The 52,225-nt window shown below is 63.4% G+C and carries 52 protein-coding genes, 3 tRNA genes and 1 riboswitch; of the genes, 14 read left to right on the top strand and 41 right to left on the bottom strand.

The annotated features are described in order from the left end of the window. The 9 genes from VMF11_04565 to VMF11_04605 form a co-directional block, all read left to right on the top strand. Positions 1 to 567: radical SAM protein (locus VMF11_04565; GenBank protein HTU69575.1), on the top strand; the 567-nt coding region annotated here is incomplete at its 5' end. A 69-nt stretch (positions 568 to 636) separates the two neighbouring features. Next, a riboswitch (M-box (ykoK) riboswitch) is annotated at positions 637 to 806 on the top strand. 353 nt (positions 807 to 1,159) lie between these two features. After that, positions 1,160 to 2,776, top strand: a complete 1,617-nt coding sequence (locus tag VMF11_04570) for an Nramp family divalent metal transporter (GenBank protein HTU69576.1) — start codon at positions 1,160 to 1,162, stop codon at positions 2,774 to 2,776. A 7-nt stretch (positions 2,777 to 2,783) separates the two neighbouring features. After that, on the top strand, positions 2,784 to 4,115 hold the full coding sequence (locus VMF11_04575) for a carbohydrate porin (protein HTU69577.1): 1,332 nt from the start codon (positions 2,784 to 2,786) through the stop codon (positions 4,113 to 4,115). 129 nt (positions 4,116 to 4,244) lie between these two features. After that, positions 4,245 to 4,970 carry an MgtC/SapB family protein gene (locus VMF11_04580; GenBank protein ID HTU69578.1) on the top strand — a complete coding sequence of 242 codons (726 nt, stop codon included), beginning with the start codon at positions 4,245 to 4,247 and terminating at the stop codon, positions 4,968 to 4,970. Continuing rightward, positions 4,888 to 5,802, top strand: coding sequence for a radical SAM protein (locus VMF11_04585; protein ID HTU69579.1), 915 nt, complete (start codon positions 4,888 to 4,890; stop codon positions 5,800 to 5,802). The genes VMF11_04580 and VMF11_04585 overlap by 83 nt, the downstream gene beginning before the upstream one ends. 67 nt (positions 5,803 to 5,869) lie before the next feature. Further along, entirely contained in the window at positions 5,870 to 6,232 is a 363-nt protein-coding gene (locus tag VMF11_04590; protein HTU69580.1) for a YciI family protein, read from the top strand. After that, a complete protein-coding gene (locus VMF11_04595) occupies positions 6,229 to 6,573 on the top strand; it encodes a YciI family protein (GenBank protein ID HTU69581.1) in 345 nt (114 codons plus the stop codon). The genes VMF11_04590 and VMF11_04595 overlap by 4 nt, the downstream gene beginning before the upstream one ends. Next, positions 6,540 to 7,802, top strand: coding sequence for an RNA polymerase sigma factor (locus tag VMF11_04600; protein HTU69582.1), 1,263 nt, complete (start codon positions 6,540 to 6,542; stop codon positions 7,800 to 7,802). The genes VMF11_04595 and VMF11_04600 overlap by 34 nt, the downstream gene beginning before the upstream one ends. A 115-nt stretch (positions 7,803 to 7,917) precedes the next feature. Continuing rightward, positions 7,918 to 8,070 carry a hypothetical protein gene (locus tag VMF11_04605; GenBank protein ID HTU69583.1) on the top strand — a complete coding sequence of 51 codons (153 nt, stop codon included), beginning with the start codon at positions 7,918 to 7,920 and terminating at the stop codon, positions 8,068 to 8,070. 3 nt (positions 8,071 to 8,073) lie between these two features. Here VMF11_04605 and VMF11_04610 read toward each other — a convergent pair whose 3' ends face one another. From VMF11_04610 to VMF11_04640, 7 genes are all read right to left on the bottom strand, one after another. Then, the gene (locus VMF11_04610) at positions 8,074 to 8,469 is read right to left on the bottom strand and encodes a hypothetical protein (protein HTU69584.1); all 396 of its coding nucleotides are present in this window, start codon (positions 8,467 to 8,469) and stop codon (positions 8,074 to 8,076) included. A gap of 14 nt (positions 8,470 to 8,483) precedes the next feature. After that, positions 8,484 to 9,752 (bottom strand): phosphoribosylamine--glycine ligase, encoded by a 1,269-nt coding sequence (purD, locus tag VMF11_04615; protein ID HTU69585.1) that lies wholly within the window; start codon positions 9,750 to 9,752, stop codon positions 8,484 to 8,486. Then, positions 9,749 to 10,330 (bottom strand): hypothetical protein, encoded by a 582-nt coding sequence (locus VMF11_04620; protein HTU69586.1) that lies wholly within the window; start codon positions 10,328 to 10,330, stop codon positions 9,749 to 9,751. The genes purD and VMF11_04620 overlap by 4 nt, the downstream gene beginning before the upstream one ends. Beyond that, the gene (locus VMF11_04625) at positions 10,327 to 10,761 is read right to left on the bottom strand and encodes a hypothetical protein (protein ID HTU69587.1); all 435 of its coding nucleotides are present in this window, start codon (positions 10,759 to 10,761) and stop codon (positions 10,327 to 10,329) included. Before VMF11_04625 ends, VMF11_04620 begins: the two co-directional genes overlap by 4 nt. A gap of 42 nt (positions 10,762 to 10,803) precedes the next feature. Further along, positions 10,804 to 12,342 carry a glutamine-hydrolyzing GMP synthase gene (gene guaA, locus VMF11_04630; GenBank protein ID HTU69588.1) on the bottom strand — a complete coding sequence of 513 codons (1,539 nt, stop codon included), beginning with the start codon at positions 12,340 to 12,342 and terminating at the stop codon, positions 10,804 to 10,806. 11 nt (positions 12,343 to 12,353) lie between these two features. Further along, entirely contained in the window at positions 12,354 to 12,893 is a 540-nt protein-coding gene (tpx, locus tag VMF11_04635) for a thiol peroxidase (GenBank protein HTU69589.1), read from the bottom strand. Positions 12,894 to 13,060: 167 nt separating this feature from the next. After that, on the bottom strand, positions 13,061 to 13,381 hold the full coding sequence (locus VMF11_04640) for a zinc-ribbon domain containing protein (GenBank protein HTU69590.1): 321 nt from the start codon (positions 13,379 to 13,381) through the stop codon (positions 13,061 to 13,063). A gap of 175 nt (positions 13,382 to 13,556) precedes the next feature. Here VMF11_04640 and VMF11_04645 point away from each other — a divergent pair, with 175 nt between their 5' ends. Then, positions 13,557 to 14,021 (top strand): hypothetical protein, encoded by a 465-nt coding sequence (locus VMF11_04645; GenBank protein ID HTU69591.1) that lies wholly within the window; start codon positions 13,557 to 13,559, stop codon positions 14,019 to 14,021. 6 nt (positions 14,022 to 14,027) lie between these two features. Here VMF11_04645 and VMF11_04650 read toward each other — a convergent pair whose 3' ends face one another. The 14 genes from VMF11_04650 to mtnA all read right to left on the bottom strand — a co-directional run bounded on the left by VMF11_04650 (position 14,028) and on the right by mtnA (position 30,927). Next, positions 14,028 to 15,161 carry a DUF1297 domain-containing protein gene (locus VMF11_04650; protein HTU69592.1) on the bottom strand — a complete coding sequence of 378 codons (1,134 nt, stop codon included), beginning with the start codon at positions 15,159 to 15,161 and terminating at the stop codon, positions 14,028 to 14,030. A gap of 12 nt (positions 15,162 to 15,173) precedes the next feature. Continuing rightward, the gene (gene cydB, locus VMF11_04655; protein HTU69593.1) at positions 15,174 to 16,157 is read right to left on the bottom strand and encodes a cytochrome d ubiquinol oxidase subunit II; all 984 of its coding nucleotides are present in this window, start codon (positions 16,155 to 16,157) and stop codon (positions 15,174 to 15,176) included. Next, positions 16,154 to 17,458 (bottom strand): cytochrome ubiquinol oxidase subunit I, encoded by a 1,305-nt coding sequence (locus VMF11_04660; protein ID HTU69594.1) that lies wholly within the window; start codon positions 17,456 to 17,458, stop codon positions 16,154 to 16,156. The genes cydB and VMF11_04660 overlap by 4 nt, the downstream gene beginning before the upstream one ends. 20 nt (positions 17,459 to 17,478) lie before the next feature. Continuing rightward, positions 17,479 to 18,465, bottom strand: coding sequence for a hypothetical protein (locus VMF11_04665; GenBank protein ID HTU69595.1), 987 nt, complete (start codon positions 18,463 to 18,465; stop codon positions 17,479 to 17,481). A 15-nt stretch (positions 18,466 to 18,480) separates the two neighbouring features. Beyond that, the gene (locus tag VMF11_04670) at positions 18,481 to 19,581 is read right to left on the bottom strand and encodes a hypothetical protein (protein ID HTU69596.1); all 1,101 of its coding nucleotides are present in this window, start codon (positions 19,579 to 19,581) and stop codon (positions 18,481 to 18,483) included. 4 nt (positions 19,582 to 19,585) lie between these two features. Next, entirely contained in the window at positions 19,586 to 20,608 is a 1,023-nt protein-coding gene (locus VMF11_04675) for a formate--phosphoribosylaminoimidazolecarboxamide ligase (GenBank protein HTU69597.1), read from the bottom strand. Further along, positions 20,605 to 20,994, bottom strand: coding sequence for a hypothetical protein (locus VMF11_04680; protein ID HTU69598.1), 390 nt, complete (start codon positions 20,992 to 20,994; stop codon positions 20,605 to 20,607). The genes VMF11_04675 and VMF11_04680 overlap by 4 nt, the downstream gene beginning before the upstream one ends. Beyond that, on the bottom strand, positions 20,991 to 21,761 hold the full coding sequence (gene purQ / locus VMF11_04685; protein ID HTU69599.1) for a phosphoribosylformylglycinamidine synthase I: 771 nt from the start codon (positions 21,759 to 21,761) through the stop codon (positions 20,991 to 20,993). Before purQ ends, VMF11_04680 begins: the two co-directional genes overlap by 4 nt. Beyond that, positions 21,758 to 24,022, bottom strand: a complete 2,265-nt coding sequence (gene purL / locus VMF11_04690) for a phosphoribosylformylglycinamidine synthase subunit PurL (protein ID HTU69600.1) — start codon at positions 24,020 to 24,022, stop codon at positions 21,758 to 21,760. The genes purQ and purL overlap by 4 nt, the downstream gene beginning before the upstream one ends. After that, complete coding sequence (locus VMF11_04695; protein HTU69601.1) at positions 24,015 to 25,226, bottom strand: phosphoribosylaminoimidazolesuccinocarboxamide synthase; 1,212 nt, start codon at positions 25,224 to 25,226, stop codon at positions 24,015 to 24,017. The genes purL and VMF11_04695 overlap by 8 nt, the downstream gene beginning before the upstream one ends. Before the next feature lie 93 nt (positions 25,227 to 25,319). Then, a complete protein-coding gene (gene purB, locus VMF11_04700) occupies positions 25,320 to 26,735 on the bottom strand; it encodes an adenylosuccinate lyase (protein HTU69602.1) in 1,416 nt (471 codons plus the stop codon). A gap of 26 nt (positions 26,736 to 26,761) precedes the next feature. Further along, positions 26,762 to 28,900 (bottom strand): AAA family ATPase, encoded by a 2,139-nt coding sequence (locus VMF11_04705; protein HTU69603.1) that lies wholly within the window; start codon positions 28,898 to 28,900, stop codon positions 26,762 to 26,764. A gap of 18 nt (positions 28,901 to 28,918) precedes the next feature. Then, positions 28,919 to 29,905 carry a hypothetical protein gene (locus VMF11_04710; protein HTU69604.1) on the bottom strand — a complete coding sequence of 329 codons (987 nt, stop codon included), beginning with the start codon at positions 29,903 to 29,905 and terminating at the stop codon, positions 28,919 to 28,921. Continuing rightward, positions 29,902 to 30,927 (bottom strand): S-methyl-5-thioribose-1-phosphate isomerase, encoded by a 1,026-nt coding sequence (gene mtnA, locus VMF11_04715; GenBank protein ID HTU69605.1) that lies wholly within the window; start codon positions 30,925 to 30,927, stop codon positions 29,902 to 29,904. The genes VMF11_04710 and mtnA overlap by 4 nt, the downstream gene beginning before the upstream one ends. Positions 30,928 to 31,381: 454 nt before the next feature. Between mtnA and VMF11_04720 the strand changes: the two genes are divergently transcribed. Next, a complete protein-coding gene (locus tag VMF11_04720) occupies positions 31,382 to 32,077 on the top strand; it encodes an SCO family protein (GenBank protein ID HTU69606.1) in 696 nt (231 codons plus the stop codon). Here VMF11_04720 and ribH read toward each other — a convergent pair whose 3' ends face one another. From ribH to VMF11_04745, 5 genes are all read right to left on the bottom strand, one after another. Continuing rightward, a complete protein-coding gene (gene ribH / locus VMF11_04725; protein HTU69607.1) occupies positions 32,078 to 32,581 on the bottom strand; it encodes a 6,7-dimethyl-8-ribityllumazine synthase in 504 nt (167 codons plus the stop codon). After that, complete coding sequence (locus tag VMF11_04730) at positions 32,578 to 33,990, bottom strand: bifunctional 3,4-dihydroxy-2-butanone-4-phosphate synthase/GTP cyclohydrolase II (GenBank protein ID HTU69608.1); 1,413 nt, start codon at positions 33,988 to 33,990, stop codon at positions 32,578 to 32,580. Before VMF11_04730 ends, ribH begins: the two co-directional genes overlap by 4 nt. A gap of 291 nt (positions 33,991 to 34,281) precedes the next feature. After that, positions 34,282 to 35,970, bottom strand: a complete 1,689-nt coding sequence (locus tag VMF11_04735; protein ID HTU69609.1) for a GAF domain-containing protein — start codon at positions 35,968 to 35,970, stop codon at positions 34,282 to 34,284. A gap of 126 nt (positions 35,971 to 36,096) precedes the next feature. Beyond that, positions 36,097 to 36,495 (bottom strand): type II toxin-antitoxin system VapC family toxin, encoded by a 399-nt coding sequence (locus VMF11_04740; protein HTU69610.1) that lies wholly within the window; start codon positions 36,493 to 36,495, stop codon positions 36,097 to 36,099. Beyond that, positions 36,495 to 36,731, bottom strand: a complete 237-nt coding sequence (locus VMF11_04745) for a hypothetical protein (protein HTU69611.1) — start codon at positions 36,729 to 36,731, stop codon at positions 36,495 to 36,497. The genes VMF11_04740 and VMF11_04745 overlap by 1 nt, the downstream gene beginning before the upstream one ends. A gap of 123 nt (positions 36,732 to 36,854) precedes the next feature. Between VMF11_04745 and VMF11_04750 the strand changes: the two genes are divergently transcribed. Next, a complete protein-coding gene (locus VMF11_04750; protein ID HTU69612.1) occupies positions 36,855 to 37,865 on the top strand; it encodes a hypothetical protein in 1,011 nt (336 codons plus the stop codon). On the opposite strand, the gene VMF11_04755 is transcribed toward VMF11_04750, so the two are convergent. From VMF11_04755 to VMF11_04825, 15 genes are all read right to left on the bottom strand, one after another. Continuing rightward, a complete protein-coding gene (locus tag VMF11_04755; GenBank protein ID HTU69613.1) occupies positions 37,831 to 38,295 on the bottom strand; it encodes a thioesterase family protein in 465 nt (154 codons plus the stop codon). The genes VMF11_04750 and VMF11_04755 overlap by 35 nt on opposite strands. Beyond that, entirely contained in the window at positions 38,276 to 38,869 is a 594-nt protein-coding gene (locus tag VMF11_04760; GenBank protein ID HTU69614.1) for a riboflavin synthase, read from the bottom strand. The genes VMF11_04755 and VMF11_04760 overlap by 20 nt, the downstream gene beginning before the upstream one ends. Next, entirely contained in the window at positions 38,854 to 39,468 is a 615-nt protein-coding gene (locus VMF11_04765) for a hypothetical protein (GenBank protein ID HTU69615.1), read from the bottom strand. Before VMF11_04765 ends, VMF11_04760 begins: the two co-directional genes overlap by 16 nt. Positions 39,469 to 39,617: 149 nt before the next feature. Next, positions 39,618 to 39,689, bottom strand: a tRNA-Ile gene (locus VMF11_04770). A gap of 205 nt (positions 39,690 to 39,894) precedes the next feature. After that, complete coding sequence (locus VMF11_04775) at positions 39,895 to 40,398, bottom strand: hypothetical protein (protein HTU69616.1); 504 nt, start codon at positions 40,396 to 40,398, stop codon at positions 39,895 to 39,897. Positions 40,399 to 40,403: 5 nt separating this feature from the next. Beyond that, on the bottom strand, positions 40,404 to 41,405 hold the full coding sequence (locus VMF11_04780) for an NDP-sugar synthase (protein ID HTU69617.1): 1,002 nt from the start codon (positions 41,403 to 41,405) through the stop codon (positions 40,404 to 40,406). A 9-nt stretch (positions 41,406 to 41,414) separates the two neighbouring features. Further along, positions 41,415 to 42,170 (bottom strand): WecB/TagA/CpsF family glycosyltransferase, encoded by a 756-nt coding sequence (locus tag VMF11_04785; GenBank protein HTU69618.1) that lies wholly within the window; start codon positions 42,168 to 42,170, stop codon positions 41,415 to 41,417. After that, positions 42,170 to 43,060, bottom strand: coding sequence for a 4-hydroxy-tetrahydrodipicolinate synthase (gene dapA, locus VMF11_04790; GenBank protein ID HTU69619.1), 891 nt, complete (start codon positions 43,058 to 43,060; stop codon positions 42,170 to 42,172). Before dapA ends, VMF11_04785 begins: the two co-directional genes overlap by 1 nt. Further along, a complete protein-coding gene (locus tag VMF11_04795) occupies positions 43,057 to 44,277 on the bottom strand; it encodes an aspartate kinase (GenBank protein ID HTU69620.1) in 1,221 nt (406 codons plus the stop codon). The genes dapA and VMF11_04795 overlap by 4 nt, the downstream gene beginning before the upstream one ends. Then, positions 44,274 to 45,245, bottom strand: coding sequence for an aspartate-semialdehyde dehydrogenase (locus tag VMF11_04800; GenBank protein ID HTU69621.1), 972 nt, complete (start codon positions 45,243 to 45,245; stop codon positions 44,274 to 44,276). The genes VMF11_04795 and VMF11_04800 overlap by 4 nt, the downstream gene beginning before the upstream one ends. Next, positions 45,238 to 45,927 carry a dihydrodipicolinate reductase C-terminal domain-containing protein gene (locus VMF11_04805; GenBank protein HTU69622.1) on the bottom strand — a complete coding sequence of 230 codons (690 nt, stop codon included), beginning with the start codon at positions 45,925 to 45,927 and terminating at the stop codon, positions 45,238 to 45,240. The genes VMF11_04800 and VMF11_04805 overlap by 8 nt, the downstream gene beginning before the upstream one ends. A gap of 29 nt (positions 45,928 to 45,956) precedes the next feature. Further along, positions 45,957 to 48,122 (bottom strand): DUF3553 domain-containing protein, encoded by a 2,166-nt coding sequence (locus VMF11_04810; protein ID HTU69623.1) that lies wholly within the window; start codon positions 48,120 to 48,122, stop codon positions 45,957 to 45,959. A 30-nt stretch (positions 48,123 to 48,152) separates the two neighbouring features. Next, complete coding sequence (locus VMF11_04815) at positions 48,153 to 49,082, bottom strand: hypothetical protein (GenBank protein HTU69624.1); 930 nt, start codon at positions 49,080 to 49,082, stop codon at positions 48,153 to 48,155. Between the two features lie 64 nt (positions 49,083 to 49,146). Continuing rightward, a complete protein-coding gene (locus tag VMF11_04820) occupies positions 49,147 to 50,307 on the bottom strand; it encodes a glycosyltransferase family 4 protein (GenBank protein ID HTU69625.1) in 1,161 nt (386 codons plus the stop codon). A 68-nt stretch (positions 50,308 to 50,375) separates the two neighbouring features. Then, a complete protein-coding gene (locus tag VMF11_04825; GenBank protein HTU69626.1) occupies positions 50,376 to 51,461 on the bottom strand; it encodes an NDP-sugar synthase in 1,086 nt (361 codons plus the stop codon). 397 nt (positions 51,462 to 51,858) lie between these two features. On the opposite strand from VMF11_04825, the gene VMF11_04830 reads away from it, so the two are divergent. Together VMF11_04830 and VMF11_04835 are read left to right on the top strand one after the other, a co-directional pair. Beyond that, positions 51,859 to 51,935: transfer RNA gene (locus VMF11_04830), tRNA-Gln, on the top strand. A 1-nt stretch (position 51,936) separates the two neighbouring features. Then, positions 51,937 to 52,009 (top strand) — tRNA-Glu (locus VMF11_04835). Positions 52,010 to 52,225: the final 216 nt, after the last annotated feature.

The raw sequence follows: 52,225 nt of genomic DNA on the forward strand, positions 1-52,225 counted from the left end.
CTTGAGGCATTGCGAGACTATCACACGCCCGCTGCACTGATCACGCGCTCGCCTCTCGTGATTCGTGACATTGACGTCTTACAGCAGCTCTCGCTCGTCGCCGGCGCTAGCGTCTCGGTTAGCATCGCTACCTTAGACGAAACGTTGGCTCGCGACATCGAGCCCACTGTCGCACCACCTCACCAGCGCCTTCGCGCTGTCAGAATGCTCTCCGACGCCGGCATCCGAGTAAACGTAGCCCTTGCACCAATTCTCCCACGAATCTCCGATTCACCGGAGAACATAACGGCCGTTGTCCACGCAGCGCGAGCGGCTGGTGCCTCCAGCGTGTGGCACAACACGCTCCATCTGCACGACGTTACGCGCGATGCATTTTTCGGTTATCTGCGCGAGCGAAGGCCCGAGTTACTTGCAGAATATGCCTCGCTTTACCGCGGTAAATATGCTCCAGGTGACGTAGCTGCTGCCGTTGATAAACGAGTAAAAGAAGCGCTTTCGTCCTCGCCTCGCCGAGGCTTAACGACGATCCAATCGCGAGCGCCCCTGCAGATCAGTCTGCTGGAATAGCGCATGATTTAGGCGAGCCAAATCGACAGTTTTGGCTTGACAACGCTGCCCGGGCGAGTATGCTTGTCGAGGCTTCCTCGTTAGGTGAGGCGTCTGCACAAGAACAAGCCGCTGCCCAGAAAGGTCGAGAGACCCCAACGGGTTGACCAGATTCCGCCGAATCAAGGCGGAATCTAACGCGGCTGAGACCTTCGGGCCTCTACGGTGTGCAGTGCTAAAGCTCTACAGTGAGGAGAGATTCCGCGGCCTGGCCGCGCGAGTGTTTCTTGACTGTTGCCTGCGAGGACGTATGCGACAGTTTTTTATTTTTGAGAGGGGGTGATGTCAAGCCATGGACGATGGACCGAGTAGTCGATCTAGCCGCAGGCTCGCAATGAGCCGTTTAATCCTGCCGTGCCCGTCTGTTTGGCGCGGCAAACCGTAACTTTTTAGGAGAGATGTGTCATGAAGAAAATCTTGGCGCCCTTGCTTCGCGCTGCCCTCATGCGCCTTAACGGCGCGAACGAAGTTCACAACGATCTGCTTCGAGCAAATCAGTTCAGCGATCGCCCTCCGATTGGTGTCTACCGTGCCATCCTCGGAGGATAAGCCAATGGCAACGATAGTAGACGGCGCGCACCTGGATACGATGCATGCGGGCGATATTCGCGGAGCATTCGGTACGATTGCCAAGAATGATACTGGCTCGCGCAAGGGTCTATGGGCGAAGCTCGTGGCTTTCGCGGCAATCGTCGGCCCGGGACTCATCGTCATGGTCGGCGACAACGACGCAGGCGCATTCTCGACCTACACGCAGGCTGGACAAAACTACGGTACGACACTGTTGTGGACCCTACTGCTATTGGTTCCCGTTCTCTTCGTAAACCAGGAGATGGTGCTGCGCCTTGGCGCCGTTACGCGCGTCGGCCACGCGAAACTCATCCTCGAGCGTTTTGGAAAGTTCTGGGGTGCTTTCAGCGTCATCGATCTGTTCATCCTCAACGCTCTAACGATCGTCACTGAATTCATCGGCATCAGCCTCGCGCTGGGCTACTTCGGCGTCCCTAAGATTGCGGGCGTCGCCGTCGCGGCCGTGCTTGTCATGATGGGCGCGGCGACGGGAAGTTTTCGCCGCTTCGAGCGCTTTGCGATGTTGCTCTGCTTTGGAAGCCTGCTACTGATTCCGGTATTCGTGATGGTGCATGCGCCGATCGGGCAGTCAACACGTGACTTTCTAATACCGAGCATGCCGAGAGACTCGGACCTAGGAGTCGTCATGCTGCTCATTATCGGCATCGTCGGGACCACGGTAGCGCCGTGGCAGCTATTCTTCCAGCAGAGCTATGTCATCGACAAGCGCATCACCACGCGCTGGCTCAACTACGAACGTTGGGACCTGGCTCTCGGCATTGTTTTCGTCGTGCTCGGCGCGTTCGCGATGTTCTCGTTTACTGCGGCCACGTTTGCGGGCCACAAGGAATTCGGCAATTTCCAGGACGCCGGCGCGGTTGCCGCGGGAATCGCGCACTACGTCGGGCGCCTCCCAGGCGATCTCTTCGCACTCGCCCTCCTGGACGCGGCGATTATTGGGGCCGCAGCGGTTTCGCTATCGACAGCCTATGCCATTGGCGACGTGATGTCGCTAAACCATTCGTTGCATCGCAAAGTCGGCGACGCGCCGGTCTTCTATCTCGTCTATGCGGGACTGATTGTTGTTGCGGCAACGATCGTGCTCATTCCCGGGAGCCCGCTCGGACTCTTGACGAACGCCGTACAGGTACTCGCGGGTGTGCTATTGCCGAGCGCGACCGTCTTCTTGCTACTGCTCTCCAATGACAAGGCGGTGCTGGGTCCTTGGGCAAACACGCGCCGTACGAACATCTTCACCGGCGTCGTTATCGCTGCATTGGTGATGCTCTCGGTAGTCCTCACCGCTGCAACGGTCTTCCCATCGATCGGCACCATTCAGATTCTTTGGATTCTCGGCGTGGGAGCGATTCTAGCCGTTATTGCCGGCTTTTGGATGGCGTTCGTGCCAGGTGACATCGACTACACGTCATTCGACCGTTCGCAGCGCCATCAGTGGCAGATGCCTTCGCTTAGCTCTCTCCCAAAGGTTCGCTTAAGTCTTGCTAACCGCTTTTGGCTTATCCTACTAAGGGCATATCTGATTCTCGCCGTCGGGCTCGTGGTGTTCCGCGTTGCTCTCCTCGCGCTGCACAAAGGATAGCGGGCCAATGTTCTTCGCCGTTCTTTTGACGACCATCGGCGCAGCTATACCGGCGGTACCCATTCCAACGCCAAAAACGACCCCAACGCCGGCACCCGCTCGTTGGAGCGTACACTGGCAGGCAACCAACACACAGCAGTACCATGGGGCCTTCCCCGCCGCGTACTCCGGCGCCAACAGCCTTTCGAATATGCCCGATACGCAGAAAACCTTTTCGTCGACGATCTATTTGGGTTACCGTCTCTGGAAAGGCGCTGAGGCATTTTATAACGAGGACATCGACCAGGGCTTCGGCTTCGGCAGTACGCTCGGTCTTGCGGGCTTCTCGAGTGGCGAGGCATACAAGGTCGGTGCCTCACGTCCGTACGAGCGTGCGCACCAGTACTTCATCACTCAGACTTTCAATGAGGGCGGTGGCACACAGTCGGTCGATTCGGGACAAAATGTCATTGCCGGATCTCAAGACGTACGGAACATCACCCTTACTGGGGGGAAGTTCTCCGTCGTAAATATCTTTGACAACAATGTCTATGCCCACGACCCACGCAATGATTTTTTGAATTGGTCGGTCGTCGATATGGGAGCATTCGATTACGCCGCCGACGCCTGGGGTTACACCTACGGGCTAGCGGCTTCGATCAACCGCGCGCAATCGGCCTTCACCGTTGGTCTCTTTCAACTGTCCAAGACGCCGAACACGACGGTCATCGAGAGGGTCCCATTTCTTCAGTATTCGCCAGTGTTGGAGTATGATCGCAATATGTCGCTCTTCGGCGGACATCCGGGAAAATTTCGCTTCTTGACCTACGGCGACTACGGATACATGGCGCCACTAGCGGATACGATCTCATATGCCGCGGCTTCTGGCACGACGCCAAACCCGCTGTTGTTCCGTCAAAATCGCCACTGGAAGATCGGCGAAGGGGTCAATATCGAGCAAGAGCTCGCGCCCCACGTAGGCGCCTTCCTACGCTTGAGCGCAGACAACGGCTCGTATGAAGCGTTCGATTTCACCGAGATCGACCGTTCGGCGGAACTTGGCCTTTCGGTCGACGGGACACCGTGGCATCGACCGAATGATACCGTGGGAATTGCCGCCGTCCAGAATTCGATATCCGCCGTTCGGCAACAGTATTTAGCAGACGGTGGTCTTGGAATCCTGATCGGCGACGGTGGACTATCATATGGACCCGAAAGCGTTCTCGAAACCTACTATAGATTCATGATCTTCAAGGGGTTCTCGCTCAAGGGCGATTACCAACGCGTCGTTAACCCGGCGTACAACACGGTGCGCGGCCCCGTATCAATTTACACGCTCCAATTTCACTATCAGATCTAGGTGGGATGCTATGTTTGACAAGCGCGAACGGATGCAGCTCATCGCTCTGCTCGTCTATGGAGCGATCCTCATCGTCGGAGGTATCGTCGTGGTGCTTCGCTTCATAAGGGGAAGATTTTGACTAACGGCATGCCAGCCACCGAGCTCTTCGCCCTGCATGTCTTTGTCGCACTGCTGCTGGGCGTCGTGATCGGCCTCGAACGGCAATGGCGCCAACGCATGGCCGGCCTTCGTACAAATGCGTTGGTCGCTTTGGGCGCTGCGCTTTTTTCATCCATATCGATCCTGATGAACGCCGGAACAAACCCTACGCAGGTAGCGGCGTACGTCGTCTCCGGGACGGGTTTTCTCGCCGGTGCTGTGATTTTCAAGGAAGGCTTCAGCGTACGAGGCCTAAATACGGCCGCGACACTGTGGGCAACAGCTGCCGTGGGAACGCTTTGCGGTTCCGGGTTTCTTTCGGAGGCAACGATTGGCGCTGTTGCCGTGCTCGCGGCGAACGTTCTCCTTCGCCCGATTGTGCAACGGATTAACCGTCAGCCCTTCGGTCAGACCGAACTGTCGCAAGCCTATGAAATCACGGTGAGCTGCTCGGGCGCACATGAGGAAACCGTGCGCGCCGACGTGCTTGCCCAAATTCGGGTGACAACATTGCTCTTGCGCTCGTTAGAAAGCCGCAATCTTCAAGATGATCACGTTGTCGTTAAGGCGGTCGTCATTGCTAGCGACCGCGCCGACACGAAGCTCGAGCGCATTGTCGGACGCCTCAGCCTTGATCCGAAGATCGTCGCCGCGAGCTGGCGTATGGCGGCCGTTTCCGACGACGAAACCCTGGAGTCGGCGCCCGAGGGGTGACTCTTTTGAGAAACCTCATATACAGGAAAAATGCGGCTGCTACCACCAGTGCGTGTTTTGCTACGCTCGCCGCACCCACTCATATCTGGAGGAAGACGGCGTCGCACGCTGGGGCAGCCGCCTCTACGTCAAGGTCAACGCGCCGGCCGTCGTGCGCACCGAGCTGGCGAAACGCGGCTGGAAGCGCGAGCCGGTGGCGATCGGAACGGTGACCGACCCGTATCAGCCGCTGGAGGGTCGTTACGGGATCACGCGCGGCATTCTCGAGGCGATGCGCGACTATCGCTCGCCGGCCAATCTGATCACCCGATCACCGCTGATCGTGCGTGACGTCGACGTGCTCGCCGATCTCGCCCGGGTCGCGAGCACGCACGTTTCGATCAGCATTGCCACGCTCGATGAACGGATCGCGCGCGAGATCGAACCAACCGTGGCGCCGCCGCGCCAGCGCCTGCGCGCGGTGCGCATGCTGGCCGAAGCGGGCATTCACGTCAACGTTGCGCTCGCGCCGGTGCTGCCGCAAATCACCGATACGCCCGAGTCGATCGACGCCGTCGTCAAAGCCGCGCGCGACGCCGGCGCCGCCAAGGTCTGGCATAACACCCTCTACTTGCATGACGTGACACGTGACGCATTTTTTGGTTACCTGCGCGAGCACCGGCCGGAGCTGATCGCGCAGTACGCGCAGCTCTATCGCGGGACCTACGCGCCGCGCGCCGTCGCGGATCGAGTCGAAGAGGAAGTCCACGGTGCACTCGAGCGCAACCCGGCGCGAGCACTGCCGCGCATCCGCAGCGAAGCTACCGTCCAGCTCTCGCTCCTGTCACCCTGAGCGTGTCGATTTTCCCTTCCCCCGTTCGACGTGTAGGTAGATCAACGCCCAACGATAAGGAGACCCTATGCGATTCCTAGTCATGGTCAAAGCGACCGAAGCGAGCGAGGCCGGCGTGCTGCCCACGGCCGATGAGCTTGCGAAGATGGGGGCATTCAACGAAACCCTCGCGCGCGACGGCGTGCTGCTCGCGGCCGAGGGGCTGCAGCCCAGCGTAAAGGGCGCGCGCATCAGCTACGCCGGAGGCAAGCCGGCCGTGACCGACGGTCCCTTCACCGAAACGAAAGAACTGGTCGCCGGTTTTTGGATCCTCCAGGCGCGCTCGAAGGAAGAGCTCATCGAGCGCCTCTCGCGGTGTCCGTTTCAACGCGGCGAACAGGTCGAAATTCGCCAACTGTTCGAGCCCGAAGACCTTGCGGGGATTGCATGATGCGCGTCATCTCGATTTTCACGCACGAACCGTGGACGCAGCCGCCCGATCCCAAGATGATGGCGAACATGCAAGGCCTGATTCAAGAGATGATGGCGGCTGGGATACTAGTCGATACCGGCGGCGTTGCGCCGACCGGCGTGAGCTTGCGCGTCCGCAGCGGCGGCACCGGTCCGGTCTCCGTCACCGACGGCCCCTTCACCGAGAGCAAAGAGATCGTCGGCGGCTACGCCCTGCTCAACGTGCGCGACCGCGATCACCTCATTGAAGTCACGCACCGCTTTCTCGACTGCGCCGGCGGCGGAACGTGCACGATTCACGAACTCGCGGACATGCCATAATCGAAGCAGTCTGGGGGATCGAGTCCCCCAGACTGATCGCCGCGCTGACGCGCGTCGTTCGCGATGTCGGCCTGGCCGAGGAACTCGCGCAGGATGCGTTTGTGGCCGCGCTCGTGCAATGGCCGCAGGAAGGCGTTCCGCGCAATCCGGGTGCGTGGCTGATGTCGGTCGCAAAACGGCGCGCGATCGATCGCTTCCGCCGTGAGAAAACGATGGAGCGCAAGCACGAGCAGATCGGCCGCGAGGCCGCTGCGTCCTTGGAATATGAACCGGACTTCGCGGCGCTCGAGGAAGAGGTCCCCGACGATCTCTTGCGCTTGATGTTCATCGCCTGCCACCCCGTGCTCTCGAAAGAAGCGCGCGTCGCGTTGACCCTGCGTCTACTCGGCGGCCTTACCACGCCCGAGATCGCACGCGCATTTCTGACCTCCGAAGCGACGATCGCGCAGCGCATCGTGCGCGCCAAACGCACGCTCTCCGAAGCGCACGTGCCGTTCGAGGTTCCCGACGCGGCCGAACGCGCGCAGCGGCTCGGGGCCGTGCTCGAAGTCATCTACCTTGTTTTCAACGAGGGGTATTCCGCGTCTGCCGGCGAGGACATCGTGCGGCCGGCGCTCGCACAGGAAGCGATGCGCCTCGGCCGCATGCTCGCCGAGCTCGCCCCGGATGAATCCGAAGTGCACGGACTCGCGGCGCTGATGCAGATCCAGGCCTCACGCATGAAGGCGCGCGTCGGACCGTCCGGCGAGCACGTCCTCTTGCTCGATCAAGATCGCGGCCGGTGGGATCACATCCTGATCGCGCGCGGTCTGGCTGCGCTCGAACGCGCGGAACGCCTCGGGGCTTCGCTCGGTCCGTACACGTTGCAGGCCGCGATCGCCGCGTGCCATGCGCGGGCGCGGACCGCGCAGGAAACCGACTGGAAACGCATTACGGCGCTCTACGACGCGTTGGCCCAACTCGCGCCGACCCCGGTCGTCGAGTTGAATCGCGCGGTCGCGATCGGCATGGCCTTCGGTCCCGCGGCCGGGCTCGAGTTGGTCGACGCGCTGACGAGCGAGCCGGCGCTTCGCTCCTACCATCTTCTGCCCAGCGTTCGGGGCGATCTGCTCGAAAAGCTCCAACGATTCAGCGAGGCGGCGGATGCGTTCGAGCGCGCCGCCTCGCTCGCGCAGAACACGCGCGATCGCGAACTTTTGCTGCGGCGCGCGGCCCGCTGTCGATTTTGACTACGTTCATGCAATGTCTCTAACGCGATTCGACGGCTTGCAAGCGGGACTCGACGCCTTCCATTCGTGTTTCAAGCCTTCCTAAGCGCCGCTCGATCGCATCAAACCTGCGATCGTGCTCATCGAAACGCCGATCGTGCTCATCGAAACGCCGATCGTGCCTGGCCAAGTGCTCGTCGACGCGATCGAAGCGCACTTCGACAGCGGCTCGAAAGTCGAGCAAGGCATCCAGGACGTCGCGGGTCGTCGGCTGGTCATCCATGCGTGAAGCCTAGCGTACCACGGCGAGCAATACCAGCGTCGCGAGCGTCGTGAGATGCAGGAGCAAATGCAGCGTGTTCGGCGTCACGCTCTTGCGGCGTCCCCGCTGTGACGGGAGGAGATACGGTATCCACCACGCCTGGACTTGGCCGAGGAAGAACGCGCCGTAGCTGATCCACAGCCACGCATAGAGCCAGCCCGGGTACGGCGTGTAGCGATAGAACGCGCTGCACACGAGGCCGAAGGCAAACGGCAATGTTTGCAGTGCGGTCACCGTCACCAGTTGGGTCAGTGTCCGTTCCGGACGCATCGTCCGCACGCGATTGAAACGCCCGAGCGGAAGCCAATCCTGCAGCGCAAGAATGGTCACGTTCAACCCCTGCAGTGCGAGCAAGAGATCTCGCACGACCGCCCCGTTCATCAGACGCGCGCGATGTCGGTTCGATAGGTGAGGCCGGTCGTGCCGATGCGGCCGGCCAGCGCGCGCACCGCTTCGTAGGAACGCACCCGCGCGCTTGACAGATCGTCGCCCAGCGCGGTAACCGTGAGCACGCGTCCGCCGCTGCTGCGCACGCGTCCGTCGGCGAGCGAACTGCCGCCCCAAAACACGTGCACGCCCTCGCCCAGCGCAACGTCGGGATTCAATCCGGGAAGCGGCGTGCTGCTGCGCGGATAGTCGCCGGTCGCGAGCACGACGCCGACACAATGCTGCTCGGAAAGCGAGGTAAGACTCAAATCCATCGCTCCATCGGCACACGAACGCAACAAGCCGGCGAAATCGCCGCGGATCCGCGGCATCAGCACCTGCGTTTCGGGATCGCCGAACCGTGCGTTGAACTCGATGACGTAGGGTCCCTCGGCCGTCCACATCAGGCCGCAATAGAGCACGCCGATGTATTGCTCGCTCTCGGCCAGCAAACCGCGCAAGACCGGCGAGAGAATGCGCTCGCGTACCGCATCGAAGAGGTCGTCGGGAAAACCGTGGGGCGGCGAATACGCGCCCATGCCGCCGGTGTTGGGACCGGTATCGCCGTCGCCGGCGCGTTTGTAGTCGCAGGCAGCGGCGAGCGGAACCATTGCGCGTCCGTCGGCTAGCGCGAAAACGCTCACTTCTCGACCTTCCAGTCGCTCCTCGAGCAGCAGATCGCTCCCGCCGCCCGGAACTTTGTTCTTGCCGTACCACTCGGCGACGACGGCGCGTGCATCGTCGATACGCTCACACACCACCACGCCCTTGCCGGCGGCGAGGCCGTCGGCTTTCACCACGACGCCGTCACCCGACCAATCGTCGAGTGCGCCGTTCGCATTGGAAAGCGAATGGACGACCACGGCGCGCGCGGTCGGCACGCCATGCCGCTGCATGAAGCGTTTGGAAAAAACCTTGCTCGACTCGAGCCGTCCGCCCGAGCGATTCGGTCCGAACACGAGCACGCCCGCGTCGCGCAAACGGTCGCCGACGCCTGCCGCGATCGCCGACTCCGGACCGAGCACCACCAGATCGATCTCCTCCGCCTGCACGCGCTCGACGATCGCCTTGCCGTCGGTCGCGGCGATTTCCCAATTCACGCCGCGCGAGGCCGTGCCCACGTTTCCCGGCGCGGCAAAGACCGCACTGCACGACGGCGACTGCGCCAGCCGCCACGCGAGCGCATCCTCACGCGCGCCATTGCCGACCACGAGAATTCTCAAAGTTGACCCCACGCAAGGCAGACTTCAATCCCATCCAACATCGTTACGCCTGCCCTTTGCATTGCCGCAATCAGGGTAGGTTGCTTCAGTTTTTCATCCTCCGAGAAAAAAGCCATACGATCACTCGGCGTTTCCTCGGCATCTTGAATCACAGATGCTGCGATCATATCGTCAGTGGGATCCGAGAGGTAGCTGTGAAGAGATCTTTCCAGCACGGCTGGGCTCGATAACACCAATCGTGCACGCGAAGCCAAGCCGCGTATCGCGTTCATTAGTCGGCGTTCTGATTGGTCCAGGTAGTCCGTGAGGGCGCTGTCCGCCGCGGCAAGCGTTCGCGCGAATTTCTGGGCGTGAGTATCGGGATCGCGGCCAACGTCATTGATCTCACGCGGGAACGGGTCCCTGAGATTGAGCTTCGCCGCCTTTATACTCTTGAACGCGCTGTGGGCTTCCATGAAACAAGCCAACGGAATAGCAAGCTCCACGTGGACCGGTAGGTCCAGCAGCTCTCTGGCTCTAGGTGTCCGTCCGGTCGCGACACTCATGAGCAGATTCGTTTCGACATAGATTCTCGTCAAGGAACCGCTTCCGCACGAACGCCGGCAGTATTCAACAGGTCGACGATGTCCGGATCGAGCTCATCGCTTCCCGGAGGTTTCGCTTCCTTCCAGTGAATCGCGAGATCCCGCAGCCACGCCATTGTCATCCCCGACATGAGAAATTCGCTCATCGTCCCCGTGTGCTCAACGCCGATGTAGGGTTTCAATATCTCGCGTGTTCGAAATTGTCGCAACAGTCGAGGTTCGGGCGAGTCCTCCTCGTAAAAGCGCATCCAGTCGTTGTCCACCAGTACATAGTAGACAGTCCTCGGTTTTCCGAGGCTCTCGGCATACGAGCGCAATTGTTGCATGAAAAACGGCCGATCGGCGTCGGCGATGGAGCTCTTCACTTCCACCACCAACAACCGTGAGGTTGCGCGATCCTCCGAGACGAGGTCGGGCTTAATCATAGCCACATCGCTCCTTCTGCTTCAAAGGCCGCGGACGGCAACCTATTCCCACTCCACCGTGGCGGGGGGTTTGGAGGTGATGTCGTACGCAACCCGATTCACGCCTTGTACTTCGTTGACGATGCGCGTCGAGATGCGCTCGAGCAACTCGTGCGGCAGGCGCGCCCAGTCCGCGGTCATGCCGTCCTCGCTCGTGATCGCGCGCACCGCGACGAGGTTCGCGTAGGTGCGCCCGTCGCCCATGACCCCGACGCTGCGTACGGGAGTGAGCACGGCGAAGTACTGCCAAGGGTGCGGTTCGAGCCCTTTCGCGTTATCGATCTCTTCGCGCACGATCGCATCGGCATCGCGCACGATCTCCAGACGATCCGGGGTAACGTCGCCGATGATCCGCACCGCAAGCCCCGGCCCCGGAAACGGCTGGCGCTGTACGATTCGTTCGGGCAGTCCGAGCACGCGCCCGAGCGCGCGCACTTCGTCCTTGAAGAGCGAGCGCAGCGGTTCGATGAGCTTGAAATTCATGTGCTCCGGCAGACCGCCGACGTTGTGATGTGATTTGATCTTGTGCCCGGCTTTGCTATCCGGTGTTTTCGACTCTACCACGTCGGGGTAGAGCGTGCCCTGGACGAGGAATTTCACACCCGGAAGTTTGGCGGCTTCTTCTTCGAAGACCGCGATGAACTCGTGACCGATGATGATCCGTTTGCGTTCGGGATCTTCGACGCCGGCGAGCTGCTCGAGAAAGCGCGCGCGCGCGTCGATCGAGATCACCTTCAGGTGCATCACGTCACGAAATGCCGCGAGAACTCCCTGCGCTTCGCCTTTACGCAACAAGCCGTGATCGACGAAGACGCAGGTGAGCTGTTCGCCGATCGCACGCGAGACGAGTGTCGCCGCCACGGCCGAATCGACGCCGCCGGAAAGGGCGCAGATGACCTTGTCGCGCCCGACCTTCGCACGGATCTCCGCGATCGCCGTATCCACGAAGGATTCCATCTTCCAGTCGTCGCGCAAACCCGCGACGCGGTGCAGGAAGTTCGCCAGGATCGCGGTTCCGTGCTGCGTGTGCACGACCTCGGGATGAAACTGCGTGCCGTAGATCTTGCGCTGCGCATCGCCCATCACCGCGACCTTGCAGCGAGGCGTCGAACCCAGCGGCTCGAAACCCGGCGGCAGTTCGACGACCGAATCGCCGTGCGACATCCAGACGCGCAGCTGCGCAGGCACGCCGTGCCAAAACGGCGACGACGCGTCTTCGATCGAGAGCGTCGCCGGCCCGTACTCGGCATGTTCCAGTTTGACCAGCTTGGCGCCCAAGTGGCGCGCCACGAGTTGCATGCCGTAGCAAATCCCCAGAATGGGAAGTCCGCTGCGCAAGATCGCCGGATCCATATCCGGCGCGCCCTGAACCAAGGTGCTCTCGGGACCGCCCGAGAGAATGATCGCGCTCGGACCGCGAGCCGATAGCTCCTGCCACGAGATGTCGTAGGGAACGATCTCGCAATAGACACCCAGCTCGCGCGTACGGCGCGCAATCAGCTGACTGTATTGCGCGCCGAAGTCGAGGATGAAAACCGTCACGTCGTCGTGGGTTATGTCGCTATCGCGCGCGCCGCCGCGAACGTCGCCTCGTAATCCGGTTCCTGACTGATCTCCGGCACGATTTCGACGTAGTGGATTTTGCGGTCCGGGCCGATCAGGAAGTTCGAGCGCATCAGCAGCCCGGTCTCCTTGATCCGCACGCCGTAGGCGTACCCGAAACTGTGATCGCGATAGTCGGAGAGAACGTCGATATTGAAGTTGCCTTCCGCTCCCGACCAGCGCGTCATCGCAAACGGCAAATCCACGCTCACGATGTATGGTTTCACACTAGCCGGCAGTTCGCTCAGCCGCTGGTTGAATTTGCGCGATTCGATCGAGCACGTTGGTGTGTCGAGTGAGGGAACGACGATCAGCAGCACCGCGCGCTTGCCGTGGTCGGTCAGATCGTCGAGCGTTTTGATCGAAAGATCGGCGGCCGACAGGTGAACTTCCGGCGCGGTGTCGCCGGTGTTGAGTTGGGGCCCCAAGAGTGTTAACGGGTTCCCGCGCCCGGTGACGATGCCGGGTCGTTCGATCGTTTGCGTTGCCATAGCTACCTCCGCAGGCGCATGGCATTCGCAGCAAATGAGAAAAGGCCCGCCCTGTTCAGGCGAGCCCTTTCTTAATGATTCCTCTCGGTAGTTTTCGTCTAGTTAGGCGCTCGAAGCCGAAGTGTGCACTAGCACATGAGGCTTCGAGCAACGACACTAGACGGAAACTAGCGGTATGAAGGGCGGCTTTGGAAGCAGTCGCGGCAATACACCGGCTTGTCGCCGCGCGGTTGGAACGGCACTTCGGCCACGCCGCCGCACTGGCTGCACGTCGCGCGGAACATCTCGCGCTGACCGCCGCCGCCGCCGCCCGAACGGGCGCCGCCGCCGCGGCTTCCGCCGCCGGCTGCTTTGCGGGCCGCCCGGCAATCCGGGCAACGATTCGGCTTATTGGCAAAGCCCTTCATGGCGAAGAACTCTTGCTCGCCGGCAGAAAACGTGAACTGGCGCGAACAATCAACGCAGTTCAGATACTCATCTTGATACATGGATAAACGAGGACTCCTCGGAAAATTGTGGTTTTGTTCTCGGAATCGACTCGTTTAGCCCAACATGGGAACCAGACCGCGCGAAACCTAGACCGGACCAGCCTACCATGCCCGGCCCAAAATCACAACCGTCCCTGCGGCAAGTGTCGCAGCGCTGGAGCGAGAAAGCGCCGGAATGGAAGCACACGATCGGCTCACCTCGGCCGAGCTCTTAACGTTGCTCGAAATTCCCGCAGATGGGCGGATTTTGACCTTCGGCGCCTCGACGGCAAATTTTGCGCTCGAGATCGCCAAGCTCCGTCCCGACGTTCTGATCGTCGTGTGCGATACCGAGTCCGAGACCACCACCGCCGTCGCCGACCGTGCCGTCGAGGAGCACCTCGAAAACCTGATCGTGGGGGATACGCCGGCCGGTCCACTGGTCGACCGTGCCCTCTGCGTCGACAAACTGGGCGAGGTCGCGCCGACGCACTTGATGACGATCCGCTCGGCGATGCTGCCCGGCGGATACGCGATCTTCGTCGAGTCCAAGGCGCCCAAGCCCGAGCCGCTCACCGAGAAGCTTCAGGCAGTCGGCTACAACGTCGCCGACACGCTCGAAGGCGCGTTGCCCGGCTCGACCGTGATCCGCGCCCGATGACCTCGCTTACGTGAGGACCTGCTCCAGCTGATCCTGATCGCGCGCCATCACCAGCTCCATCGCGATGCGCTCGCCAACCGATACGTCGCGCCCCCAGCGGTAGGACGAATACGGTGTGTAGCGCGTGCCGGGCGATCCCGGAATGCGCAGCGAGACGTCGTAACAGACGAAATCCTTCGGCGGCCCGGCGACGATCGCGCATTGCAGCGCAAACGGACCGATCACGCCGGGCGGGTTCGCCTCGCGCGCCGCGGCGACGAACCGCTCGCCCATCTCGAACGCCTTCTCCAGCATCGACTCGGTCAGCGTTGCCGCGATGTGTCCGGCTTCTTCGAGCCGCATCGGTACGGCGCGCACCGCCTCGAGCGCGGATGGCGGCACGTTGCGGAACCCTTCCAGGTTCGTCTGCCGCCGCGTGTCGGTGCCCATCAGCTCCAATTCGCCCAGTAGAGGAGACGCGAAGAAATTCAGATTGATCGAGGGGCCCAGGAGATACTCCTCGATCACCGCATCGCGCACGCCTTCTTCGGTCAGCATTCCCTCGTAGCTCAAACGCTCGGCATTGGTGCGATATTCATCCGGTGACGACGCAAGAAAAAACGCGCGCTCGAAGCTCACCTTGGCGTGCGGGGCTTTGACCATCACCAGCCGGTCGATCTCGTCGGGCGAAGCGAACCGGCGCGGATGACGGATTCCCGCGCGCGCCATCAGCGCGTACTGATTGCCGGCTTCGTCGCGCTCCTCCACGCGCAGCAAGTACCGGTTTCCGAAGAACGGTACGCGCATGCCGCGCTCGATCTCGTCGTAGCTGAACTTCTGGTGGAGATAGACTTCGAACGACCGGTTCGCGACAAAGACCGCGTTCCGGTCGAGCAACGCGCGCTGGATGCTCGCATCGAGCAGATCGGTGAACGCCCCAAGTTCGATCGTTTCGTCCACACAGCCGCGCGCGATCGGATGCTCGCGCCGGCGGAAATGCTCGGTATACGTGCGCTCGCGTCCCTTGGCGGTGATGACGAGATTGCGCAGCCCTTGCGCCCGTGCGCCCGACGCGACTTCGAGGGCCGAGTGACTGCCGATCGAGGCGAGCGTCAACCGCGAGCGGTCGTAATGCGCCAGCGCCTCCGTTACGTAATCCACAGCTGCGCCCCGTTACTCCTCGACGATGAGCTTTCCCGCCAATTGCCGCAAGACGAACGTGCCGTAAATCAGGGTGGCGACAACGCCGACGATTGCCACCGTGAGAATGGTCGTGAGCGCACCCGCCGAGGGAACGGCGGTGAAGATCGAGATGCCGTGACCGGGTGGACGGCTCGGCAAAAGATACGGATACATCGTCGCCGCCGCTTGGACCAGCAGCGACGCGAGAAAGACCGACGATGCGGCGAACGCGCCGCGCTCGTGTTTCCACAGCGAGGCGATCAGCAGATAGACCAGCGCCGCCAGCGAGAGCAGCGGGATCACGTCGATCCATGAGAGCGCGAGGCCGCGCGCGTCGATCGTCAGCGCGGAGAGCGCCACATAGAGCACGAGCACGACCGGCCACACGCGCGGAACCAACCGCCGGGCGCGTTCGGTCGCGCGGCCCTGCGTACGCATGACCAGGAAGAGCGTTCCGTGTAAGGCCAAGGCCGCAACCGCGAAGAGTCCCACCAGCACCGCATACGGATTGAGCAATTCGCCGAACGTACCGGCAAAGTAGCCTTGCGCATCGAGCGGCACGCCGCGTACGAGGTTGCCGAGGGCGACACCGAAGAGCAGGATCAGGAGCGCGCTCGAAGCCGCGAACGCCGCATCCCAGAACTGATGCCAGATTTCGCTCGGAAAGTGCGAGCGCAGCTCCATCGCGATGCCGCGAAACATCAGCAGCCAGAGCACGACCACGAACGCCAGATAGAAGCCGGAGAACGAGGACGCATAGGCTTGTGGAAAGAGCGCGAAGAGCGCACCGCCGGCCGCGATCAGCCACACCTCGTTGCCGTTCCAGAACGGTCCGATGCTCTCCATCGATCCTGCGCGCTCGCGATCCGACCGCGCAACCAGCGGTGTGATCGTCGCCACGCCGAGATCGTAGCCGTCGAGCAGCACGTACATCGCGAGCATGAACGCGATCAGCGTGAATGCGGCGATGCTCATGGACCGATCGCAATCTCACGCAGCACGAGGTACAAGAACAGCACGCCGAGCAAGAAGTACATTCCGGCGAACCCGATCAGCGTGAAGATCGTCTCGCCGGTCACGACCGTCGGCGAAATGCCTTGTGCGGTGCGCATGATCCCGTAAATGATCCACGGCTGGCGCCCGACCTCGGTCGTGACCCAGCCGGCTTCGTTGGCGATGTACGGAAAGGGCATCGCCAGCAGCAGCAGCCACAGGATCGGCGTCGCGGTAAAGATGCGTCCGCGCCAGAGCGCAAGTCCGGCGAGTACCGCAATCCCCGCGAAGATCGTGCCGAGTCCCACCATCACGTGGTAGGCGTAGTAGGTCAGTTCGACCGGCGGCCAGAGCTCGGTGGCGTACGCGTTCAAGCCTTGCACGTTCGCGTTGAAGTTTCCGTAAGCGAGGAAGCTCAACACGTCGGGCACGAAGATCGGATCGATCAGGGTTTTGTTCTGCGTGTCAGGCATGCCGATGATCGCCAGCGGCGCGCCCTTGGTCGATGCAAAGAGCCCTTCCATCGCGGCGAGCTTGACCGGCTGGTACGCTGTGACGTCGTCGCCGTTGCGATCGCCGGTCGGAAAGATCACGAGTAACGAAAAAATCAGCGCCACGATTACGCCCGCGTCGACGAAGCGGCGGCCGAGCGCATTTTCGCGATTCGAAAGCAGATAATACGCGCCGATGCCGGCCACCACGAATCCGCCGGCGACGAGCGCCGCGCACAGCACGTGAAGATATTGCCACCACGCGAACGTCGAGAGCAAGACCGCCGCCAAACTGGTCGATGCGATCCGCCCGTTCGCGAGCAGCTCGTAGCCGACCGGATGCTGCATCCACGCGTCGGTGGCGACGATGAAAAAGCCGGAAAGCCACGAGCCGAGCCACACGATCACGGCCGACGCCGCGTGCAGCACCGGCGCGACGCGCCCCTTTCCGTAGAGCAGCACGCCGAGAAAGATCGACTCGAGAAAGAACGCGTAGATGCCTTCCATTGCCAGCGGCTGCCCGATCACCGCACCGCTCACGGCCGAAAAGACGGCCCAATTCGTGCCGAACTGAAACTCCATCGGGATGCCGGTCACGACGCCGATCGCGAAATTGATGGCGAAGATCTTCGTCCAGAACGCTGCCGCGCGGGCCGCCTCGCGATCGCCGCGCGCCGCTTCGATCGTATAGAGCGCGACGAACGGCGCGAGTCCCATCGTGGTGATCGGGAACAGATAATGGAACATGATCGTGAACGCGAACTGAATCCGGTCTGCGATCACGACGTCCATTTTGCGGTACCGCTATCCTCTTAGCTCTTCGTCGCGGGGAAGAGCTGATCGAGCGCCGGTCCCATGGCACGTTCCGAAACTTCGACTGCCGCGGCGCCGAAATTGACCATCGTCACATGCTTCAGGTCGGCGTCACCGTATCCGTGACCGCTCACCGCGCCGCTGCAATCGAGCAGCGCCAGGCGGACGACCGCATGCGACGCGCCGGTGACGCCGGATTGCTCGATCCGCACGGTGGGCACCACGATCCCTTGCACACCGTTCGCGGAGCACAATTGCGGCGCCGTCGTAACGGCGGAGAGGTGATCGATCGACGCTCCGACCTTCACCTCGAGTTTGCGCTGTTGCATCTGTTCCGCAAGCGAATGGGTGATGTCGTCGGCGCGCGGATCGGCGATGCCCGGCTGGCCAACGGGGAGCAGAAGATACGCCGCTCCGGACGCCGGTTGCGCTACGGGCGCGGCGCTAGGATCCGCGCCGGTAGCCGCACTCTCTGGGATCGTCGCGTGGACGTACTTCTGCACCGCCTCCTGCGCCGCGCTCGCAAAGGCGGCGTCGACGGCGGCACCGAGATTCCCGACGGAATACACGCCGCCCGGATTTTGATCCCCGGTCGTCACCGTGCTCCAGAGAACCCTGCCATTACACCCGACGACATCGAGGCGAAGCTCGACGTGCGTCGGATAGTGCAGAACGGTCACGAAACTAACGGCTACCCGCTTCATCGTCTGCTCGGAACGGCCGTCCGGAATGAGCACAGCCCAGGCGTTGTTCGTCGCGCAGATTTTTGCCGCGGTTGAAACCGCGTCGATATGATCGATCGGCGCGACGGTCGGTACCGTCATCCCTGCAGCAGCAAAATCGGCGAGAATCGCCTCCGTCACTGCGGCCGCGTGGGGGTCGGTGCTGTTGGGCTCCTCGAACGGCACCAGCACGAGTCCCTTGGGCGGGGCCGCGGCGCACGCCAAAAACACGAGCACGACTGCGATCGAACGTAGATTCCGCATACGCCACCTCGTACGTTATTGGGCGGCCAGGACCTTGCGTGCTTGCGGGGAGTCTTGATACTCGACCGTCAGAATCCCCCGCAAATGCGACGCCGCCGCCACCGCGTCGGGTGAATTCATCCGCTCCAGCGTCGTGAGACAGCTGTACAACAGCTTGGGCATGTCCCGGTCGCGCGGATAGACTTTGTGCATGTCGTCGATCGACTGCGCCACGAGTACGGTCTGGGCAGCTTCGCGGTTGCCGTAGTTGTAATTCAGCATGAAGTTGATCCGCTTGAGTTCGTTCTCGATGCCGAGTATCGAGTACCCCATCTGACCGAAGTATTCATCGGCCGGGGCAAGCGTCGTCAAGTACTTGTCGGCCGGCATCGAGGTGACGGTCGCGATGATCAGCGGTGAGGTCAGGTCTTTGAGCCGCTGCACGATGATCTTGGCGTTCGCGCGATCGCCGGCGGTATAATTCCCCACGCCGGCCGCGGCGTTTTCGGCGGCTTGTACGAACGCGGGCCCGTAGGTCGTGGGTAGGTGCGCCAAGGGGAAATTGGTTTGCGCCGCCTTCTGGAACGCCAGCGATCGCCACGAGGGGTCGTTGGTGAGGAGCCAACCGCGCCAGTTCGCTTCCAACGTCTGCAGCCGTGTGTCGACGTCGGCCGGATACGTTGCCGCGTTGGCGCGTGCGTCCTGATCGGCCAGAGCCGCCAGCTTCTCCGGATCGTCTTCGGAGTTGACGCGCTCGAGCAGGGCGTTCGCTTCGCCGACCAGCGTCGGATCGGTGCTGTTGCGGCTCACCCAGACCGCTGCCTCCCGCACGTACCACACCGCGGCGTCGTGGTTGGTGAGCGGATTGTAGTGCAAGCCCGAGCCGATCTGCACGGTCAAGGTTTCCAACTGCGCGAAGGCCGGATCGTCCGGACGCTGCAGCGCGTACGCGCGCCCGGCGTTGAAGATCGTCGAGAGATAGATCTCCTGATCGCGAAAATCCCACTGCGCCGCGGCCGCTTTGTCGTAGGCCGCCTTCATCTGTTGATAGAGCACCTCCGGATCGGCCTCCATCGTAGCGCGCGCCGGCAGCGCAACTCCCGCGATGACCGCGGTCAACGCGCACGTGAGCAACATCCGTCTAAAAAACTGAGCCATCATCCAAGACGAAACGCAAGTTATTGGTCAGAAGTGCGTTCTTGATCTCGCGAGCTATCCGCCGTCCGGTCGACATGGGCTCGGAATAGTTGAGGTACGAGTAGGGTGACCCGTCGATGAAGAGGTTGGTTCCCGCCACGATGCGCGCCGAAATCTCCATCACGTAGAACTGGATGTCGGGCGTGATGATCGTCTCGATGCAGAACGCACCGAACAAGCCCTTGGGTCCCGCGATCTCCTTGCTCACCCGTACCACGTTCTCGCCCATCCGTAACGCTTCGGCCAGCATCGATTCGCGCAGGCTCACCGGCTGATTGCCGACCACGACGTAAGACGGACTCACGTCCATGCCTTCCTGAGCCGCCGCCGGAATGCGCCCCAGCGAATCGACGTTGGTTTCGTAGCGCCGGTCCATCGACATGATCTCGAGCCGGTCTTCGAGCGGCGAGTAGAAGTAGTGAATGTAGAGCGGCACGCCGATGATGTACTCTTGAATCGTATACGCCTTCTTCAGCTCTTTCGAGCGCTTCTCGAAGTCGCTCGCGTCGCGGATGAACATGTAGCCTTTGCCGCCGCCCGCCCCGTAAAGTTTCACGATCACCGGCCGGTCGATTTCCTCGCCGGTCTTGAATTGCCGCGGCATCTTGATGCCCGCGCGCGTAAGCCAGTCGCGCTGCAGCTCGCGGCTCGCTTCCCAATCCAGCACCGCTTTGTTGCCGAAGTACGGGATCGTCATGCGTTTGTGTTCTTCGAGCGAAAGATACGCGACGAAGGACCCGTGGGGAACGATGATGACTTTGCGCCGCTCGAGTTCGCCCATCAATCCGGGAAATTCGGAATAGCTGTCGACGGCGATGATTTCGTCGACGAATGCGAACGAGCGATAGAGACGCTCCGTCTCCCGCGTCGGCACGGCGAGCGTGTGAAAGCCTTCGTCGTGCGCCCCCTTGAGAATTTGGAGCGCGGAGTGCGAGCCAAGCGTCGCGATCGTATACGGCCGGTTCATTCCGGATAGATTGCCCTTTCGATGGCGGGATTGCAAAGCAGAGACTCCGCGGCCTGCCGCAGCACGCGCGCTTCGGCCGGGACGTTGGCGGCCTGGTAGAGCCGCCAAGCGACAGGCCGATTGGGATCGTCCTGGACGATCCATAGCTCGCCCGGGCGGGGCGCATCCTGCCCGAGGGCGGTCACGATATGTTTGTTCGGATTGAAGAGCGATTCGTCGCGCTCGACCCGCGCGGCGAGCGTTGCCGCGTCGGGCGTCGCGTCCGAACGCACGATCTGCGCGCGCTCGACCCGTGTCACGTCCACACCCAGCCGGCGCAGGGTAACCAGCGCGGTGTAGGCCGCATTGTCGGGAATCTTCAGATTGATCGCGACCGCATGGTTCATACGCGCCGCACGCCTTCGACGAAACTGCGAAAGAGCAGGTCGCCGCCCGAAGTCGCGAGCATTGCATCGCCGCGGCGCTGGTCAGGATGATTGAACGTCCAGGCATCGCGCTCGGGATGCGGCATGATCGCGAGCACGTTCCCTTCGCGATTGACCAGCGCGGCCGCACCGAGCGCGGATTGGTTGGGACTGGCGCTCTCGTCCACGCTTCCATCCTCGTGCGCGTACACGAACGCAACGTGATCGCCGCTGCGCAGTTCTTCGAGATGCGGTGCATCGGCAGCGAGCCGCCCTTCGCCGTTGGCGGCCCAAGCGGGAATGAGCGCGTCGTGCCGCAGTGCCGCCGTGATCGCGCTGCGTGCCGGTTTCACGCTGAGTTTGACGTGGACGTGCGCGCACACGAAATGCGGCACCGGGCCGTTACGCGTAAATGCCGCCGTCGGGCGGCGAAGCTCGCCTGTCCCCGGCACCAGCCCCGCTTCGAGCAGAATCTGCGCGCCGTTGCAGATGCCCAGCACCAATTTTCCGCCCTGCGCACCGGCGATCACGTGATCCATCATCGCATCGTGCGCGGCGATCGCGCCGGCGCGGATGCGGTCTTCGTACGCAAAGCCTCCGGGCAGCACGTAGGCATCGAACGCGGGCAGCAGCGATGCGCGGCTCCAGTGCACCAGATGCGCGTCGCCGCCGCACTGCGCCAGGATACGCACGGTCTCGCACTCGGAGTTCGTACCCGGAAAGACCAGCACAGCGATGCGCTTGCTCACGGATACACCGCGCGCAGCGGCGCGTACCACATCGAGCGCAGCCGATGCAAATCGAACGCTTCGTCCTCGAGCGCGAGCGTCGGACGGTCGATCGTCACGCCGATCTCGTAGACGCCTTCGACGTCGTCGGCGAGTCCCTCGAACGCCTCGACGTCGTCGGCTGCGACCTCGACCACGAATCCGCCGAACTCGCCGAAGAACGCCTCCAGCTCGCCCACGCTTCCGTGTGTCCATTGCCACGGATCGTCGATCTGCGCACCGACCGGCTCGCGTCCGCGGCGCAGCGTTGCGAACGCCATCTCGCAGATCGCCGTCACCATCCCGCCGTTTCCGATCGCGTGCGCCGAGCGCAGCAGGCGTGCCTGCGTCGCTTCGTACATCACATCGTGTTGGGCCCCGGCCAGCTCGTAGTCGACGCGCGGAAGATATTGATCGCTGCTGCCGAGCACGTCGAGCAGAACCGAGCCGCCGAGTGCCGATTGCGGCCGCGCAACCAGATAGAGCACCGAACCCGCTGCCTTGAACGGCATTGTGACGACCGTCGCGAGATCGGTGAACGCGCCGACACAACCGACGATCGGCGACGCCGGAATCGCGCGCCCCGCAGCCGATTCGTTGTAGAGGCTCACGTTTCCCGAGACGAACGGCGTACCGAATCGTTCCGCCGCCCGCGCGAGACCGTCGATGGCGGCCACCAACTCGCTGTAATGATCGACCTTGCGCGGATTGCCGAAGTTCAAGCAATCGGTCAAGCCGATCGGGCGTCCACCGACCGCCACGACCTTGCGCACCGCCTCGTAGACCGCGTGCTCGGCGGCCACGCGCGCATCGATGCGTCCGTAGCGCGGATTGCCCGCGACCGCGAGCGCTACGCCGAGCGTGCTGCCGGGAACCGGTGCCAGCACGCCGGCATCGGCCGCGCCGCGCGGGAGAACGGTACATCCGCGCACCACGGAATCGTAGCGCCGAAAGAGCGGTTCGCGCGAGCACACGTCGGGATGGGCGAGCACGCGCTCGAGCAATTCATCGAGCTGCATGCCGGTTACCAAGGGCCGCTCGTTCGCGGGTTCGGGCGCGGTCACGTCGTGGAAGGGCAGTTCGTCGCGAATCGATCCGGTGAGAAACTCGCTCTCGACGTCCATCACCACGTCACCGCGATGGCACAGGACGTAGCGCTTCTCCGCCGTGACCACGCCGATCTTGGTCGCGCGCGCGTTGTACGCGATCTCCGGCAGCGTAAATTCGTCGTTGTAGATGCGCAGCAGTTCGGGCGTGACGTCGGGCGGAACGACCCAGAGCAGCCGCTCCTGCGTTTCACCGACCGCGATCACCTCGGGACGCATGCCCTCGATTGCAACGTTGACGGCATCGAGATCGATGCGCGCGCCGTAGCCGCCGGACGCGGTGATCTCGGCTGAGCATCCCATGATTCCACCGGCCCCGAGGTCTTTGAACGCTACGCGAGTGCCCCGCTCGCGCAGAAATCCGAAGACCCGGTAGCTCGCGCGCATCAGCACGCTCTTGAGGAAGGGATCGGGAACCTGCACCGCACCCTTGTTGGCGTCTTCGTCGGCCGCATCGAGCGTGAGCGACGAAAACGACGCGCCGCCGAACCCGCTCGGATCGGTCGCTTTGCCCACCAGCACGATGTCCCAGCCGGCCGCGCCCGGCGGCGCGTAGGAATGAATGATCTCCGACTCCTTGACGATGCCCATCGCGACCACGTTCACCAGGCAATTGTCATCGAAGCGCTCGTCGAAATAGACGTCGCCCGCGATATTCGGAACGCCGATCGCGTTGCCGTATGCGCTGATCCCGTCGACCACGCCTTGCGCAACGTAGCGCTGGTGCGAATGCGGATCGTCGACGCGTCCGAAGCGCAGCGGATCGGCGACTGCGATGACGTGCGCGCCCATGCACAGCACGTCGCGTACGATCCCACCGATTCCGGTCGCAGCGCCTTCGAACGGCACGACCTGCGAAGGATGGTTGTGCGATTCGTGCGCGATAACGACGCCGTAGCGTTCGCCGTTGAATTCACCGAGATGCAGGATGCCGGAGTCCTCGGCCGGTCCCAGCACGACCCGCTCGCCCGCGACCGGGAGCCGCTTCAGCTGATGGCGGCTCGATTTATAGCTGCAATGCTCGCTCCACTGCGCGTCGAACGCGTGCACCTCGACGATCGAGGGTTCGCGCCCGAGCCGCTCGCGAATTCGGGCAAGCTCGTCGGGACGCAGCGCAACCGTCGCGACCTCAGCCAAGCTGTGTCCCCGGGGGCGGCGCTCCGGCCTGCTGCTGCAATTGCGCGTCCGCGTGCAGAATGCTCGAGCGCGCGTTCGCCTGGGTGAGCAGCGTGCGCCCATAGAGCACGGTGTCGTCGAGCCCGAGCATCTTGGCGCAGTGCAACGCGCCGCGCTGCGCAAGCTCCGGATCGGGCGAGGCGTTCATGACCGGCGCGGAAGCTGCCGCTTCCAACATGATCCGCAGCGTGTGATCCCCCGCGACGGCGATGAACACGAGGCGAGCAAACGTCACCTCGAGCTGCTGCACGATCTGCAACACGTATCCCGGCGTCTTCGTTGGGCTCGCGATATGGCGGATGGTCGGGATGCCGAGCTGCTGCAGCGCGGCCGTCATGGCATTGAGCGCTTCGGCGCGCTCGGGCGCGTCGGCGATGACCGCCGCCATACCCGGCCGCATCACCGGGAACGTGCCGACCAGATCGGCGACTTCTTCGTAGGCTTGCTTCACCTGCGCGAGCCCCGCCTCATCGACGGTTTGCAGGTTGCGATAGATCTGCTTGTCGAGCATGCGATCCTCGCGCCCCTGGGGCCAGATGCGCCACGAGTCGTTGTCGATCACGTCGGCGAGCACGATCTGCCCTTTGTCGTTACCCGACGTCAACCGGCCGAATTCGACTTTGAGATCGACAAGCAGCACGTCGCGCCGGCGCCAGGCATGGGTAAGGATGTCGAACGTCAAGCGCGCAAGCTCGGTCATCGCACCGACTTCCATCGGCATTGCGATTCCGCGCGAGATGATTTCCTCCGGCGTGATCTGCGGGTCGTGATTGGCGTCGTCTTTGAGAAAAAACTCGATGACGCGCGGCACCAGCAGCATGCCGCGTGCGACGCCCGGGTTGCGCCGCACGAACGATCCGGCCGCAACGCCCCGAACCACGACTTCGAGTGGAATCATGTTGCATCGGCGCACCAGCATCTCGTTGTTGTCGTCGTCCTCGCCGCCGCTCAAATAGTGCGTCGGCAACCCGCACAGGTTCAGCAGCCGGAAGACGCGCGCGGTCGTCTGCGCCGCCAATCGTCCCTTACCGGGAATCTCGTTGCGCCGCGCCCCGTCGCCGGCCGAAATCTGATCGGTCTGCGCCACGACGAGCTGATCCGGATGCCCCGGATTCTCGTATAAGACCTTCGTCTTGCCGTGCCCAACCTCAAGCCCTTTATTCATTTTGAAGGCGCTCCGCCCCAGGCTTCGCGCCCCCCACTTCGCGGGGCGCCTGCAAAAGTGACATCGAGACCACGCCGATCTGCTCTTGTCATCTCAAATCTCCACTTGTTTTTGCCTTGGGAACTCGGGCATTGCGTCGATGCGGTCGGCCAATGCCAGGGCGCGCTGCGGCGCAGTGCCGACGTGTTCGCCGGGATCCAGCAGACGCCGAATCTCGGCCGGATCGAGCAGTGCGGTGAGCGCCGGGTCGGCGGCCAGTGCATGCGCCAGCGGATTGTCTTCGCCGCGCGCCAGCGCATCCCACGCCTGCATCGCCGCCGTGCGAATCCGCTCGTGCAATTCCTGGCGGTCGCCGCCGGCCCGCGCCGCCTCCATCATGACCGCCTCGGTCCCGGCGAAAGGCCCATACGTTCGCAGGTTGTGCGCGATGCGGCGTTCCTCGACGCGCAGCCCGTCGATCACTTTGCGTGCGAGCGTCACGATCTCGTCGGCGCAGAGCAGCGCTTCGGGAAGAATGACGCGCCGGTTCGCGGAGTCGTCGAGCGTGCGCTCGAGATAATTGGTCGCCGCGTTCTGCCACGCGACGTCGCTGTAGCTCACGAGCAGACGGGCGAGTGAATCGATGCGTTCGCACAGAATCGGATTGCGCTTGAAGGGCATCGCGGAACTGCCGACCTGCGCGCGGCCAAACGGTTCGGCGACCTCGCCGAACTCGGGACTGCTCAGAATGCGCACGTCGGCGGCAAATTTCGAAAGCGATGCACCCAATCCCGCGAGACCCGAGAGCAAAAGGTAATCGAGCTTGCGGGTGTATGTCTGCGTGCTCACTTCGCGCGCGCGCAAACCGAAGCGTTCGAGGACGAACGCTTCGAGGGCCGCGGACGTGCCTTTGTGATCGAGCAGCTGCTCGTACGAGGCCGCGGTGCCCACGGCTCCGCGCAGCCCTTTTGTCGTCAATTGGTCGAAGACGAAGCGTAAGTTGGCATCGTCGATCGTGAGGTCTTGCGCGTAGGTCGCAAGCCGGTACCCGAGGGTGGTCGGCTCGGCCGGCTGCAGATGCGTGAACGCCATGCATACCAGGTCCGCATAGGTTCGGATCTTCCCGGCGAAGCTGTGCAGCAGACCGTACAGGTTCGCGCCCACCGCCGCGAGCGCGAGGCGCAGCCGGTAGGTCTCGACCGTATCCTCGATGTCCATCGAGGTCGCGCCCAGGTGCAGCTTACCGCCGCCGATCGTCGCTTGCGAAGCGAAGACGCGGATTTCCGCCATGAGGTCGTGGTGGATCTCGCGTTCGATCGCGAGCGCGCCGTCGATATCGATCTCGTGCGCGTGCGCGCGCAGGTCGGCGACTTCGCTCGCAGAGATCAGTCCGGCACGTTCTTGCGCCTGCGCGAGCGTCACCCAGACCGCACGCCAGAGCGTACGGCGTTCCTCTTCGGAAAAAAGCGAGCGTAGCTCGGCGCTTCCGTATCTCCAAGAGAACGGCGAGGCGTACGTACGGTAATCCATGGGACGAACATGTCGTTCGCCTCCGGCTAGAGGGCTGCCTCGTCGCCTTTCGTCGCAGCCTCGGCCGCGCTGCTGCGGCCCTCGAAGTCTTGGCGTTCGATCGTCACGCGATCGGGTGATCCGGCATCGATCGCGCGCAGCGCCGCCTTGCGGCCGGCTTCGTCGACGAAGTGCCGGAGCTGCTCCGCCGTCATGCCGTCGGTGAGCGCGGCGAGTTCCTCCATCGCCGCCTCGAGATCGAAGCCGAGCGGTTTTCCGGCAAGCAGGTCCCGCAGCATGATGCACCGCGCTTCGGGAATGAGCTTGGTGAGATCGATGAACTCGCTGAACCGGGAGCGCAGTTCGGGGTCGAGGACGGCCTCGTTGCCGGTCTCGGCGACGATGAAGATCGGCAGCTTTTGCTGGGTGAGCTGATCGATGCGCACCGCCAGATGGGCAACCGATCCGGGATCGCCGTATTCGGGAATCTCGACGACGACGATCGCTTGCGATGCGCTATACGCATCCTTCAGCGCCGTATCGATGTCGTCGATGACGGCTTGGATCACCGGAAGGCCGGTTTGATCGATCAGGCTCTTGATCGCGCTGCGGCGCGCATCGGCCGAAGGCCCGGCAAAGAGCACGGCGCGCGGGACCGTGATTCCCTGCGATTCCATCGTCGCAACGTGTGCGAACATGGCGGCGATCAGCCGCGAGCGCTTGGCGACCGGATCGGGAAGCTCTTCGCCGGGCTCGGCCGGCTCCTGCGCTGCCGCCTCGGCCTGGTCCGGGGAGAGCACGATCGTCGGCGCCTCGCCGCCGGCCAACTCGACCGGCGTGACGTCGATAACGGTGCCGAAGTGCGTGAAGATGGCCGGATCGAGCCCCTCGCGCGTGTTCGCCGCGGCCACGACCCAGACGTCGCTGCGGCCTTCGAGCGCTTCCCACTCGCTCCAGAGCGCTTGCACGACCTCGCGCCGCATCGACTCGTACGCCGGTGAACCGGTCGTCGTAAAAAAGCGCTCGGCTTCGTCGATGAAGATGATCGAGCGCGCGCGCTTGGCGGTGGCGAAAATTCGCGAGACAGTCGAAGCCCCTTGCCCCACGTAACCGATCTTGATCTGCGAGAACGAGAGATGCAAGAGCGTCGCGGCCGAGGCGCGCGCCAGAGTTTGCATCACGTCCATGAGATCGACGCGATCGTTGCCCAAGATGAACAGACCGCGCGCCGCCGCCGGATCGCCCAACCGAAACAGCAGCACCTGGCGCAGAAACTGGTTGCGTACCGGCAGCGGGAACGCGAGCCCCTTGACGATCACCGCCGTGCCGTCGAATTCGCGGTATTCCTCCTCGAGGCGCCGCAAACGGTCGTCGACATTCTTGCGCTTCCCCGTGCGGCCGACGATCTCGCGAAACTCGCCGGCCTGGGTCGCGACCTGGGGCAGATGGCGTTCGAGCGCGCGCTGAAAGAACACGCCGTACGAACGGATGAACGGGTTTTCGAGATCGGCGTGCACCAGCGTTGGTTTCTTGTCGGGAAAGCGCGTGAGCAGCACGTTGCTGCGCCGTTCGTCGATCACTTCGACGAACGTCTCGTCCAGCGCGTCGCGTTCGCGGACGCCCGGAATTTTCCAGGCGCGGTCCTCCAAGATTCCCTCGATCGGGCCGTCCAAACCGATCAGGGGATGATTGAGGCCCGGCTCGTAGCGCGTGAACGCAACGAAGCGCACGTCCTTTCCGTCGCCGTTCAAATACGAAGCGCGCGCCTTCTTTATCGGTGCCAGGCACTGATCGCGCGCGACCACATAGCCGATCAGCCCGAGCACGAGGTAGAGCGCGACCGCAACGAACGCTCCGGCGAGCTGCCAGAAATAGATGAAGCCGGCGGCGGCCAAGACAAAGCCTGCCGCCGCGATCAATTGGTAGCTTCCAATCCAACCCAGGGTCAGCGCGTCGGTCAGGTTGTCGCGCTCGCGCATCTGCTGTTGCTGGCCGAAGACGTCGCGCCATGCCGCCCCGACCATCGTGTCGATCGCCGTCCGGATCGCGGCAAGCCGCTCCCGATCGGCCGCGATTTCGCGGTCGAGTTCGTCCCGTTCGGCGCGCACCCGTTCGATGTCGTCTATAAGCTGTTGCTTTGGATCGACATCGCGGGACGCGGACGAGGCTGAGTCAACGACGTCCATAACCTCAGTTATCGGCAGTTACCGGCGGCTCATTCCCGCGAGTTCGGCGGTGATCCGCTCCACCAGCGTTCGGTGGTCGTCGGGGTCGTTTCCGGCGACTCCGGTCACGATCGATTCCACGCCGCGCACCGCCCGTTCGTAGGCGATGCGCGCCCGGCGCTCGCCGACGCGGCCCGCGATCGGACGCAGCACGCGCTCGCGCCATTTTGCACGTGCCGGCAACTCCCCGCCCGGACGCGCCAGCTCCCAGAGCAGACCGCACTCGGTTGCAAGCGCGGAGAGCAGCGGAATCGCCGCGCCGCGGGGATCGCTTGCAAAGAACTCGTGCGCGATACCGAGCGCTTCACCGAGGTTCCCTTCGACGAGCGCGCTCGCGTAACGGTACGCTTTGGGGTCCTCGATCGACAGCGATTCGCCCTCGAGGTCCTTGTAGGTGATCTTCTTTCCGGCCAGCGCGAGCTTCTCCAGGTCGTTGCGCACGCTCGCGAGATCGGCTTGGCTGCGAGCCAGCTCGTTGCGTACGCGCGGTTCCGCTTTTGCGCCCAACCGTTCGAGCAGTTCGTCGATGTAGCGCGCGCGCGTTTCCTCGTTGGCGGTGGTGTCGATGCGCAGCGCAGCGCGGCCGGCCTGCGCGCCGAGCGGCTCCGGCCGCTGCGAACGCGGCGAAAGTAGGTCGAGCACGATCAGCGTGTTTCCATCGGGCACCGATTCCATCACTTCAAAAAGTTCGCGGCGCGGCTGCGCCCGCAGCGTCTGCGCGTCGCTTACGACCACCACCCGGCGGTCCGCCAGAAACGGCATCGCCGAGACGGCTTCCCGCGCGCGCGCCGCATCGTTCCATTCCGATGCGGGAATGCGTTCCAGGTTGAGTTCGCGCATGTCGGGCGGCAAGAGGCGATCGAGCAACACGTCGAGCGCGCGATCGGCCAAAGCGCGATCGGTGCCTTCGATTACGACGAGATTCCCGATCTTTGGGGCCTTGTCGATGAAGTCATAAAATTTCACGAGAAAAGGACGCTCGCGTTCGGGCGCAGTTCGAGCGACGGAATCGTCTCGTGATAGGGCGGACGAATCACGCCGTACTCGGTGACGAACGCCGTGATCAAGTGGCCCGGCGTGACGTCGAAGGCCGGATTGTAGACGTGCGCGTCGGCGGGCGCGACCGGCACCTCGCCGAACCCGGTAACCTCGCGAGCCGCACGTTCTTCGATGTGGATCGACGCACCGGAGTCGAGGCTGAAATCGAAAGTCGAGCGCGGCGCGGCTACATAGAGTGGAATCCCGTGATGCGCAGCATTGATCGCAAGACCGTAGGTTCCGATCTTGTTTGCGGTATCGCCGTTGCGCGCGATCCGATCCGCCCCGACGATCACGACATCGATGTGTTTTCGCGCCATCGCGAGCGCCGCCGCGGCATCGACCTGCAACGTGGCATCGACGCCCGCGTCGGCCAGCTCGAAATAGGTTAGCCGGCCGCCCTGCAGCAGCGGGCGCGTCTCGTCGACGAACACGTGCGGCGACTTTCCGGCGCGCTGCGCTGCGATGATGACGCCGAGCGCGGTGCCGCCGCCGGCCGTCGCGAGCGGTCCGGTGTTGCAATGGGTGAGGATGCGCGCGCCTTTGGGAATGAGGTCGAGGCCGGCATCGGCGATGGCGGCGTCGATGGCAATCTGCTCGCGGTGGATGGCCTGCGCTTCAGCGTGCATATCCGCCGCGGCGAGGACGCGGTCGACCGCCCAGGCGAGGTTGACGGCGGTCGGGCGCGCGTCGCGTACTCGACGTGCCGCGGCAGCGAACTCTTCGTCGTTCGCGATCGCGTCGCGCAGCAGGGCGACGCCGTACGCGCCGAAGATGCCGATCGCCGGAGCGCCGCGCACGGCCAGTGTTTGAATCGCCGCTTCGATCTCGTCGACGGTGCGCGCGCGTTTGCGCTCGAGCGCGTGCGGAAGCAAGCGCTGGTCGAGATAGACCAATTCGTCGCCGTCGAACGCGACGGCAACGAACTCGTCGGGTGTGTGGCTGGGCATGACCGGAGTCCCTTTCGGGACGCCCGGCTTAGACCCCGGCCGGGACCTGGGCGGTGTAACAGGCGCGGCAATACACCGGACGGTCACCGCGCGGGCGGAACGGGACGGTGGTATTGACGCCGCAGGAAGCGCAGACGGCCTCGAAGCTGGGACGGGACCCAATTGGAGCGGCAGCGTGGTCGCCGTTCTGAGCGCGCCGCGCTTGGCGGCACTCGCGACAGCGTTGGGGCTGGTTTTGGAAACCTTTTTCGGCGAAGAACTGCTGCTCGCGTGCTGAAAACACGAATTGGTTGCCACAGTCCTTGCAGGTCAGCATCTTGTCTTCCACTGGGACGGAGCCTCCGGAGTATCAACCGTTAAGGCCGTGTAAATTGCGACTTTTGTGAGACTCCTCCCTTCCTGAGAGCGGGCGAATTCCCGCCCTCTTCCCAGCCCTACCGTATCGTCATCCCTGATGGTACTTCCATGGGTTCCGACGGTCGTGGTCGGCGAGCGTTTGCCGGCCGATCCGGTGCTGGTCGATCAGAACGGCGCGCGGCTGCGCTGGAGCCGCTTCAAAGGAGAAGCGTTCGCCGTTGCGTTCATCTACACGCGCTGTCGCGAGGCCGCCGAGTGTCCAGCGACCTCAGCCAAGTTCGCGGAGCTGCAGCGCGAACTTCCCCCGGCGGCCCATCTGCTCGAAGTTACGATCGACCCCGCGTACGACACGCCGGCCGTGCTGCGGCGCTACGGCGAGATGTTCGGCGAAAATCCCGCGCGCTGGACGCTCGCGACCGGTGATCCGCAAACCGTGCTGAGCTTGGCCAAACGATTCAACGTGCTCGTCGCGCCCGGGCGCGAACCCGGTCAGCTCGAACACGGGGAAGCGATCGCGGTCTTCGACGCGCAGGAACGGCTCGTCTCGCTCACGGCGGGCAACTCGTGGCAGCCGCGCGAGATCCTGGCCGAATTGCAGAGCGCCGGCGGGCAGCACGCGAGCCTGCTCGATCGGGTAACGCTCTCGTTTCGCAATTTCGGCGTGGCCTGCGGCGCCGCGCTCACGCTGAACGATCGCTGGTCGCGTCCGCTCGCCGCGCTGATTCTGATCGCGCTCTTTGGGCTGATCGCCGGAACGTCGTTCGTCTTGCTGCGCGCGCTGCGCAGCCTCTAGCTACGAGCGAAAGCCGGCGCGTGGGAGTTTCGCCGGGATATCGATCAGCGATGCCGCGGCGATCGCCGCCTGATAGCCCTTGTCGCCGCGCGCGGGATCGGCGCGTTCTTGCGCCTGCGCGAGATTCTCGGTGGTGAGTACGCCGAAGCCGATCGGAACGCCGGCGTCGAGCTGCACGTTCATCAGGCCGCGAGCGCACTCGCCGGCGACGAAATCGAAATGCGGCGTTTCGCCGCGAATGACCACGCCCAGCGCCACGACGGCGTCATAGCGGTCGGCGTCGATCAATTTGCGGCATGCCAGCGGCAATTCGAAACAACCCGGCACCTCGACCAGATCGATGTCCTCGCTCGCGACGCCGCAATCGGCCAAGGCACGTTGCGCCCCGTCGATCAACCAGTCGGTCAATTCGCGATAGAACTGGGCTGCGACGATCGCGAAACGGCGGCCGGCGCACTGCGGCGCCGGTTGCGAACGCTTCCCGTTTCCCTCGCCCGGCTTCACGACGCCGCGACCGTCTCATCCAACATGTGGCCGAGCTTCGCGCGTTTCGTCGCCATGTACCGCTTGTTGTGCACGGTCGGGGCGGTCTGCATCGGCACGCGACCGGTGATCTTGATGCCGTACCCTTCCAGCCCGAAGATCTTCCGTGGGTTGTTGGTGATCAAGCGCAGTTCTTTGATCCCGAGGTCGGCCAGAATCTGCGAGCCGATGCCGTAGTCGCGCTTGTCGACCGGCAGGCCGAGCGCGAGATTCGCCTCGACGGTGTCGGCGCCGTGATCCTGCAACTCGTACGCGCGCAGTTTGTTGGCCAGCCCGATACCGCGGCCTTCCTGCCGCAGATACAGAAAGACGCCGCGCCCCTCTTGGGCGATCATCTCCATCGCGCCGTCGCGCTGCGCCGCGCAGTCGCAGCGAATCGAGTGCAGCGCATCGCCGGTAAGACATTCGGAGTGAACGCGCACGAGCACGTCCTTGCCGCTGCTGATGTCGCCCATGACGAGCGCGACGTGCGTATTGCCGTCGATCGTCGTTTCGAAGGCGACGCCTTTCCAGTCTCCGGTGGTGGTGGGCAGGTTGAATTCAGCGATTCGTTTGACGAGTTTTTCGGTGCGCATACGGTATGCAATGAGATCCTTGACGGTGATGAGCCGCAGACCGTGGCGGTCGGCATAGCTCCGTAACCCGTCGAGGCGCTCCATCGTTCCGTCCTCGGCCATGATTTCGCAAATGACGCCGGCCGGATAGAGCCCGGCCAGCCGCGCGAGATCGACCGAGGCCTCGGTTTGACCCGCGCGCACCAGCACGCCGCCTTCGCGCGCGCGCAGCGGAAACGTATGCCCCGGGCGCAGGAAATCGGCTGCGGATGCCTCGGGATCGAGCAGCTTTCTGATCGTCGCGGCGCGATCGTGTGCCGAAATGCCGGTGGTGGTGAGTCCGCGCGCTTCTACCGACACGGTAAATGCCGTTTCGTGAACGGCGGTGTTGTCTTTCACCATCTGCGGTATTTGCAACTCGTCAAGACGCCGGCCGGAGAGCGGAACGCAGATCAAGCCGCCCGCTTCCTTGCGCATGAAGTTGATCGCGCCCGGCGTGACCTTCTCGGCCGCCATCACGAGGTCGCCTTCGTTTTCGCGATCCTCGTCGTCGAGCACGACGACCATCTTTCCGGCCCGGATATCGTCGATCGCGTCTTCGATCGAATCGAACGGCGTCGCTCGTTCGGACGGGGCGGGCGCAAGCTCGGGCAGGACGGCGGTGAGCCGCTGCAGCGTGCGGTACGAGGGCTCGCGCCGCCCGGCGCGCAGCAGCGAGACGGCCGACTCGGTGATGCCGGCCCGTGCCGCCAGCTCGGCGCCGGAGAGCCCCGCCGCCTCGAGCGCGGCGTTCAAGGAGACGGCGAATTCGCTCATAGGGCTTCACCCTAGCCGTGGACTTGACAATTGTCAAGCCGCCTTGGTCGTCCTGGCTTTGCCCATAAAATGGCTTCTGGCGTCTCTTTTATGGGCAATAGCCCGATTTTATGGGCAGACGGGGGTTGTGCTCCCCGACGCCCAGTGCCTAAGCCAGCTTGTGCGCGATCTCTGCTGATCCAGAATTTCGCGAACAGGATTGAAAATTGTATTCACCTTGAAGGGCACGAAAGCTCGGCCCGTGCGCCTCGATCATTTCGAGACTCTTCCGCGAGAGATGTGCCGCCGGATTTAACCGCCTTCGGGGTGCAGCGTCGGGAGGGCGCGGCCGGTTTCGTCCGGCCGCAACGTCAACCAGAGATACGCCGATCCCGCGCGATGCGCCAAGGTCGTCAGCGTATCGATCTCGTCGGGCAAGTAGTGCGTTCGATCGCGCTTGGGCCCGCACACGATAAATCCGACCAGCTGCATGCGCGCGACCATCGGCACGAACAGTGCCGCGCGTAACGGATGTTCCGGATCCTCGCACTCGAATGGCTCCGACCAGCGGCGCAAGCGCAGTACGGCGAAATCGTCGCCGGCCATCACCATCGGCGTGTGAGGCTCCGGCGGCGTAGCGAGAACGAACGAGGCGCCGTCGGCAGTATAAATCGCCGCGTAGTCGCACTCGATGCGAACGCGCAGCGCCTCGTATGTTTGCGAAAGGAGCCGGTGCGGATCAGAAATCAGGTCGACCTCCTGCGCGAAACGCCGCAGAGCCTGCAGCGCCAGCAATTGCGTTCGGAACACGACGCCGTTGAGAAAGTGCTCGATGCGCCGATGCAGCAGTGTCAGCATGACGCCGAAAAGCAACGCCAGCGCCAACTCGGCGAGGAGCGCGAAGCGTGATTCGGCCAGCCAGCGGCTAAACGCCCAGTCGACGAGTGCGATAGCGCCGACGACCAGCGACGTCATAAACACGTATACGAGCGCGCGGCTCACGACGAAGCGAACGTCGAAGAGCCGATGCCTGAGCACCGTGTACGCGAGCGCTATAGGTGCGAGCACTTGCCAGGCTTGGCATATATTGATCAATTCGGGGCTCGGTACCGGAATCAGGACGACCCCGGCTCCGAAAAGAGCCTCCAAGTTGAGATCGGGGAGGTAGGCAACTGCAAACGCGAACACGACCCAACGCAGCCGGTTGCGCTCGGCAACCTTCGCAAGAAAGTAGCGCGACATCAAAACGACGATGCCAAACGCGAAGACCACTTCAGCGGTGACGACGACCGCCGGACGCACCGCGGAAACGTAGTTCCCCGCAAACACGTAGGCCAGAAAACCGTACAGCGACACGGCGACCAAAACCGGACTAAGACCGAGCAGCAGCGCACGCTCGACGACGCGCCCGACGCGACTCGGCTCACTATCGGGAAAGCGCAGCGCAAACGAAACGAACGCAGCGCCCGAGATTCCGCTGCTTATCAACCATAACGTCAGGAAAGCGATGGCAAAAGGAAACGGCCAGGTGCTGGGCGTCGCCGCAAAGATGCAAAAGCCGTACGAGAATCCGAAAAACGCCCACGTCGAGGGCGCCGGGCGCAGCAGAACCAAGAGGGCGGCGATGACGATGTATGCGAGCGTCGCCAGCACCTCGATGACATCGGTAACATTGTCCGCTAGGCTGCGCACTAAGGGCTGCGCGACTATCGTAACTTCTCGCTTCGAGATGAGGGGCAGCTTCAAAACGTAGCCGGTCGGGTCCGACCGCGTCAACCGCAGGCGATCCTCCGGGCTCAACCGGTGCAGATCGATCCGATCGCCGTCGCGAACGGCGTTGCCCGCGACCGGCGTTGCCATGGTTACGATATTGCCGTCGGTGACCAAGAACCCGAACCACCCGTATGGATGCCACGGAAGAGCGAGATCGGATCCGATGATGACGAAGGCGACCGCGGTAAGCGTGACGATGCAGACGGTCCTAACGACGGTTCGTCTCATCCGGTATTCCCCCTAGGGACATCGCTTTCGAGCGGCTGCCTGGGGGTTCCGGCTTTGCCCAAGCATAGCACAACGGTATCGGTCCGGGGACTCTCGATTCTCCACCCCGGCCTTCGGAACCGAAGGCTAGGACGCTCTCAACACTCGCACCGGATACCGCTGCGCGATCGAATCTGCCGTTATAAACGTCAGCCCTTCGAGTTGCGCCTGTGCGATCATCATGAGGTCGAACGGGTCGTGATGATGTCGCGGCAGCAATGATACAGCCAACGCATGTTCCATCGTCATGTCGAGCGGCTTTATCCGCAGCGCCTCGAGCCGCGAAGGAATGAATGCAGCGGGCTCCATCGGAAGTGCGAGTTTACCTGATCCGTGCTCGATCGATATCTCCCAAACTGCAGCGGCAGAAAGCAGCAGCTCCTCGGAAGAATTCGCGATCACTGCGCGCGCATCGCTGGACAGACGCTCGGGCTCAAATAGACTCCACAAAAAGACGTGCGTGTCGAGAAGATATCGAGTGGCCACTACCCGCCCTCGAAGAGCTTCTCGATCTCCGCATCGACCGCGCCGAAATCATCGTCCATGTGAATGAGCCCGCGATCCATACCGAGCGGTCGCGGCTGAGGAGGCTCAACGGCCACGAGGCGCGCAGCCGGCACGCCGTCGACGGCAATGATGATCTCACGCTCAGCGCCGCTGCGAAGCTTGCGCACCAAGGCGGAGAGCGTCGTCTTCGCCTCATGCATGTTCACCGTCTTCATCGGCCTAGTCTATCATGCTTAGCTAACAACGGCAACCGGATTCCACCGGGAAGCCGGAGCATCTCCACGAACCTACGTCATCGTCCGGGGTAAGCCTAGCTTCTTTTTGAAAGGCGGCTCGCTATGCAGGCTCGGGGTTTTCGCTATTGCACGGTAGCACTGGCGCTTCTGCTGTGCGGAGCTGCGGCGCATCCCGCCAAGACGCCGCCCCAGACCCTGCGCGCGTTCGTCGCGCTGATGCTCGATCAGGCGCCCGTCAACTACGCAAACATGCGCGGCGCGGTGAAGGACAGCGACGTCTTCCAGATTCGCTACGACACGAAGGCGCAGTTCGATAAGACGTGCGCGAAGTGCATCATCACCGATCAGTTCGCTTGGACCGGACACCCGGAGCATTGGTCGCTCGAACAGCGTTGGAACGCCAAGAACATGACGCCGGCCCAAGTCACGGCCTATGTGAAGGCGCAGCTTGCGCCGATCATCAAGGGCTACGCGCTCAAGACGACCGGCAGCAAAGAATATCCGACGTTCACCTGGCGCAACGGCGCAAAAGGCCTGTGGATTTCGGTCGACACGTACAATGGCGGGTTCACGCCGAGCATCGGGCAAGACCTTACGAAGCCCGTGCACGTGCTCAAACCGCCGACTGTCGCCGACATCCAATCCCTGCGCAACTCGGTGACGAATTTCGTGAGCCTCGGGGTCGGACCGGCGTCGGAAAATTTTTCCACCCTGCGCACGAACGCCTCGAAAGACATCCTCGGCTCGCCGACCTACGATCTGAGCGTTTCGTTTGGATCGATGTTGCGCGACTGCAGCATCACCGACGATACGGCGAACACGCTCAATCTGAGCGACTATTCGCCGAAATGGACGATGACCTGCAACACCGTTCCGATGGTCGGAGGCAAGGAGATCGAAGCGGAAGTTCAAGCGGCGATGGCAGCGGCGGTCCCGAGCGGATTCACGCCCACGACCGATAAGTATCTCGGTCTCGACGACTACCGCTGGGACAACACCTCGACGCAGATCGCCGTCGATATCGATTCGTTCTCGAGCTACTCGCTGCCGAGTGGACTCGTGTCGTACGGCGTCGGCATCATCCACTTTCTCCCCGCGCCGGCAAGCACGTAAGCAATACGTCGCGCACCCGCGCCGGAAGCGGCATGCTCTTCTTGGTCCGGCGATCCATCGCGGCGACCGTGAGCACCAGCGACGCCATCGGGATGCCGGTCCTCTCATTGAACATCACGATCCGAAAACGCACGCTCGAAGCACCGACTTTCTCGAGATGCGCGCGCATGCGGATCCAATCACCCATCAGCGCCGGCGCGTAGTAATCGGCCTCGGCTCGCACCCGCGGCAGCCAAAAGTCGAGATCGTCGAAGAGCGAATCGAACGGTAAGCCGAGTTCGCGAAACATCTCCATCTCGGCATACTCGGCGAAGCGCCAATAGTTGGCGAAGTACATGATGCCGGCGATGTCGACGTCGGCCCATTGCACCTGCAGGCGCGACTCGAAAACGCGCGTGCCCTCGGGCAGGCTATCGCGAAACTGCGGCATGCACGTACCTCGCCAACGGATCGACTTCGAGGTTCACGCGCGATCCCGCCGGACGCGCGCCGAGCGTCGTGCGCGCCAGCGTTTCGGGAATCAGCGCGATCTCGAACCAGCCCTCACCCGCCGCCGCGACGGTGAGGCTCACACCGTCGACGGCGATGAAGGCTTTCTCAACGATCATCGGCGCGAGTTCCGCCGGCCGCTCGATGCGAATGCGTTCGCCCTGCCCTTCCGGCATGCGGCGAAGCACGGCGGCGGTCGCGTCGACGTGGCCGTAGACGAAGTGGCCGCCCATCCGATCGCCGACGCGCAACGAGTATTCCAGATTCACCGAATCACCGGGACGCAAAGCGCCCAGCGTGCTGCGCGCGATGGTTTCCGGAACCACGTCGAAGGCAATGCGCTCGCCCTCGATGCGCGTCACGGTCAGACACACGCCGTCCACCGCGATCGAATCCTTGACCTCCGGCTTCTCGCGCTGCACGCCGCCGGCCGTCAGCACGAGCGTCGCTCCGCCGTCCGGACGCGGCTCGCTCGCAACGACCTCGCCGCGGTACCCGATCAGTCCACTGAACATCGGGGATCGTCGTTCGCGACGGCGATCACCAATGCTTGCGAAACCACGGCGCCCGCCTCGCGCAGCGCCGCCGCACAGTCCTCCAATGTCGCTCCGGTGGTGCACACGTCGTCGACCAGCGTTACGCTCCGTCCGCGCACCAGCCCGCGATCGCACCAAAAGCGCGCCCGCGCGGCAAGACGCTCGGCACGCGAGCGGCCGCGCTGCGCGTCGTGCCCAAGTGGTTCGATCGCGCAGGCGACCTGCGCGCCGGTTCGCCGCGCGGCCACGCGGGCGATATACTCGACGCCGTCGATGCCGCGCACCGACCGCCGTGCGCGCGTCGTGCGTACCGGCACGAGCAGCATCGGCGCCGAAACCATCGCGGCGAGCCGCTCGCCCAGAGCGCACGCGACGTCGCGGCGGCCATCTTTGAGCGCGAGAACCGCGCGCCGCAACGCGCCCGCGTACTCGCCGAGCGCGTAAACGCGAAGCGACGGGAGCGCGCGCACGAGCAACGGGTTCTCCGGCGAGACGCACCGGGCGCACAAGCCGGTGCCGGGCGCGCGGCAAGCCGCGCATTGCGGCGGAAAGAGCAGATCCAGAACGGCGTGGAACATCCACGCCTTCCATCCCGCGCCCTAGACCGGTTGACAAGACACCTTCTGTAGAACGCCGAGGGCCGCTCTACGAGCGGCCCCGGTGACGCGCAGCCTGATACTACACCAGCGTATCACCGTTTTCTCGGTCACGCAACAATCGTCGCGGGTGGAGAGTGCGAGAATCGAACTCGCGGCGCGCCAGTGTATCAGGCTGCGCGTCGACACCATCGAAACTCCCCACCGCAGCACCTATCACGCCATTGATCCAATCCAGCTAGGGTGCAATGGGGCAATTCTCGCCGTTAATGCTGCGGTTCGGACAACGTAACGTAACGAAAACAGCTTGACCGGCGTCCACTTCGATTCAACCTGTTGCTCGAGCCGGTTCCTCGGCGCTCTAGTCCGGGATTTGCATGTGTTGCTGTGCCGGGCTATTAGCTCAGACTACGGCACGAACGAGAGTGGCTTGCTCGATGTCTCCGCGCCGTCTGCGCAGATAAACTGCGCATAAAGCGGGTCGCCGTTTAAGTCATCCGACGCCGCAGTGGAGTACGGCCGTGGTGCCGCAGAGGCCAGGTCTTCCATTTTATCCCAAACCTGCTCGGCTTCGGACGACTGCGCCGGAGACACGGGACGTGCGATTGCCGCATAGGGATCCTTCGAACGGATAGCACCAGGCGGCGCCAGCGGAGACTTTGGCGCCGTGTTGTAGGCCCACGTTACGCCTTTCAGTCCACCATCCGCACTGCAAGCTGAATCACCGGCATCAGTTATCCGCTTCAGCATTTCCACGTTCACTGCACTTTGGGAAATCACGACGAGTCGCTGTTGCGAATTGCAGCCAACGAGCGCAGCGACACAAACGATCATAGGCCAGGTTCGCATTAAAGTCGCTTCTAATCCCCAATGCTCCACAACGTCGACGTGCTCCTCCTCGAAGCGAAACAACCCTTCTACGCGGCGATATCGCCGTTCAACACGCTGCCGGGTTCGACGCCGTAGTCCTTGCCGATGATCGCGCCGCGCAGCGATGCGCCCGCGCCGATCGTGCTGTCTTCCCACACGATGCTCGCCTCGAGCCGCGCGCCCTCTTCGATCGTGGTTCGATCGCCGATCACCGAGGGTCCGATGATGCGGACGCGTTCGCCGATGCGCACGTTCGCGCCGATCCATACGTTCCGGTCGATGCTCGCGCTGGATGCGATGCGCGCGCTCGGGTCGGCGCCGCGCGCGCGTGTTTCAGGAATGTAAAAGGTGCCATTGACCACGTCGGCGCTGGCGCGGCGGTACTCGTCGGGCGTGCCGATATCGCACCAATACGCGTCGCGCCCGTCGAATCCGTAAAACGGCAGACCGTCTGCGAGCAGTTCGGGAAAGACCTGTTTGCCGAAATCGTAAAACGTGCCGTCCGGAATGCGCGCGAAGATCGCAGGTGAGAACACGTAGATGCCGGTATTGACTAGGTTGCTGCGCTCGGTTCCCGGTGCCGGTTTTTCCTGGAAACCGGTGATACGGCCGTCCTCGCCGGTCACCACCACGCCGTATTGGTCGACGTGTTCGCGTTCCACCAGACCGATCGTCGCGACTGCGCGCGTGCGCTCGTGCATCGCCACGATCGCATCGAGCGGAAGGTCGGTGAGGTCGTCGCAGCCGACGACCACGAACGTCGCCTTGCCGAAGAAGTGCTCCATCGGCTTGAGCGCACCCGCGCTGCCCATCAGCTCGCGTTCGTGCAGATATTCCAAGCGCACGCCGAACGCCGAGCCGTCTCCCAGCGCCTCCGTGATCGCATCGGCGAGATAGTGCACGTTGATCGCGATCTCGTCGTACCCGTACGACTTCAGATAACGGATCAGATGTATCGCATTGGGAACGCCGGCGACCGGAACCAGCGGTTTTGGAACCGTCTTGGTGAGCGGATACAAACGCGTCGAAAGCCCACCGGCCAAGACCATCGCCTTCACTTACTCGCTCGTACCCTTTCCCTCAGGCCGGACACCCAGCCCCTCGAGCAGGATGAGCCAGGCGAAATACGGCAACGCGAGCTGGCGCCGAAAACGATACGGCTCGCGAATCAACCGGTACAGCCATTCGATGCCGAGCCGCCGCCAGAGCATCGGCGCGCGTTTGACGCGCCCGCTGATCACGTCGAACGACCCACCGACCCCGATTCCGACGCCGCATCGCGTAGCGCCGAGATGGCGCGAGAGCCACATTTCCTGGCGCGGCGAGCCCAGTCCCACAAAGAGTATCTGCGCGCCGCTGGTTCGAATCGCTTCGACGATCGCCGGCTCTTCCTCGCTCGAGAAAAAGCCGCTGCGTGTCCCCGCGATGATCAGCCCGGGAAAGCTCACTTCGAGAATCGCGGCGGCGTCGGCCGCCACGCCTTCGGCACCGCCGAAGAGGTAGACGCGCAGCCCCTCGCCGGCGGCGTGTTGGCAAAGCCGTTCCACCAGGTCGACGCCGGTGACGCGCTCGCGAAGCGTTGCACCGTGACGGCGCGCTACCGCGAGGACGCCAACCGTATCGCAGAGCGAAAGCGCACTCGCGTTGACCGCCGCGCGAAACGCCGAATCATGCTGCGCGTGCACGACCATCTCGGTTCCGAGCGTAACGATCTGCGCGCCGGCTCCCTCGCGAGCCAAGCGCAGAATCGCATCCGTCGCCTGAACGCGGTCGAGCAAATCGAGGCGACAACCGAGGATATCGACCGATTCCATTACGGCGCGGTAGTGAGATACGAGGCGACGAGCGGGCGCAAGCGCTCCGCCGCGCCCTCGGGAAGCGCATCGAGCGGCGAGCGGCAGCGTCCCACGCGAAAACCGAGTTCGGCCATAGCCCACTTGATCGGGATCGGGTTGGTGATTGCAAAGAGCGCCTCGAAGAGTTCGAGCAATCCGTTGTGGATCTCCGTTGCGCGAACCGTGTCGCCGCTGCGATACGCGTCGGTCATGTCGCGAAATTCACGCGAACACAGGTGCGAAGCCACACCGACGACGCCGTCGGCGCCCACCGCCAGCGCCGGCAGATACAAGTGATCGTCGCCGCACCAGACCGTAAAGCCCGGCGCCCGGTCGCGCACGATGGTTGCGATTTGCTTGAGGTCGCCGCTGGATTCTTTGACGGCCGCGATGTTGGCATGCCGCCGGCTCAGCTCCAGCAGCGTGGAGGGAAGCATATTGGCTGCGGTACGGCTGGGAATATTGTAGATCGCAACCGGCAGCGGCGTCGCTTCCGCGACGGCGCCGAAATGCTCCAGCATTCCGCCCTGCGTCGGCTTGTTATACGGCGGCACGACGACCAGCAGCGCGTCGGCGCCGGCATCTCGCGCTTCTTTCGCCGCGCGTACGGTCGAACGCGTGTCGCTCGTTCCGACGTTCGCGATCACGCGGGCTTGATCGCGCACACTCTCTTTCACCGCTGCGATCAACTCGCGGCGCTCCGCCGCATCGAGCGTCATGCCCTCGCCGGTCGAGCCGGCAACGACGAGTCCGTCGTTGCCGCGGTCCACCAGCCAGCGTGCGACACGCGCCGCCTCTTTACCGTCGAGTGCGCCGCGTTCGTCGAACGGCGTGATCATCGCCGTCAGGATCGTTCCAAGTCGGCTCATGCTCCTTCTCCCGTCGCGAGATGGAATTGATCGTGCACCGCCGCTTCCGCCCGGGTCACGTCGGCTTCCGGCACGAGGATCGAAATCGTGATGTTGCTGTCGGTGCAGTGAATGATCTCGACGTCGGCGTTGCTGAGCGCAAGCACGCAGCGGTGCACGACGCCGGGCGAGTACCGCATGCCGGTACCCACCACCGAGATCTTGGCGCAGCCCTCACGCACGCGTACCGCCAGATTGAGATCGCCCAGCAGCGCGCGCACCGCGTTGCCGCGGTCGCCCTCGACCACGAACGCAACGCCGGCCTGATTGATCGTCACCTGATCGATCGAGATGCCCGCATCGGCGATCCGCCGGAACATCTCGAGTTCGGTTTGCATACGATGCTGCGCATTTTCGACGTCGCCGCGAATCACGCGCACCCAGGTCACCCGCCCCGAGGAGGTGACGCCCGTAACCGGGCGTTGCGAGTCGTAACCCGCGTCGACGATCGTGCCGAGATCGGTACTCAAGCCCTTGATCGCGTACCGGGTGCCGGTGCGCTCGGCAAAGCCGGCAGCCTTGTGATGCATGACCTTCGCCCCGCGCTGCGCAAGCTCGCTCATCTCTTCCAGCGAGGCGCGATCGATCACGTGCGCGGTCGGAACGCGGCGCGGATCGGCGGTCATCGCCCCGCTGACGTCGGTGTAGATATCGACGCGATCGGCGCCGAGCGCGTGCCCGATCGCGATCGCCGAGAGATCGCTGCCGCCGCGCCCGAGCGTCGTGATCGCGCCGTCTTCGGTCGTGCCTTGGAATCCCGCGATCACCGGAACCGCACCGCGTTCGAGCAGCGCGGCCACCGCGTGCGGATCGACGCGCAGAATCGCAGCATTGCCGTGATCACCGTCGGTGATGATGCCGGCTTGCCCACCCGTCATTGCCAGCGCCTCGACGTTCATCGCCGAAAGCTCCTCCGCGAAGACGGCGGCGGAAATGAGTTCCCCACAGGCCAGCAGCAGATCGGCGTTCGCGCTCCCCGTATTGCCGCCGATGAGTCCGATCAGCGTATCGGTCGCGTACGGCGCCGGCTCGCGTCCCATCGCAGACACGACCGCGACCGGCGCGTAGCCCGCTTCGCGCGCGTCGAGGATGCGTGCGAATGCAACTTCGCGCTGCTCGCGCGTGGCAACCGAAGTTCCGCCGAACTTGAGCACGGCGACGCGTGCAAGCGCGTTCATCCCACCAGCCCCCGTTCGAGCAGCAATTCGAGAATCTGCACCGCGTTGGTTGCCGCGCCCTTGCGCAGCTGATCGCCGACGCACCACAGCACGAAGTTGCGCTTCGATTCTTCGCTCTCGCGCCGAAGCCGCGCCACGTGGACCAGGTCGGTGCCTTCGACCTCGCGCGGCGAGACGATGCCGTTTGCGTGGTAGACGACGCCCGGCGCCGCTGCCAGCGCGGCGGCGAGCGCCGCGACGCTGCTCTCGCGCTCGGTTTCCAGCCACACCGCTTCCGAATGCGCGGTGTGCACCGGCACGCGTACGGTGGTCGCGCTCACGAACAGGTCCGGCAACCCGAGCATTTTGCGCGTCTCTTGTGCGACCTTGCGTTCTTCGCCGGAATAGCCGCTCGCGTCGAATACGCCGATCTGCGGAATCACGTTGCGGACGAGCGGACGCGGAAACGCCGCCGGTTCGGGCTCCGGCCGGCCGTTTGCGATCGCTTGTTCGCCGGCGAGCAGTTCGTCCAGGCCGGCTCGGCCCGCACCGCTGGCCGATTGATAGGTCGCCACGCGAACGCTGCGCAATCCCGCCGCCGCGCGAATCGGCGCCAGCGCCGTACACAAGATGATCGCCGTGCAGTTCGCCACCGGAAAAAGCCGGTGCTCGGGCCGGACGTCGTTCGGATTGACCTCCGGGACGACCAGCGGCACGTTCTCGCGCATGCGAAAGGTCGAGCTGTTGTCGATCACATAGGCGCCGCGCTCGATGAGCGCCGGCGCGTAGGTTTCGCTTGCATCTTCGCCGCTCGCGAAGAAGACGACGTCGAAGCCACGCAGAGCCTCGGGCGTGGTCGCTTCGATGCCGTCGCGCGCGCGCGAAGCGAAGCGTCCCAGCGCATCCACCGGAACCTTGCGCTCGCCGAGTACGCGCACGATCGTTTCACCCACGACCCCGGTGGCGCCGACGACGGCGACTTTAAGCATCGAGGCCAACCTGCAGTCCGCGCACGCTCATCACCGCGCGAACCGCGGCGAGCATTCCGGGAGCGAACGATTCGCGCGATAGCGTGTCGTGACGAATGGTCAGCAGCTCGCCGTCGATTCCGAAGAGCACTTCGTGGTGGGCGACCAACCCGCGCATGCGTACGCTGTGAATCGGGACATTTGCCGGGCCGCCCTCCTTAGCGATGCGTTCGGCCGTGATCTTGGCGGTTCCGGAAGGGGCGTCTTTCTTCTTGTCATGATGCATCTCGATGATCTCGACGCTGGGAAAGAAGCGCGCGGCTTCGCCGGCGAACTTCATCATCAACGCAGCAGCGATCGAAAAATTCGGCACGAGCATCGCCCCCAGATCGCGTTCGCGCGCCATTGCCTCGAGCGCGTCGCGCTCTTGCATACCCCATCCCGTTGCGCCGATCACCGGGCGCACGCCGTGGGCGAGCGCGTTCATCGAGATCTGCACCGTGTCGGGATAGGTGGTGAGGTCGAGCAGCACGTCGGGCTTACCGTTTCTCATGAGCTCGTCGAAATCGGTGACGATCGCCTCGTCCGGCACGCGCGTGCGCGCCAAGCCGCCGGCGTAGGTAACGTCGGTGGCTTCTCTGAGTGCGGTGCAAGCTACTCGGCCCATTCTGCCGAGAGCACCAGCTACGGCGACTCGGAGCATAAATGGCTCATATGGAAAAGCCCGGCTTGCTACACCTTCTCGAGCGGAGCATATTTTAACATCAGCATCTTCTGGCCGACGTTCGGGAAGTCGATCGTCACCAGGCCGTCGCCGCCGGCGCCGACCACGCCGCGGATGGTGCCCTCGCCCCACTTCGGATGGCGCACCCGGTCCCCGTCGCGCAGATCCATCGACATGCCCGCGCCGGCGGATTCGTGAATCGAGACCTCGCGCCAGCGCCCGCCGGAGGGACGCGGAAGCACGACGCTATCGCTCTCGAGCACTTCCAATCCCGGCATCTCTTCGATGAAACGCGATTTCGGATAGGCGTAGGTGTTGCCGAAGAGCGCGCGCCGCTGCGCGTATGAAAGGAAGAGCCGGTCCATCGCCCGGGTCACGCCGACGTACGCCAAGCGGCGCTCTTCTTCGAGTTCGGTCACGTCGGTCAGCGCGCGGCTGTGCGGGAAGACGCCTTCCTCGAGACCGGTGAGGAACACGTGCGTGAACTCGAGCCCTTTCGCACCGTGCATCGTCATCAGCGTGACGTACGACGAGTCGGGATCCAGCGCGTCCAGATCGCTGATCAGCGCGACGTTGGTGAGAAATCCCGAGAGCGATGGCTCGGGCTCGCCGCCCTCGTACTCGCGCGCGACGCCGATGAGTTCTTGAAGGTTCTCGATGCGCGCTCGCGCGTCGTGTGTTTCCTCGGCCTGCAGTTCGCGCACGTAGCCGGAATCTTCCATCACGCTCACCAGCAAGTCGGCCACGCTGAGGCCCTTGAGCCGTTCACGGAAGCTGCGGATCAATTCGGCAAAGCGCTCGAGCTCCTTGAGCTTCTTCGGTACGGCTTCTCTGAGCAACTCGGAATCGAAGATCGCCTCACCGACGGAAAGACCGCGGGCGTTGGCCGCCTGCACGAGCGCGGCCAGCGTTTGCTGCCCGATGCCGCGACGCGGCACGTTGACGATGCGCTTGAACGCGAGCGCATCGGCCGGGTTGACGATGTAGCGCAGATACGCGATGACGTCCTTGATTTCGGCGCGCGCATAGAACCCGACGCCGCCGACCACGCGATAGGGAATGCCGTCGGCGATCAGCGCCTCTTCGAAGACGCGCGATTGGGCGTTGGTACGGTAAAGGATCAAGAAATCTTTGTAGGCGGCGCCGTCGCGCACCATCTGCTTGATCTTCTCGGTGACGTAGCGCGCTTCGTCGCGCTCGGTCGCCGCCGCATAAACCGTGATCGCTTCGCCTTCCGCCCGCTGCGTGAAGAGCTTCTTCGGCGCGCGCGTGCGGTTGTTGGAGACGAGCGAGTTCGCCGCGTCGAGAATACGCTGGGTGGAACGGTAGTTCTCTTCCAGCTTGAAGACTTTGGCGCCCGGGAAATCTTCTTCGAAACGCAGGATCATGCGATAGTCGCTGCCGCGCCACGAATAGATCGACTGGTCGTCGTCACCCACCACCGTCACGTTCTTGTGTTTGGCGCCGAGCAACGCGATCAGACGGTACTGCGCGACGTTGACGTCTTGGTACTCGTCGACCAGGATGTATTCGAACTTGTTCTGGTACTTCTCGCGCACTTTTTCGTCGCGCTCGAGCAGATCGATCGTGCGCACGATCAGATCGTCGAAGTCGAGACTGTTCGATTCGCGCAAACGGCGCTCGTATTCGGTGTAGACGTTCGCCATGCGCTCGCCGGGGAACGAGGTCTGCTTCTCGTGATAACGGTCCGGCCAGATGAGCGAGTTCTTGGCTTTGCTGATCTCATGCAGGCACGCGCCCGGCGCGAGCTGCCGCTCGTCGTAATCGAGATCGTCCAGAATATCTTTGACCAGCTGGCGCTGGTCGGCATCGTCGATGATCGCGAAGCTGGGCGCGATGCCGGCTTTGCTGCCGTCGCGCCGCAAAATCCGCACGCACATTGCATGGAACGTCCCGACCCACAGATCCCGGGCGGACGCGCCGACCATGCGCTCGAGCCGCGTCTTCATTTCGCCGGCAGCTTTGTTGGTGAACGTCACGGCGAGGATGCGATCCGGAGCGACCTTGCGCCGTCCGAGCAACAAGGCGATACGGTGCGTGAGCACGCGCGTCTTGCCGCTGCCGGCGCCGGCGAATATCAAAACGGGACCGTCGGTTTGCTCGACGGCCTGCGTTTGTACATCGTTGAGAGCTTCGGTCTCCAGGATCATCATCCGGAGTTACTTCGCCGCGAACGGGCTTTTTTACTCTTGCGTATAGGCCGCCGCAAGGTATGCGAGCGTCGACTCCGCGCCCATGTTGAGGTTCGGGCCGTCTGCTTCAAGTCCATCATAGCATCCGCCGCCGTGTGCCAGCGCGACGCCGAGCAGATTTTTTCCGTCGAACCACGCCGCCGCACGCGCGGCCAACTCGCGGTGTTCGGGCTGCCCGAATACGTCAAAAGCCGCAATCTCGGCATCCGTCATCGCGGACGCCTCCAGCGGTTGCTGCGCGAAGCGGGCCCGCCGGCCGCCTCGGGGGAACCAGCCTGCATTGCCGATCGGCACGAAGATCCCGTCTTCGAATACCGTGCGTTCCAAGAATTGCAGGGTGACCCGCCCGGCCTCGATCATCGGGGAGTCGTCGAGCGCTGCACCCGCGCGCAGCAGCGCTTCGGGCAGGCGAGCATTGTCGTATGTCATCACCGGGTCGAACCATTCCCAGCCTTCGCCTCGCTCGTGCCGGTAGCGGCGCAGCAGCGCTTCCGCCAAGCCGCGCAGCGCGGCCGTGTATGACGACGCGCCGGCGGCGACCGCATGCGCGAGGCCCAGGATTGCGTACGCCTGGGGGCGCGAATGTTCGAACCACGCGTTACATGCCATCGCTCGCGCGAACATCTCGGCGCAGAGACGCCGCCAGCCGTCGTCCGGTGCAAAGCGCAACGCATAGCCAAGCGACCAGATCGCGCGGCCGCAGCTATCTTGCGTGCCGACCTCGTCGAGCCAAGCGCGATCGTAGCTCATGAAGTTGTGGAACCGTCCGTCGGCGAGCTGCGCGCCGTTCAAGAACGCGAGATAGGTCGAGGCCATCGCTCGCGCCTCGGCATCGTCCGGAACGCGGGTCAGGCGCATCAGCACGACGATCAGCGCGCGCGCAACGTCGTCCGTGCAATAGCCGTGCGCGCGGTCGGGCACGCTATACCGAGCGTGTTGGATAATCCCCACGTCATCGGTAAGCGTTCGTACGTGATTGAGTGAACTAAGCAGACGTGACCAGTGTCGTTTCGCGGGACGGGTTCAGCTCCGCGAAAAGCCGTCCATATTCACGCGCGACGTGCGGCCAGGTCATCTGCCGCCCGAAGCGATACGCACGCCGTTCGGTCGCCCGGCGCAGCCATGGATCGTCGAGCAACGCGTTGACGTTCTCGCTGATCGAGCGTGCGTCGCGGAACTCGCACAAGAATCCGCGGCCGTAGGCGAGCAGCTCCTGCGCGTACAGGTACGGCGTCGAGACGACGGCCTTGCCGCAGCCGACCGCGTAGGCCAGCGTTCCGCTGACGATCTGAACCGGGTTGAGATACGGCGTGAGGTAGATGTCGGTGGCGGTCAGGTACGAGACGAGTTCGTCGAAGTCGAGATACTTGTCGATGAGCTGCACGTTGTACTGGAGCCCAAACGCGCGCACGATCTCCTGCAGCGATTCGCGGTACGACTCGCCCTCGCGCCGGCGCACGACCGGGTGCGTCTCGCCGAGGATGAGATAGAGCGCTTCGGGATGGCGGCGCACGACCTCGCGCATCGCTTCGATTGCGTATTCGAGGCCTTTGCCGCGATTGATCAACCCGAAGGTCGAAATGACCATGCGCTGACCGATGCCGAACGAGGCTTTCGCCGCGTCGGTCGAACTGAACGGCACGTCGGGAACACCGTGATGGATCACGCGCAACGAATCGGGATCGACTTGATAGACGCGCTCGAGCAGGTCGCGTCCGGTCATCGAAAGCGCGACCACGCGATCGGAACGTTTACAGAGCTCGCGCGTCACGCGCAGCATCGTTGCATCGGGTTCCGGAAGCACCGTGTGAAGCGTGAGCACGACGGGCTTGCGCACGCGATCGAGCAGCTCGATCAGCATCTCGCCGCGTTCGCCGCCGAAGAGCCCGTACTCGTGCTGGATGTTGAGCAGTTCCGCCTTATGGGCGCTGATGAAGCGGGCGATCTCATGGTAGGAGTAGAGGTCTTGCTCTTGCAGGCGAGCGACCACTTCCGGCGGATAGCGGCGCACGTCGCCTCCGGGTTCATCGATGGCAATGACGCGCGTGCCCGGGCCGAAGGCCCCGTCGAACGCCGTCTTCACATCATGCGTAAAGGTCGCAATGCCGCATTCGCGCGGCGGATACGAACCAAGCAAAAGAACCATCAGGAAGCTCCTCCCTTGCCCTCTCAGAGGGGCTTACCCCGCGGGCCATCATGCGTAAACGCGCTTGCTTACCGGGTGATTGGGGCGCTGGCCCCGACGCGGCTTCCGCGCTCGAGAACCTCACCCGGGCCCACGATCGTGTCGTGCCCGATTACGCTCCCCGGTTCCACACGAGCGCCGCGCCCAATTCGTGCACCACTTGCGACGATCGCGCCGTCTACGCTCGCTCCCTCTTCTATTATAACCCGATCCCAGAGCACGCTGTCGCGGACAATAGCGCTTGCTCCGATAAAAGTCTGTTCGCCGATGACCGCGTTCGGCCCGATTTCCGCACTGGGGTCAACCCGCACGCCGCGGTCGGCATGGACCGGCAGGTGGAGCTTGCTAACGTTGGCGAGCGCCGGAGCGCCCTCGCCGCTCACGCCCGGCTCGAGCCTGAGCATCGGCATCCGCCGCGCAAGCACGTCGCGGTGCGCGCCCAAGTATTGCTCCGGTTTGCCCAGATCGATCCAGTAGTCGTCCGTCGTGTAGGCATACAAGCCTTTGCCGGCTGCGATGATCTGCGGAAACGTCTCGCGCTCGATCGAAACGTTGCGCCCGGCGGGAATCAAATCGAGAATTTCACGCTCGAACAGATACGTACCGGCGTTGATCTCGTTGGTCGGCGCGCTCTCGCGCGGCGGCTTTTCGACGAACGCCGAGATGCGGCCGTCCCGATCGTGCACGACGCACCCGAACGCCGAGGGATCTTCGACGCGGATCAGATGAAGCAACCCGATGCCGCCTTTGCGTTCGTGCTCGGCCATCATCGCGCGCAGATCGAGGCTGGTGAGAACATCGCCGTTCAAGACGAAGAACGGACCGGCAATGTACTGCTCGACGTTTTTCAATGCGCCGGCGGTTCCGAGCGGGGTCGCCTCGATGACGTACGTGATGCTCATGCCAAGACGCGAGCCGTCACCGAAGTAGTCGCTGATCTGCTCGGGCATGTAACCCGCGGGCAGGATCACGTCGCGAATGCCGGCCTGCGACAAACGCTCGAGCGTGCGCGCGAGAAACGGGACGCCGGCGATCGGAACCATCGGCTTCGGCGTTCCGTAGGTAAGCGGGCGTAGGCGAGTACCCTCACCTCCGACGAGCACGATCGCTTGCAACCAATACTCCTTTTACGAATGTAGTAACAGCGAACCTCAGGTTCGACGCACTCGATATTTCCCTACTCGAAGGCGAAATTTCGCACGCGGCAACATTTTGGCAACAACATTCGAACACACGTTCGCTATAATAGGGATATGATACTCTGTCGTCCCGTTAATCGCGAAGCGAAGTCTCGGGACCGCCGCAAGCGTCCCGAGCGAGTAGCGCGGCAAGCCGCTTAGCGTACACATCGATCGCATTAACGGCGTCAAGAACGACCATCGCCTCGAGAACCTGCGGATGCTTTGTCCCAACTGCCACAGCCAGACCGAAACATACGGCGCCCGGAATAAGAAGCTGCGGCGCATGTTGCAAGACCAGGGGCAGACCGTGTAGTATAACGGTCGCTGCCGTTCCCGGGTAGTTCAATTGGTAGAACGCCTCGCTCTGGACGAGGATGCTTGTAGGTTCGAGTCCTTCCCCGGGAGCCATGGCCCTATCGTCTAGAGGCCTAGGACGCCGCCCTCTCACGGCGGTAACGCGGGTTCGAATCCCGCTGGGGCTATGCCTTTTGCCCTTATATCGTAAGGGTTTTTGCGCTTACGAAAAGGTGACGGTTGCCATTCGGTTGCCGTGCGTAGCAGAAACGGCGTCAGCGAATGAAACGGAACGAGATGCCGAGAGCCAGGCCGCCAGCGTTTTCGACGTTGGTCGCTAAGGAGACGCTCAACCCTCCAGCCCGGAGCGCATTAGCGACCCCTTGCGCAACGTGTAGAGCAGC

This window comes from Candidatus Baltobacteraceae bacterium, assembly GCA_035502855.1.
In the GTDB taxonomy this organism is placed as follows: Bacteria; Vulcanimicrobiota; Vulcanimicrobiia; order Vulcanimicrobiales; family Vulcanimicrobiaceae; genus Aquilonibacter.

Excerpts from the sequence above, each read along its gene's own strand:
- VMF11_04640 (HTU69590.1), bottom strand. The coding sequence starts at position 13,381 with ATGTATCAAGATGAGTATCTGAACTGCGTTGATTGTTCGCGCCAGTTC.
- VMF11_04760 (HTU69614.1), bottom strand. The coding sequence starts at position 38,869 with ATGTTCAGTGGACTGATCGGGTACCGCGGCGAGGTCGTTGCGAGCGAG.
- VMF11_04735 (HTU69609.1), bottom strand. The coding sequence starts at position 35,970 with ATGAGACGAACCGTCGTTAGGACCGTCTGCATCGTCACGCTTACCGCG.
- VMF11_04800 (HTU69621.1), bottom strand. The coding sequence starts at position 45,245 with ATGCTTAAAGTCGCCGTCGTCGGCGCCACCGGGGTCGTGGGTGAAACG.
- mtnA (HTU69605.1), bottom strand. The coding sequence starts at position 30,927 with ATGCCCAGCCACACACCCGACGAGTTCGTTGCCGTCGCGTTCGACGGC.
- VMF11_04680 (HTU69598.1), bottom strand. The coding sequence starts at position 20,994 with ATGAACCATGCGGTCGCGATCAATCTGAAGATTCCCGACAATGCGGCC.
- VMF11_04750 (HTU69612.1), top strand. The coding sequence starts at position 36,855 with ATGCAGGCTCGGGGTTTTCGCTATTGCACGGTAGCACTGGCGCTTCTG.
- VMF11_04765 (HTU69615.1), bottom strand. The coding sequence starts at position 39,468 with ATGTTCCACGCCGTTCTGGATCTGCTCTTTCCGCCGCAATGCGCGGCT.
- VMF11_04705 (HTU69603.1), bottom strand. The coding sequence starts at position 28,900 with ATGGACGTCGTTGACTCAGCCTCGTCCGCGTCCCGCGATGTCGATCCA.
- VMF11_04795 (HTU69620.1), bottom strand. The coding sequence starts at position 44,277 with ATGAACGCGCTTGCACGCGTCGCCGTGCTCAAGTTCGGCGGAACTTCG.
- VMF11_04625 (HTU69587.1), bottom strand. The coding sequence starts at position 10,761 with ATGATTAAGCCCGACCTCGTCTCGGAGGATCGCGCAACCTCACGGTTG.
- VMF11_04810 (HTU69623.1), bottom strand. The coding sequence starts at position 48,122 with ATGATGATCCTGGAGACCGAAGCTCTCAACGATGTACAAACGCAGGCC.
- VMF11_04805 (HTU69622.1), bottom strand. The coding sequence starts at position 45,927 with ATGCTCCGAGTCGCCGTAGCTGGTGCTCTCGGCAGAATGGGCCGAGTA.
- VMF11_04575 (HTU69577.1), top strand. The coding sequence starts at position 2,784 with ATGTTCTTCGCCGTTCTTTTGACGACCATCGGCGCAGCTATACCGGCG.
- VMF11_04720 (HTU69606.1), top strand. The coding sequence starts at position 31,382 with ATGGTACTTCCATGGGTTCCGACGGTCGTGGTCGGCGAGCGTTTGCCG.
- VMF11_04665 (HTU69595.1), bottom strand. The coding sequence starts at position 18,465 with ATGCGGAATCTACGTTCGATCGCAGTCGTGCTCGTGTTTTTGGCGTGC.
- VMF11_04580 (HTU69578.1), top strand. The coding sequence starts at position 4,245 with ATGCCAGCCACCGAGCTCTTCGCCCTGCATGTCTTTGTCGCACTGCTG.
- VMF11_04820 (HTU69625.1), bottom strand. The coding sequence starts at position 50,307 with ATGGTTCTTTTGCTTGGTTCGTATCCGCCGCGCGAATGCGGCATTGCG.
- tpx (HTU69589.1), bottom strand. The coding sequence starts at position 12,893 with ATGGCAACGCAAACGATCGAACGACCCGGCATCGTCACCGGGCGCGGG.
- dapA (HTU69619.1), bottom strand. The coding sequence starts at position 43,060 with ATGAGCCGACTTGGAACGATCCTGACGGCGATGATCACGCCGTTCGAC.
- VMF11_04780 (HTU69617.1), bottom strand. The coding sequence starts at position 41,405 with ATGGTCTTGGCCGGTGGGCTTTCGACGCGTTTGTATCCGCTCACCAAG.
- VMF11_04590 (HTU69580.1), top strand. The coding sequence starts at position 5,870 with ATGCGATTCCTAGTCATGGTCAAAGCGACCGAAGCGAGCGAGGCCGGC.
- VMF11_04670 (HTU69596.1), bottom strand. The coding sequence starts at position 19,581 with ATGTTGCTCACGTGCGCGTTGACCGCGGTCATCGCGGGAGTTGCGCTG.
- VMF11_04645 (HTU69591.1), top strand. The coding sequence starts at position 13,557 with ATGGAAGCACACGATCGGCTCACCTCGGCCGAGCTCTTAACGTTGCTC.
- cydB (HTU69593.1), bottom strand. The coding sequence starts at position 16,157 with ATGAGCATCGCCGCATTCACGCTGATCGCGTTCATGCTCGCGATGTAC.
- purB (HTU69602.1), bottom strand. The coding sequence starts at position 26,735 with ATGGATTACCGTACGTACGCCTCGCCGTTCTCTTGGAGATACGGAAGC.
- VMF11_04745 (HTU69611.1), bottom strand. The coding sequence starts at position 36,731 with ATGAAGACGGTGAACATGCATGAGGCGAAGACGACGCTCTCCGCCTTG.
- VMF11_04730 (HTU69608.1), bottom strand. The coding sequence starts at position 33,990 with ATGAGCGAATTCGCCGTCTCCTTGAACGCCGCGCTCGAGGCGGCGGGG.
- VMF11_04695 (HTU69601.1), bottom strand. The coding sequence starts at position 25,226 with ATGAATAAAGGGCTTGAGGTTGGGCACGGCAAGACGAAGGTCTTATAC.
- VMF11_04595 (HTU69581.1), top strand. The coding sequence starts at position 6,229 with ATGATGCGCGTCATCTCGATTTTCACGCACGAACCGTGGACGCAGCCG.
- VMF11_04660 (HTU69594.1), bottom strand. The coding sequence starts at position 17,458 with ATGGACGTCGTGATCGCAGACCGGATTCAGTTCGCGTTCACGATCATG.
- VMF11_04675 (HTU69597.1), bottom strand. The coding sequence starts at position 20,608 with ATGAACCGGCCGTATACGATCGCGACGCTTGGCTCGCACTCCGCGCTC.
- VMF11_04570 (HTU69576.1), top strand. The coding sequence starts at position 1,160 with ATGGCAACGATAGTAGACGGCGCGCACCTGGATACGATGCATGCGGGC.
- VMF11_04785 (HTU69618.1), bottom strand. The coding sequence starts at position 42,170 with ATGGAATCGGTCGATATCCTCGGTTGTCGCCTCGATTTGCTCGACCGC.
- VMF11_04755 (HTU69613.1), bottom strand. The coding sequence starts at position 38,295 with ATGCCGCAGTTTCGCGATAGCCTGCCCGAGGGCACGCGCGTTTTCGAG.